Here is a 57,548-nt window from a genome sequence, read left to right on the forward strand (position 1 = left end):
GGCCACGACGTCGTCGCCGACCGGCGTGAGCCCGTCGCCGCGGCCGAGCAGGGAGGCGACCGCGTCGGGGTCGCCGGCGGCGAGCGCCTCGAGCGCCGCGGCGGGCAGCTGGTCGCGGGCGGGGCCGAGGTCCGGCGCGGCCGCCTCCAGGCGGGCCGCGGCCTCCGGCGGGAGCGCGGGCAGGTCGGTGGGGACCAGGCGGTCGACGGACACGCTGAGACCCGCGACGTGGAGCGCGCCGTCGGCGACCTCGGCCGGGGCTCCGACGGCGACGTCGGGCAGGCGGGTGAGCGCGGTGGCGATGGTCGCCGGCACGTGCACGGCGCCGCGCGCGGCCACCCCGACGACCCGATCGCCGACCCGGTCGCTGCTCTGGTCACTGAGGCGGACGTAGATCGCGGACGCGCCGGCGTGGACGACCTCGCCGGTGCCCGGCTCCTCGTGCAGCCGACGCCGGAGGGCGGCGGTCCCGGCCCCCGCGACGCGGGTGCGGGGCGAGGTCGACAGTGGCACCTCTCGGACGCTAACGGATGAACTAGGGTGCGCCGAATGGTGAGCATTGCCAACCCCGACCGGGGCGGGGAACAGAAGTTGACATCGGGCGCGCCCGTGTCGACCGGGAGCGCCTCCGAGCAGCCGGACCAGCAGCCGGACCAGCAGCCGGTCCCGCTCGACGCCGACAACCTCGCCGAGGACCTCGCCCAGCAGGTGCTCGCGAACGCCGACCTGGGCCAGATCGTCGACGCCATCGCGGCCGCCCTGCACGCGGACGCCGCGGTCACCACGACCGACGGTCGGGAGCGGGTCACGCGGCTCTCCGAGGACCGTCGGGCCGACCTGGCCGCGGGCGACCTGCTCGACCACACCGGCCGGGTGCGCGTCGAGCGGCTCGACCCCGGGGGCACCCTGCTGGCCGGCGGCGCACGCGTCCACCGCCTCCCGGTCGCCACGCCCACGCAGCCGCTCGGGCACCTGGTGCTGATCGTCGAGCGGGAACTCGATGCCGTCGAGGCGGTCGCGCTGCGGCGCGCCGGTCTGGCTGTCGCCCTCTCGATCAGCCGGGAGCAGGCCGTGTCGGCGGTGGAGAACAAGTACCGCGGCGACTTCCTGCGCGACGTGCTGCTGGGGCGGGCCGGCTCGGAGGAGTTCGTGCGCGAGCACGTGGCCGGCTTCGGCTGGGACCTCGGCGGACCGTCGATCGTCGTCGTCGCACAGCTTGACCCGCAGCCGGCCGGGGAGCCGTCCGGCACGGTCGAGGAGCAGCGGCAGTGGCAGGAGCGGTTCGCCGACGCCTGGCGGCAGGTCGTGGGCGGGGTCTCGCGGTCGGTCCCGGTCGCGGACTTCGGCTCCGAGGTGGTCACGGTCCTCCCGGCGGACGGCAGCCAGCCCGGATCCGAGGCGGTCATGCGCCTGGTCCGCGCTGTCGCGGGGGACAAGGGCGGCGGCCGGCGACCGTTCTCGGTCGGCGTCGGGCGGGTCGCGGGCGACGTACGCGGCCTGCCGGAGAGCTATGCGCAGGCCTACCGCGCGGTGGCCGTCGGACGCCGCGTGCGCGGCGGCGGGACCACGACCTGGTTCGACGAGCTCGGGCTGCACCGTCTCATCGCGATGGTTCCCGACGACGTGGAGCTGCGTGCCTTCGCCGTCGACGTGCTCGGCGAGCTGGCCGGTCAGGGCGAGGAGGCGGCGGCCCTGCGCGAGACGCTGCAGGTGCTGCTGTCGACGAACTTCAACGTCGCCGAGGCGGCGCGGCTGCAGTTCTTCCACTACAACACCATCCGCTACCGCGTGACCAAGCTGGAGCGGCTGCTGGGCCCGATCACCTCCGACCACAACCTGCGCCTCGACGTGGCCGTCGCGCTCAAGGTCCTGGAGGTCGTCGGCGGCTGAGGCCCCGGTCGGGCAGGTCCAGCCGAGCAGACGACCTCCGCCAAGTCGTAGGCAGGATCTGTCGACGTTGCGCGCACCCTTTCGGCGGAACTGGCCATCGAGGGTGTGGCGTGGGCCTCAATAGGCTCGCTGTTCTCTCGGTTCCACCGCTGGCGAAGGGAACTTCCGCATGTCGATGTTCAAGTGGACGCAGGTCGATCCTGCGCCCGGTGAGGCTGTCGGGCCGCAGGAGCGGCTCAGCTGGGGGAAGACCGTCGGTCTCGGCGCCCAGCACGTGGTGGCCATGTTCGGTGCCACGTTCGTCTTCCCGCTCATCATGGGTCTGGACGCGAACCTCGCGATCCTGTTCTCCGGTGTCTGCACGATCCTGTTCCTGCTGGTCGTCAACAACAAGGTGCCCAGCTACCTCGGCACGAGCGGCTCGTTCGTGTCCGGCGTCTTCGCCATCCGCGCCCAGGGCGGCGACTCCGCCGACGTGACCGGCGCGATCCTCATCGCCGGTCTGATCCTGGCGCTGGTCGGCGTGGCGGTGCACTACCTCGGCTCGGGTGCGCTGAAGCGGCTGCTGCCGCCGGCCGTCACCGGCGCCGTGGTCATGCTGATCGGCTTCAACCTGGCCCCGGTCGTGGCCAACACCTACTGGCCCCAGGACCAGTGGATCGCGCTCGCGACCGCCGCGTTCGTCGTGGTCGCCACCGTGCGGTTCCCCGGCTTCTGGTCGCGGATCTCGATCTTCCTGGCCCTGGTCTTCGGCTACGTGCTGTCCTTCCTGGCCGACACGATCTTCGGCCAGATCACCTCGCCCGACGGCACCGGTGAGGTCGTCACCCGCGACCGGATCAACCTGACCGGCCTCGGCGACGCCGCCTGGTTCGGCCTGCCGACCGGCGACCTGGCCGACGGCGTCAGCAAGGTCCACGCGCCCGACTTCTCGCTCACCTTCGCGCTGCTGGTCATCCCGGCCGTCATCGCGCTGATCGCCGAGAACACCGGCCACGTCCGCGCCGTCGCGGAGATGACCGGCGACGACCTCGACCCCTACATGGGCCGCGCGCTCGGCGCCGACGGTGTCGCCACGGCGTTCGCGAGCGCCTTCGGTGCCTCCCCGACCACGACGTACGCCGAGAACATCGGCGTCATGTCGGCCACCCGGGTCTACTCGACCGCGGCCTACTACGTGGCCGCGCTGGTCGCGATCATCCTCGGCCTGTGCCCGAAGTTCGGCGTGCTCCTCAACGCCATCCCCGGTGGGGTCCTGGGCGGCATCACCGTGGTGCTGTACGGCATGATCGGTCTCATCGGCGCCAAGATCTGGGTGGACAACCGGACCGACTTCGGCAACCCGCTCAACATGGTGCCGCTGGCCGCCGGCCTCATCGCCGGCATCGGCAACGTCACCCTCACGATCGGCGACGACTTCGAGCTCAGCGGCATCGCGCTCGGCACGATCATGGTCATCGTCTTCTACCACCTCGTGAACATCGGTCGCCCCCGCGGCGAGCAGGTCCGCGCCAGCGACGTGGCGCACACGCACTGACGGCTCCGGTGGGCCGGCCGGGCAGCACGCCCGGACCGGCCCACCGGGCCCCCTCTCGGAACAGCAATCGGAAAGGCCGGCTCCCCTCGTGAAACCCACGGCGTTCGACTACGCCCGTCCGGAGACGTTGGAGGAGGCGGTCCAGGCCCTGGGCAGCCACCCCGACGCCAAGGTGCTCGCCGGTGGCCAGAGCCTCGTGCCGCTGATGTCGATGCGCCTGGCCGCGCCGGCGCTCATCGTCGACATCAACCACCTGCCCGGGCTCGACCACGTCACCGCCGACGCCTCGGGCGTCCGGATCGGTGCCTTGGCCCGCCACGCCGACGTCCTGGCCTCCGCCGACGTACGCCGCGTGCAGCCCCTCGTCTCGCTCGCGCTGGCCAACGTCGCGCACCCCACCATCCGCAACCGCGGCACCACCGTCGGCTCGATCGTCCACGCCGACGCCGCCGCGGAGATGCCGATGGTCCTGCAGCTGCTCGGCGGCAGCGTCGACGTCGTCGGCTCGGGCGGTCGGCGCACGATCGCCGCCGACGAGCTCTACGTCGCGCCGCTCGAGTCGAGCCTGGCCCACGACGAGGTCGCCGTCGAGGCGTTCTTCCCGGCGCTGCCCGCCGGGTCCGGCGTGGCCTTCGAGGAGATCTCGCGCCGTCACGGCGACTACGCGATGTGCGGCGTCGCCGCCGTCGTCGCCGTCGAGGACGGCCGGGTCACCTCGGCCCGCGCCGGCTACCTCTCGGTCTCCGACGTGCCGACGGTCGTCGACCTGACCGACGCGCTCGCCGGCTCGGTCGACGACGCCGCGCTGGCCCGGGCTGCCGAGGCCGCCCTGGCGCAGCTCGAGCCGGAGAGCGACATCCATGCCACCGCGGCGTACCGCGCGCACCTGGCCAAGGTGCTGACCGCGCGCGTGCTGACCGCGGCCCACGACCACGCTCGGGAGGAGTGACCGTGGCTGAGAACACTGCTGAGAAGATCCACGACGTCCGGCTCGAGGTGAACGGCGTGACCCATGCGGTCGCCGTGCCGGCCCGTCGCCTGCTGTCCGACGCCCTGCGCCAGGAGTGCGGACTGACCGGCACGCACGTCGGCTGCGAGCACGGCGTGTGCGGCGCCTGCACCGTGCTGGTCGACGGCCGGCCGGTGCGCAGCTGCCTGATGTTCGCGGTCACCGCCGCGGGCAGCGAGATCACCACCGTCGAGGGGCTGGCCGAGCCCGACGGCTCGCTGAACCCCGCTCAGCAGGCGTTCCGCGAGTGCCACGGCCTCCAGTGCGGCTTCTGCACCCCGGGCTTCCTCACCACGGTCACGGCAGGCATCAAGGAGAACCCCTGCCCGACGCACGAGGAGGCCCGCGAGATGGTCGCCGGCAACCTCTGCCGCTGCACCGGCTACCAGAACATCGTCAAGGCCGTCGAGCGCGCGGCGGAGATCGCCCGAGGCGACGCGCCCGCGGCCGGCCCGCCGGACGGCGACGACGGCGGGCTCGAGGCGGCGACCGGCGACACGGAGGTCGCCCGCAAGGACGACGCATCGACGACGGGACTGGGCGCATGAGCACGAAGCTGATGGGCGAGGCCGTCCAGCGGGTCGAGGACGACCGGCTGCTCCGCGGCGGCGGGCAGTACGTCGACGACATCGACCTCGGCGCGCTCCACCTCGCCGTCGTCCGCAGCCCGCACGCGCACGCCCGCATCCGCTCCATCGACGTCGACGCCGTGCTCGACATCGAGGGCGTCCACGCCGTGTGGACCTACGACGACCTCGACGGCGCGATGGCCGAGCCGCTGCCGCTGCTCATCCCGCACCCGACGCTGACCCACGGGCGCACGCAGTACGCCCTGGCCCGCGACGAGGTCAACTACGTCGGCGAGGCGATCGCGGTCGTCGTCGCCGACGACCGCTACGTCGCCGAGGACGCGGTCGGCCGGGTCGTCGTCGACTTCGAGCTGCTCCCCGCCGTCGTCGGCGTCGAGGCCGCGCGCGCCGCCGAGAACCTCGTCCACGACGACGTCCCCGGCAACATCGCCGCCCGCTCGGTGCAGCAGAACGGCGACGCGGAGGCCGGGATCAAGGCCGCCCCGCACACGCTGTCGTTGGACTTCGACATCGAGCGCAGCGCCTGCATGCCGATGGAGGGCCGCGGCGTCACCGCGCGCTGGGACACCGCCAACGGTCGGCTCCAGGTGTGGACCTCCACGCAGACCTCCACCGGCGTGCGCGCCGCGGTCGCCGCCAAGCTCGGCCTCGACCTGCTCCAGGTCGACGTCATCACCCCCGACGTGGGCGGCGGCTTCGGCGTCAAGATCAACCACCCCTGGCCCGAGGAGCTGCTGGTCTCGCTCGCAGCGCAGCGGCTCGGTCGCCCGGTGAAGTTCACCGAGGACCGTCGCGAGCACTTCATCTCCTCGGCTCACGAGCGCGCGCAGCTGCACCACGTCGACGTCGGCTTCGACGACGAGGGCCGCCTGCTCGGGCTCGACGTCCGGTTCTGGCACGACCACGGCGCCTACACGCCGTACGGCCTGATCGTCCCGATCAACGCCTCGACCCAGCTGGTCGGTCCCTACAAGACCGGCCCCTACCGGGTCACGTTCGACTCGCTGTACACCAACACCGTGATCGTCACGCCGTACCGCGGGGCTGGTCGTCCGCAGGGCTGCTTCGTGATGGAGCGGACGATGGACGCGATCGCGGCGTACCTCGGCAAGGACCGCGCCGACGTCCGCGAGGTCAACCTGATCCAGCCCGACGAGTTCCCCTACGACCACGGCCTGGTCTTCCAGGACGGTCGCGAGACGATCTACGACTCCGGCGACTTCGCGGCGATGCTGGAGAAGATCAAGACGCTGGTCGGCTGGGACGACTTCGAGTCCTACCGCGCCGAGATGGCCGCGCAGGGTCGCCGTGTCGGCATCGGCCTGGCGGCGTACGTCGAGGGCACCGGCGCCGGCCCCTACGAGGGCGCGCACGTCAACATCGAGAGCTCGGGCAAGGTCAAGGTCGCCACCGGCCTGACCAGCCAGGGCCAGGGCCACCAGACGGCTTTCGCGCAGATCGTCGCCGACGAGCTGGGCGTGCCGTTCGAGGACGTCGAGATCACCACCGGCGACACCCGCCGGATGGCGTACGCCGTCGGCACCTTCGCCTCCCGCGCCGCCGTGATGAGCGGATCGGCGATCCACCTGGCCGCCAAGCGGGCCAAGGAGAAGGTGCTGCGCCTGGCCTCCGACGCCCTCGAGGCCGACCCCGAGGACCTGCAGATCGTCGACGGCGTCGTCTCGGTCAAGGGCTCGCCCGGCACGTCGATCAACCTCGGCACGGTCGCGGTGCTCTCGAACCCGCTGCGCTACGCCTTCGACGAGGCGTCCAAGGCCGCGACGCAGTTCTCGGTCGGTGACGCCAGCAAGCCGCCGGTCGCCGAGGACGACGAGCCGGGCCTGGAGGGCAAGGACTTCTACTCGCCGATCCGCTCGACGTTCGCCTCCGGCATGCACGCCGTGATCGTTGAGACCGACCCCGACACCGCCGAGATCACGATCCTCAAGTACGCCGTCGTCCACGACTGCGGCACGGTCATCAACCCGATGATCGTCGAGGGCCAGATCCACGGCGGCGTCGCCCAGGGAATCGGTGGAGCGCTCTACGAGAAGATGGCCTACGACGAGTCCGGCCAGCTGCTCAACGCGTCCTTCATGGACTTCCTGATGCCCTACGTCACCGAGGTCCCGGACTCGATCGACATCGACCACCTCGAGACCCCGTCCCCGCTCAACCCCCTGGGCATCAAGGGCGCCGGCGAGGCCGGCGTCATCCCCGGGTCGGCCGCCATCGCGGCCGCCATCGAGGACGCCGAGGGGCTGCCCATCACCGCCATGCCGATCTCGCCGTCCGAGCTCTTCGAGCTCCGCGCGCAGCACGCCGTGGCCACCACGACTCCTGAGGAGAACCGATGAAGATCGCCGGCCAGAACACCATCGCCGCCCCCGTCGACAAGGTGTGGGAGGCGCTGCTGGACCCGCGCGTGCTGGTCGCGACCATCCCCGGCTGCGAGCAGCTCCAGACGACCGGCGAGAACGCCTACGCCATGACGGTCACCGCCGGCGTCGCCGCGATCAAGGGCACCTACCAGGGCGCCTGCACGCTCTCGGACCTGAAGCCGCACGAGTCGCTGACCATGGGCCTCAAGGGCGCCGGCGCGCCGGGCACCATCGACGCGACGGTCGGCGTGCGCTTCGAGGCGCAGGGCGACCAGACCCTGCTGTCCTACGACGCGGACGCGGTCGTCGGCGGGATGGTCGGCGGCGTCGGCCAGCGGATGCTCACCAGCGTCTCGCGCCGGATGGCCGCGGAGTTCTTCGGCAACGTCGAGAAGGTCATCGCCAACGGCCTGCCCGCCGAGGCCGCTCCGGCTGCTGCTGCCCCGGCCGCCGGTGCCGGCGAGGTGGCCACGGACGGCGCCGCGCCGGCCGAGCAGACCGTCTTCGCCGCGACGCCGGCCGCCTCGCGCGGCGCGGCCGTCGGTGGCGACCAGTCGTTCCTCGCCGGGGTCGCCCTCGGTGGCGCGCTGGTGCTCGCCGGCGTCGTCGTCGGTGGGCTGCTGGGCCGTCGCCGATGAGCTCCACCCCGGTCTCGGTCGACTCCTCCGCGCGGTCGATGGCCGCTGCCGTCCGTGAGCGGGAGATCTCCGCGCGCGAGCTGCTCGACCTCCACCTCGAGCGGATCGCCGAGCGGAACCCGCAGCTCAACGCGGTCGTCTCCCTCGACGAGGAACGGGCCCGCGCGGGTGCCGAGGCCGCCGACGAGGCGCTCGCCCGGGGCGAGCGGGTCGGCCCGCTGCACGGCCTGCCGTTCGCCTTCAAGGACACCCACGCCGTGGGCGGGTGGCGCACGACGTACGGCTCGACGCTGCGTGCCGACCACGTCCCCGACGCCGACGAGCTCATCGTCGAGCGGGTGCGACGCGCCGGCGCGGTGACGATCGGCAAGACCAACGTGCCGGAGTTCGCGGCCGGGTCGCACACGTTCAACAAGGTCTTCGGCACGACGCTCAACCCGATCGACCCGTCGCGGTCGGCGGGCGGCTCGTCCGGCGGCGCGGCGTGCGCGCTGGCCGCCGGCATGGTGCCGCTCGCGGACGGCTCGGACATGGGCGGCTCGCTGCGCAACCCCGCATCGTTCTGCGGCGTGGTCGGCATGCGGCCGAGCCTCGGCCGGGTGCCGGAGTGGCCGCTCTACAACCAGTGGGAGACCACCTCGGTGGGCGGCCCGATGGCCCGCAACGTCGCCGACCTGGCGCTGCTGCTGTCCGTCATGGCCGGCCCCGACGCCCGGGCGCCGCACGCGCTCGGTGACGCCGGCACGTCCTTCGCCGACCCGCAGCCAGCCACGCTCGGCGGGCTGCGCGTCGCGCTGAGCACCGACCTCGGTGGCGCCTTCGAGGTCGACCACGAGGTCGCCGGCGTCGTCGAGGCGACCGGTCGCGCGCTCGCCGGCGCGGGCGCCAGCGTCTCGGGGGAGCACCCCGACCTGGGGCTCGCCGAGGACACGTTCCGCACGCTGCGCGCCTGGCACTTCCAGGCCAAGTTCGGCGCCCTGCTCGCGGAGCACCCCGACGCGTTCAAGGCGTCGCTGGCCGACAACATCCGGGCGGGGGAGTCCCTCACCGGCGCCGACGTCGCCCGGGCCTACGGCCAGCGCACGGCCCTGTCGGAGACGATGCGCGAGTTCTTCACGGCGTACGACGTGCTGGTGCTGCCGGTCTCGCAGGTGCCGCCGTTCCCGGCGGACCAGGAGTTCCCCTCGGCGATCAACGGCAAGCCGATGGAGACCTACCTGGACTGGATGCGCTCGGCGTACTTCATCACCGTCACCGGCTGCCCGGCCATCTCCATCCCCGCCGGCCACACCCGCGACGGCCTTCCCGTCGGCGTCCAGCTCGTCGCCCCCCACGGCGCCGACCTGCGCCTGCTCGAGGTCGCCCGGGCCGTCGAGGCCCTGGTCAGCCCCACCGCTGGCTGATCCTTCGGGAATTCCGTCGGGCCGCGGCGTCAGCATCCCAAGTTCACTTGGGATGCTGACGCTTCGCGGCTGTTGCGATGGCCGCAGAGCGCCAGAATCGGCCGCGGAGTGCCGGCCGGAAGGTCCGGCCGGGGTGCCGGTAGCCCGGTGAGGGCGCAGGGTGACGGTGATGTCCGCCGTGGTTGCATGACCGCATGCGGGACACGCTCGGCCGTCTGGACACCACTGCGCTGAGCGGGTCGCTGGAGCCGGTCGGGCCGGGGGACGCCGCGCAGGACCGTCGGCGGCGCTCGTCGTCCCGGTTCGCGCGGTCCATGGCGGTCCTCGTCGTCGCGTGCGTCGTCCTGGTGACGGTCGTGGTGGTGGCGGCGATGGCGGCGCGCAGCGACACCAGCCTCGGCGAGGCGGCGGGTGATCCCGTCGTCCTGGGGTCGCTCGCGGCCGCGGCCGCTTTCGGCCTCTTGGTGTGGCTGGGCCTGTCCTGGGCGTCCTTGCGTGCCGACCGACGGTCCCGGCGGCTGACGGCGTTCGCCGAGCGCAACGCGATGACCTACCAGTGCCAGCGCAATCAGGACGAGCTCCTTCCGCCCACCGCGTTCTTCGTGCGGGTCTACGCCGGCCCGCAGAGCAGGCTCGCCACCGAGGTCGTCGTCGACCACCACCCTCGCCACGTCGAGCACGGCCAGGTCACGATCAGCCGCAGCGGCGGCGAGAACGGCGCGATGCGGGAGCCGTGGGGGTACGTCGCCGTGCGCACGGCGGTCCCGATGCCCCACGTCGCGATCCTTCGCCGGCGGGGGCTCCGCGGGCGCACGCGTCGCTTCCGGGGCCTGCGCGACCTGCAGCGCGGCCTGCCCCAGCTGCCCGGGTTCGACCGACGGTTCGTCGTGCTCTGCCCACCCGGGCACGAGGCGGACGTCGCCACCATCGCCACCCCCGACCTCCTCGACCGCTGGGCGGAAGGCGGCTTCGACGTCGAGATCCTCGGCTCGTGGCTGGTGCTCTTCCGCCGCCGCAGCGTCGTGACGCTGAAGCCGAAGCGGTGGCAGGAGCTCGCCGCCATGACGGCCCTCCTCGACGCCCGCCTGACGGCCTGGGAACGCCGGGCAGCACGGCGCACCCAATCGCTAGGCAGGATCTGCCTACGATCAGACGGTCTGTCGGCAGACCATGACATCGTGCAGGCAGGGTCGGTCGAGTTGAATGTGCGTCATGACAGCGAGGCGGATGAGGATCGGCATCGACACCGGCGGCACGTTCACCGATGTCGTGGCCTTCGACGAGGACAGCGGCGCAGTGGTCACCACCAAGACGCCGAGCACCCCGGGCAACCCGGCGGACGGCTTCCTGGCCGGCATCGACAAGGTGCTGGACCTGGCCGGGGCGAGCTTCGACGACGTCGTCGCGGTCAGCCACGGCACGACGGTCGCGACCAACCAGCTCCTCGAGGGCAAGGTGGACGCGCTGGGGTTCATCACCACCGAGGGCTACGAGGCGATGCTCGAGATCGCCCGCCAGTCGGTGCCGGACGGCTACGGCAACTCCTACTTCTGGGTCAAGCCGGACCGGATCGTCCCCCGTGACCTGGTCAAGGGCGTCGGCGGCCGGCTCGACCACACCGGCGCGGAGATCCGCCCGTTCGACGAGGACGGCGCGCGCACCGTCGCCCGCTGGTTCAAGCAGCAGGGCATCGACACCCTCGGTGTCTGCTTCCTGCACGCCTACGCCAACCCGGTCCACGAGGAGCGGATGCGCGAGATCCTCCTCGAGGAGCACCCCGAGGCGGTCGTCTCGATCTCCAGCGAGGTGCTGCGCGAGTACCGCGAGTACGAGCGCTCGATGACCACCCTCGTCGACGCCGCGGTGAAGCCGAAGCTCTCCCGCTACGTCAACAACATCAAGGACCGCCTGGCCGCCCAGTCCGGCCGGACCATCCCGTTCTACGTGATGAAGTCGAACGGCGGCGTGCTCTCGGCCGACGAGGTCGTGCACCAGCCGATCACCACCGTGCTCTCCGGCCCCGCGGCCGGCGCGCTCGGCGCCGCGCTCATCGCGAAGGTCGCCGGCTTCGACAAGGTCCTGACCTCCGACGGCGGCGGCACCTCGACCGACGTCTCGGTCGTCATCGACGGCGAGCCCACGCTGACCACCGAGGGCAGCGTCGGCGTCTACCCGTCGAAGATCCCGATGATCGACGTCGTCACCGTCGGCGCGGGCGGCGGCTCCATCGCCTGGCTCTCGCCCGAGGGCACCCTCAAGGTCGGCCCGCACAGCGCCGGCGCCGACCCGGGCCCGATCTGCTACCGCAAGGGCGGCACCGAGGTCACCATCACCGACGCCCACGTCTTCCTCGGCCGGATCCCCCCGCACCTGCTCGGCGGCGAGATCCCGCTGGACGTCGACTCGGCGTCCGCGGCGATCCGCGAGCTCGCGGCGAAGCTGGAGATCAGCCCGGAGGCCTGCGCCACCGGCATCCTCGAGATCTCCGCGTGGAACCAGGCCAACGCCCTGCGCCAGGTCACGGTCAAGCGCGGCCTCGACGTCCGCGACTTCACGCTGACGACCTTCGGCGGCTCCGGCTCGCTGCTGCTGTGCCGCCTCATGGACGTGCTCGGCGTGCCGACCGTCCTGGTCCCGCCGAACCCGGGCAACGTGTCGGCGTTCGGCCTGCTCACCGTGGACGTCAAGAACGACTACGTGCAGACCCACGTCGCCCTCCACGAGGACCTCGACCCGACCGCGCTCCAGGCGGAGTACGACGTGCTCGCCGAGCGCGCCGCCGCCGCGCTGACCACGGAGGGCTTCGCCCCCGAGCAGCACGTCTTCGTGCGCACCGCGGACGTCCGCTACTTCGGCCAGGCCTTCGAGGTCCGCGTCGCGGTGCCGGACGGCCCGCTGACCGCCGAGTCCCTGCAGACCGTCGCGGACCGGTTCCACGCCGAGCACCACACGCTCTACGGCTACGACTTCGCGCAGGACCCGACCCAGCAGGTCGAGGTCGTCAACCTCCGCGTCTCCGGCGTCGGCCCGATCAAGCGCCCGGAGATCCCGAAGGCCTCCAGCGACCAGTCCGCGCCGCAGCCGACGGGCAGCCGCGAGGTCTGCTTCGACGCCGAGGCCGGGTACGTCGACACGCCGGTGTACTGGCGGCCCGACCTGCCCGCCGGGCAGGAGCTCGTGGGCCCGGTGATCATCGAGGAGTTCGGCTCGACCGTGCCCATCCACCCCGGCTTCACCGCCCGGGTCGACGACTACGCCAACATCGTGGTGACGAGGAGCGACGCATGACCACCGACACCCACCCGGGCACCTTCGCCGGGGCACCGGACCTCGGCAGCAGCCGGGCACCGACCCAGTTCCCCTTCGGCCCGCTGACCGACGACGCCGGCCGCAGCGCGGACCCGGTCCTCGTCGAGATCGTCCAGGGCTCCCTGGCCGCGGTCGAGCACGAGGTCGAGACGGCCATCGCGCGCACCAGCCGCAGCCCGATGATCCGCGACGCGCACGACTTCCGCGCGGGCATCCACGACCGCAAGCTGCGCAAGCTCACCGGTCGCTCCTACTCAGCGCTCGTGCACCCCGTGGCGCGCGACTTCCCGCTGGAGGAGATGAAGGAGGGCGACGTCTTCTTCCACAACGACGTCTACATGTCCGAGGGCGGCATCGGCCACCTCCCGGACCTGTGCGTCACCGTGCCGGTCTTCGCCGGCCCGGAGGGCGACCGCCGCGTCGTCGCGTTCGTCCAGGCCTTCGGCCACCACGACGACATCGGCGGCGCCGTGCCGGGCTCGATGCCCTCGCACGCCACTAGCGTCTACGAGGAGGGCCTCGCGGTCCCCCCGATCAAGCTGTGGGACGCCGGCGTCCCGAACCGCTCGGCGCTCGCGATCATGACCCGCAACTCGCGGATGCCCGAGTCGCTGGCCGCCGACCTCGACGCCGAGTGCTCGGCCTGCCTCATGGGTGCCCGCCGCCTGGGCGAGCTGTTCGACCGCTACGGCGTCGAGACCGTCGAGGCCTGCTTCGACGCGATCATCGACCGCTCCACCGAGACCTACCGCCGCGAGATCCTCTCCAAGATCCCGGTCGGCACGTGGACGTGGGAGGACTACGCCGAGCACGACGGCGTCGACGACCCGCAGCTGCACACGCAGCGGATCACCCTGACCCGCACCGCGGCCGACGACCCGGAGGGCGAGCGCCTGGTGCTCGACTTCGCCGGCACGTCCCCGCAGGCCAAGGGCCCGATCAACCACTGCGGTGACTACTCCGACGGCGTCTTCCTCAAGAAGTGGCTCGCGCCGATCCTGCGCAACCTCGCCGACACCCCCGAGCGGATGGCCGAGCTCGACGTCAACGAGGGCGTCGTGCCGCTCATCGAGATGCGCTTCCCGGAGAAGGGCACGCTGCTCACGCCGATCTTCCCGGCGCCGACCAACGCCCGCACCTTCGTCATCCTGCGCCTGCTCGGCGTGCTGGCCGGCGTGATCGCCAAGGCGGTCGACGGCAAGATGCCGGCCGACCAGGAGACGATCCGCTACACCGGTGTGTACGGCGAGGACCTCGAGGGCCGTCCGTACCTCATGCGCGAGGTGCTCGGCGGCGGCTCCGGCGGTCGCTACTACGCCGACGGCGAGGACACCATCCACGTCGTCCCGGACAGCCGGAACCTCCCGACGGAGTTCACCGAGTCCCGCTTCCCGTTCATCGTCGAGTCGCTCAGCCTCGCGGTCGACTCCGGCGGCGCGGGCCAGTTCCGCGGCGGCCTCGGCTACGAGAAGCACATCCGGATGCTCAAGGACGCCCACTTCATGTCGATCGCCGACCGGTCGATCCTGGCGTGCTGGGGCGTCAAGGGCGGCAAGGCCGGCACGCCGTTCCAGGTCGTCATCGACGCGGGCGGCCCGAACGAGCGCGAGGTCGACGCTCTCGCCGACGCCGAGGAGGTCAAGGCCGGCGAGGTCATCCGCATCCGGACCACCGGTGGTGGCGGCTGGGGCAACCCGCTCGACCGCGACCCGGAGCTCGTCGTCCGCGACGTGCGCTGGCGCAAGGTGTCGACCGAGGCGGCGCTCGCCGACTACGGCGTGGTGCTGACCGGCTCGGTCGACGACGACACGCTGTCCTACGACGCCGAGGCGACCGCCGCGGAGCGGGCCGGCCGGCCGGCGCCCGAGGTCGAGGACGCGTTCTTCGACCGCGGCCCGGGCTACGGGACGCTCGCCGGGGGCGCCGCCTCCGCCCAGGTCGACCACCTCTGAGTCGACCGACCAGAGGAACGGAAGTCCAGATGCACGTCGCCGTCCTCGGCGGGACCGGCAAGACCGGTCGCGCCGTGGTCGCGGCACTGGCCCAGGGAGGCGTGTCCGCACGCCCCCTGGGCCGGTCCGCGTTCGAGGACCTGCCGGCCGCGCTCTCCGGGGCCGACGCCGTCCACGTCATCGCACCGAACCTCCACGCCGACGAGCCGGCGTACGTCGGCTCGGTGCTCGCTGCCGCGCGCGAGGCCGGGATCGGTCGGCTGACCTACCACTCGGTCGCCTCGCCCTACGCGCCGTCGATGCCGCACCACCTCGGCAAGGCGGTCGCCGAGGACCTGGTGCGCCGCTCGGGCCTGCGCTGGACGATCCTCCAGCCCTGCGCCTACGTGCAGAACTTCGTCGCCGCGCTCCGCGCCGTCCCCGCCGAGGGCGGGGACCTCGAGGTGCCGTACGCCGTCGACACCCCCTTCGGGCTGGTCGACCTCGACGACGTCGCGGCGGCCACGGCCGTCGTGCTGACCGGGCCCGGCCATGACGGCGCGACGTACGAGCTCGGCGGCCCGGCCACCGTGACCGTCGCCCACGTGGGCGCCGCCGCGAGCGAGGTGCTCGGCCGGCCGGTCACCGCGCGGCGCACCGACCCCGGTGCCTGGCGCGGGGACGGGCTCGACGACCGCGAGCGGACGTGGCTGCGCGCGATGTTCGCCTACTACGACGACCACGGCCTGCCGACCGGCCCGCTGCCGCTCGCCGCGCTCCTCGCGACGGTCGGGCGGACCCCCACCACGGTCGGTGCCACCCTGGCGCGGGAGCTCGCTGGCACAAGTTGACATCGCTCGGCCTCGGGTTCGGCCGATCCGCACGATGAACGCAGGTGAGGCCGCTCACTAGGTTCGATGCATGAGAATCCTCCTCGCGCTCGGCGGCAACGCGATGACGTCGCCCGACGGCAAGGCCCGACCGGAGGACCAGATCGCGGCCGCGGAGAAGGCCATGGAAGCCGTCGCGGACCTCGTCGCCGAGGGCATCGACGTGATCGTCACCCACGGCAACGGCCCGCAGGTCGGCAACCTACTGGTGAAGAACGAGGTCGCCGCGCACGTCGTCCCGCCGGTCCCGCTCGACTGGTGCGGGGCGCAGACGCAGGGCACGATCGGTGACATCCTCGTCAACGCCCTCGACCGTGCCCTCGCGCTGCGCGGCATCAGCCGCCCCGCCGCCGCCCTGGTCACCCGCACCCGTGTCGACGCCGACGACCCCGCCTTCAGCAAGCCCAGCAAGCCCGTCGGCCGCTACCTGCCCGCCGACGAGGCGAAGCGGATGATGGAGCACGGCGAGACCTGGGAGGACCGGGGCGAGCGCGGCTGGCGACGTGTCGTCGCCTCGCCCGAGCCGCTCGAGGTCCTCGACGCCCCCGCGGTCGTCGCCCTGGTCGACGCCGGCTACGTCGTCGTCGCCAACGGCGGCGGCGGCATCCCGACCGTGCGCCGCGACGACGGGTCGCTGACCGGTGTCGAGGCCGTCATCGACAAGGACCTCGGCGCGGCGCTCCTCGCCCGCGACATCGAGGTCGACATGCTCGTGATCGCCACCGACGTGGCGCACGCCGTCCTCAACTTCGGCACCCCGGAGGCCGAGGACGTCGGCGAGGTCACGCTCACCCAGATGCGTGAGCACGCCGCCGCCGGGCACTTCGCCGGTGGCTCCATGGGCCCGAAGGTCGACGCCGTCTGCCGGTTCGTCGAGCACTCCGGGCGGACTGGGGTCATCACCGACCTCGGCACCATCGTCGCAGCCGCCAACCGCACCGCCGGGACGATCGTCGTCCCCGACCGAAAGGAAGCCTGACCCATGCCTTCTGCCATCGAGGTCCGCAAGGTCCCGATCCACTCCGTCGCCGACGCCTCGGAGCTGGCCACGCTCATCGACGAGGGCGTCTTCGCCGCCGACCGCGTCATCGCGATCATCGGCAAGACCGAGGGCAACGGCGGTGTCAACGACTACACCCGGATCATCGCCGACCGCGCCTTCCGCGAGGTGCTCGTCGAGAAGGGCGCCCCGGCCGACCAGGTCAAGCAGGTCCCGATCGTGTGGTCCGGCGGCACCGACGGTGTCATCAGCCCCCACGCCACGATCTTCGCGACCGTCGACGTCCCCGAGGACGACCCGACCCGCCAGGAGCAGCGCCTGACCGTGGGCTTCGCGATGAGCGAGCCGATCCTCCCCGAGGAGATCGGCTACGTCGCGATGATCAAGAAGGTCGCCGACGGCGTGAAGGTCGCGATGGAGCGGGCCGGCATCTCCGACCCCAAGGACGTCCACTACGTCCAGACCAAGACCCCGCTGCTGACGATCCACACCATCCGCGACGCGCACAGCCGCGGCAAGGAGGTGTGGACCGAGCACACCCACGAGTCGATGGACCTCTCCAACGGCGTCACCGGCCTCGGCATCGCCGTCGCCCTCGGCGAGATCGACATGCCGACCGACGCGGACGTCATGAAGAACCGCGACCTCTACTCCGCGGTCGCCTCCTGCTCCTCGGGCGTCGAGCTCGACCAGGCGCAGATCGTCGTCGTCGGCAACGCGACCGGCGTCGGCGGCCGCTACCGCATCGGCCACTCGGTCATGAAGGACGCCCTGGACCAGGACGGCATCTGGGCGGCCATCAAGGACGCCGGCCTCGACCTGCCCGAGCGCCCGCACCACACCGACCTCGACGGCAAGCTCGTCAACGTCTTCCTCAAGTGCGAGGTCTCCGGCGACGGCCAGGTCCGCGGCCGCCGCAACGCCATGCTCGACGACTCCGACGTGCACTGGCACCGCCAGATCAAGGCCACCGTCGGCGGCGTGACCGCTGCGGTCACCGGCGACCCGGCCGTCTTCGTGTCGGTCTCCGCCGCCCACCAGGGCCCCGACGGCGGGGGCCCGGTCGCCGCGATCGTCGACCTCGGCTGACCTGCAGCACCCCGCTCCACCTGTTCCACCCGGAGGGCCCGACCGCGACCGCGGTCGGGCCCTCCGTCGTCAGGTCGACCGCAGCCGGGACCGCACAGCCCCGGCCGCGCAGGCGATGACGGCCACCGCGCCGAGGCCGGTGCGCCAGCCGACCGCCTCACCGAGCAGCAGGGCGGCCCACAGCAGGCTGAGCACCGGTTGCACGAGCTGCACCTGGCTGACCTGGGCCATCGGACCGATGGCGAGGCCGCGGTACCACGCGAAGAACCCGAGGAACATGCTCACCGCCGCCAGGTAGCCGAACGCCGCCCACTCGGTGGCCGTCCCTGCCGGCGGCTCGTGGACCACCGCGACGGCGGTCAGCACGACCATGAGCGGCGCGGCCACGAGCAGTGCCCACGACACCGTCTGCCAGGAGCCGAGCTCCCGGCTGAGCAGCCCGCCCTCGGCGTACCCGACCGCCGCGGCCAGCACCGCCCCGAGCAGCAGCAGGTCGGCAAGGTGCAGCCCGGCGCCACCAGTGCCGCCGACGACCGCGAACCCGACGGCCGCCACCGCCCCCGCGGCGGAGAACACCCAGAACCGCGGTGTCGGCGACTCCTCGGTGCGCAGCACGGCGACGACCGCCGTCGCGGCGGGCAGCAGCGCGATGACGACGGCGCCGTGCGAGGCCGGCACGGTGGTCAGGGCGTACGTCGTCAGCAGCGGGAACCCCACGACGACCCCGCCCGCGACGACCGCAAGCCGTGTCCACTGCCGTCCCTCGGGGCGGGTGGCGCGGGCGAGGCCGAGGGCCGCGGCGGCGAGGAGGGCGGCGACGACCGCTCGCCCGGCGCCGATGAGCAGCGGGGAGAGCCCGCCGACGGCGACGCGGGTGAGCGGCACGGTGAGGGAGAAGGCGGCGACGCCGAGGGCGCCCCAGGCGAGGCCTGCCGCGGAGGCTGTCGGAGGACTCGGTATCGGCGTGGTCGTCTGCGCAGTAGCGCTACCGTTGCCTGTCATGGACCACGGTAGCAGCGCACGGATCGTCGAGGTGCTGCGCGACCGGATCCGGGCGGCGGCGCCGGGGTCGCGGCTGCCCTCGACGCGCCAGCTCGTGGTGGAGCACGCGGCGAGCCCCGTGACCGTGCAGAAGGCCCTGCGCGTGCTGACGGCCGAGGGCCTGGTGGAGACGCGGCCCGGTGTCGGCACGTTCGTGCGGGTGCCGCGGTCGCTGCGCGCGCCGGACCACGGCTGGCAGACCGGTGCGCTCGGTGCCCCGCGGGCGGTGCTGCCGCGCGTGGCCGGTGCGATGCGGGTGGCGCCGGAGGGCGCGGTGGCGCTGCACTCGGGCTACCCGGAGCCGGGCCTGCTGCCGGAGCGGTTGGTGCGCTCGGCGCTGGCCCGGGCCGCCCGCGGCTCGGCGGCGACGACCCGCCCGCCGGCGGCCGGGCTGCCGGACCTGCGGGCGTGGTTCGCGGCCGACCTCGCGGCGGCCATCCCGGCCGACCGGACCGTCCCGACCGCCGCCGACGTGGTGGTCGTGCCCGGCACCCAGAGCGGGCTGACGACGGTGTTCCGAGCCCTCGTGCCGGCGGGCGGTCCGCTGCTGGTCGAGTCCCCGACGTACTGGGGCGCCGTCCTCGCCGCCGCCCAGGCCGGCGTCCGCCCCGTGCCGGTCACCGGCGACGCCGGCGGGCTCGACCCCGACGAGCTGGACCGGGCGCTGTGGACGAGCGGTGCCCGGGCGGTCTACGTGCAGCCGACCTGGGCGAACCCGACCGGCGTGCAGTGGTCGCCCGAGCGCTCCGCCGCGGTGCTGGACGTGGTTCGGCGGCACGGAGCGTTCCTCGTCGAGGACGACTGGGCGCACGACCTCGGCATCGACGCCGACCCGCGCCCGCTCGCCGCCCAGGACGACGCCGGCCACGTCGTGCACGTCCGGTCGCTGACCAAGTCGGTGTCGCCCGCCGTGCGGGTGGGCGCGCTGGTCGCGCGCGGGCCGGTCCGCGAGCGGCTGCTCGCCGACCGCGGCGCCGAGTCGCTCTACGTCAGCGGCGTGCTGCAGCAGGCCGCGCTCGAGGTCGTCACCGACCCCGGCTGGACGACCCACCTGCGCCGGCTGCGGCCGCGGCTGCGCGAGCGGCGTGACCTGCTGGTGGCAGCCCTCCGCGAGCACGCCCCTGCAGTCGACGTCGCGGTCGTGCCGACCGGCGGGCTGCACCTGTGGTGCCGGCTGCCCGACCTCCCCGGCGGCACCGACGTCGGCCGCGTGGTCGCCGCGTGCGAGGCGCGCGGGGTGTGGGTCGCTCCGGGGGACGAGTGGTTCCCGACCGAGCCCGCGGCGGCGTACGTCCGGCTGAGCTTCACCGGCGACGACACCTCGGGGTACGCCACTGCCGCGCGCGTGCTGCAGGAGGTCGTCGCGGGTAGTCCGTGACGTTCGGCAGGTGGATCGGGACGAGATCCCTGCCGAACGTCACGGACTACCCCGGCACCGACCGCGTGCCTGTGGACGACGAGGTCGGTGCCGGGCTCAGTCCTCGTCGAGCCAGGCGCGGATGGACTCGTTGTGCTGGCCGAGGGTGGGCGGGGCGACGTGCTGCTCGCGGCCGCCGGAGTGGGCGTTGTCGTCGAAGCGCAGCGGCGAGCCGGGGAGCTGGATCGGGCCGAGCGTGGAGTGCTCGACGTCGAGCAGCAGGCCCTGGGAGAGCGTCTGCTCCCACGAGTAGACGTCGTCGAGCGAGCGGACCTTGCCGGCCGGCACGCCCGCGGCGTCGAGCCGGGCGAGCGCGGTCTCGGCGTCGACGTCGGCGAGCAGGCCCTCGATGGTCTCGATGAGTGCGTCGCGGTTGGCCACGCGCTCGGCGTTGGTGGCGAAGCCCTCGCCGGCGGGGTCGATGCCGAACTCCTTCGCGAACGCCTGCCACAGCTTCTCCGAGCCGCAGGCGATCTGCACGGGCGCGGTGGCGGACTTGAACATGCCGTACGGCGCGATCGAGGGGTGGTGCCCGCCCGCGAGGCCGGGGACCTCCTTGGCGACGGTCCACTTGGTGCCCTGGAAGGCGTGCACGCCGACCATGCCGGCGAGCAGCGAGGTGTGCACGACGCGGCCCTTGCCGGTGCGCTCGCGCTCGTAGAGGGCCGAGACGACGCCGTACGCGCCGTTCATGCCGGCGAGCAGGTCCGCGATCGGCACGCCGACCTTGGTCGGCTCGGTGAGGCCGGTCAGCGACATCAGGCCGCCCTCGCCCTGGGCGATCTGGTCGAAGCCGGAGCGGTTCGCCTCGGGGCCGTCGTGGCCGAAGCCGGTGATCTGCAGGACGATCAGCCGCGGGTTGATCTCGTGCAGCCGCTCGACCGGGAAGCCGAGGCGGTCGAGCACGCCGACGCGGAAGTTCTCCATCAGCACGTCGGCCCGCGCGACCAGCTTCGCCAGGACGTCCTGGTCGGCGGGGTCCTTGAGGTCGAGGGTGATCGACTCCTTGTTGCGGTTGGTCGACAGGAAGTACGTCGACTCGCGCGACGCCCCGGTCTCCGCGGCGTCCTCGGGGTCGACGAACGGCGGGCCCCAGCCACGCGTGTCGTCGCCGGTCGGGCTCTCCACCTTGATCACGCGGGCGCCGAGGTCGCCCAGCATCATCGCGGCGTGGGGGCCGGCCAGGGCGCGGGTGAGGTCGAGCACCAGGACGTCGTCGAGCATCGCGGACATGGACCCGACGCTACTTCCAGCGCCCGGGCCGCTGAATGGCAACTCCTGCCACGCTGCCCCGCGGCCGGTGTCAGGTGGCACCGGCCGCGGGGTTGACGGTGGGGCTGAGGGTGGGGCTGAGGGTGGGGCCGGGGGCGGCGCGGGGGCTGAGGTCAGGAGCGGCAGATCGCGACCTCGACGGCTTTGCCCACTGCTTCCAGCATCGACAGCTCGGTCGGCAGGGCGTTGACGGTGACGACGGCCCAGCGACCGTCGGCGGTCGCGAGGTTGCGGGTCTCGAAGCCCTGGATGTCGCCGCCGTGGCCCCAGCCCGGTACGCCGCAGGGCAGGGTGTGGCGGGCCAGGCCCAGGCCGTAGCGCCAGGCCGGGTCCAGCTCGAAGTCGGGCGCCTTCACGGTCCGCTTCATCGCGGCGAGCTGGGCCGGCGGCAGCAGGTCGCCGTCGAGCAGGGCGGCCATGAACCGGCCGAGGTCCCGCGGGGTCGACACCAGCTGGCCGGCCGCCCAGCCGAGCGACGGGTCCATCCGGGTGAGGTCGTGCCACTCGCCGCCGGGCTCGTCGGCGTGGTAGCCGTGCGGGTGGGTGCCGCGGATGCGCTGCTCACCCGGCTTCGGCCAGTAGGTGTCGCGCAGGCCGACCGGGGCGATGATCCGGCGCTGCACCAGCTCGCCGATCGGGCGGCCGGTCACCCGCTGGGCGAGCAGCCCGAGCAGGACGTAGTTGGTGTTGCTGTAGGCCCAGCCCTTCCCGGGCGCGAGCTGCCGGCGCTCGGCGAGCGCGGCGTCGACCAGCTCGTGCGGCTCGAAGTAGGTGTGCGCGATCGAGCGCAGGTCGTCGCCGCCGTCGATGACGATCGAGTCGTAGTCGGGCAGGCCGCTGGTCTGCTGGAGCAGCTGACGGACGGTGATCCTGCGCCCGTCGCCGCCAGGTCCACGGACGACGCCGGGCAGGTATCGCTCGACCTTCGCGTCGAGCTCCACCTCGCCCTCGGCGACCAGCTGCAGCACGAGCACGGCGGTGAACATCTTGGTGTTGCTCGCGATCCGCACCCGGCCGTCCTTCGGCATCGGGGCGCCGGTGCGCAGGTCGCCAGCCCCGGCCCGGTAGGTCTGGACCCTCCCGTCCTTGCCGCGGACGGTGATGGTCGCGCCGGGGAAGCCGGCCTTCTCGACCAGGCGCTCGACCTGGCGCTGCACGGCGGGCACGCGACCCGCCGTCGCGCGGGGAGTCGTCGTGCGGGGAGTCGTCGTGCGGGGGGTCTCCAGGGAGGCGCTCGAGGCCGCCGCAGGTGCCGCGGCCGGCGTGCTGGCCGGGGCGGCGGAGGTGGGGGCGCCGGCCAGCAGGCTGGCGGGCAGTGCGGTGAGCAGGCCGCCGAGCAGCAGCGCTCGGAGGGCGGTCCGGGTCGTGCGTCGTTCTCTCATCGTGGCTCCCGAGGTCGGTGTGGAGGGGTCCTGTCGACGCTAGGGATCCGAGGCCCTCGCCATCGAGCGCCGAAGGGACCAACCCCCGAGTTCCATCCTTCGATGGAGGCGGGTCCTGCGCCGCCGTCCCGGGGCCGGCCACAACCGCGCAATTGCGCGGAAATGTCGGGGTCCGGGCCCGTCGAGGCGCTGAAGCGGCGCAATTGAACGACTGTCGACCGGCTCCGCGCGCTAGGCAGTCCCGGGCGCAAGACCGCGCAATTGCGCGGGAATGTCGCCGTTCCGGCCCGACGGAGCGCTGAAACCGCGCAATTGCGCGGAAGTGTCGGGTCGGCGGGGCGGAGTGTGGGCGGGTGCCGGGCTCAGTCCGGCAGCCGCACGAGCCGGTTCTGGTAGGCCCAGACGGCGGCCTGGAGCCGCGACCGGACGCCGAGCTTGGGGAGGATCCGGGCGAGGTGCGACTTGACGGTGGAGACCTCGAGCACGAGCTCGCGGGCGATCTCGTCGTTCGACATCCCCTGCGCGAGCAGCAGCACGATGTCGAGCTCGCGCGCGGTCAGCAGGTCGGTGCTGCGGGCGGCGGTGACCGGCTGCGCGCGGCGCCGGGACAGCACCTCGCCGACGACCCGCTTGGTGAGGCTGTCGTGCAGGGTGCCGTTGCCGGCGGCCACCGACCGGACGGCCCGGACGAGCACCTCCGGCTCGGCGTCCTTGAGCTGGAAGCCGGCGGCGCCGGCCTCGAGCGCGCCGAAGAGGTAGTCGTCGATCTCGAACGTCGTCAGCACCAGCACCGGCACGGGGTCCTCGACCTCCGGCCCGGCGAGCTCGCGGGTCGCGGCGATCCCGTCGAGGACGGGCATCCGGATGTCCATGCAGACCACGTCGGGCCGCAGCCGACGCGCGAGGTCGACCGCCTCGCGGCCGTCGGCGGCCACGCCGACGACCTCGATGTCCGGCTCGGCGCCGAGGAGCGTGGTGAGACCGGCGCGGACCAGCGCCTGGTCGTCGGCCACCACGACCCGCACGCTCGCGGCGCTCACGGGGTCTTCTCCTCGCGCGGCAGCACCAGCCGCACCTCCCAGCCGCCGTCGTCGGTCGGGCCGGCGTCGACCCGAGCGCCGGTCAGCTCCGCCCGCTCCCGCATGCCGACCAGTCCGAACCCGCCACCCGTCACCAGGTGCGGGTCCTCGACCGCCGGCCCGTTGCGCACCACCAGGGTCACCTCGGCCCGGTCGCGCGCGTCGAGCGTGACGGAGCAGGCCGCGCCGGGCGCGTGCCGGCCGGCGTTGGCGAGCGCCTCCTGGACCACGCGGTACGCTGCCAGCTGGGCCAGCGGCCCGACCTCCCGTTCTGCGGCCGCCGCGTCGCCGAGGACCGTCCACGTCACGTCCCGTCCGGTGGCGACCACGTCGGCCACGAGGTCGGCGATCCCGCCGAGCGTCTCGGGTCGCGCGCCGCCGGCGCCGTCCCGGTCGCGGAGCAGCCCGACCAGGCTGCGCAGGTCGCGCAGCACCGACGTGCTCTGGCGGCGCACCTGGCGGGCCGCGTCCCGGGCGCCGTCGGGGTCGGTGGCGACCTGCCGCTCGAGCGCCGCCGCCGCGATCGCGATGCCGGACAGGTGGTGTGCGGCGATGTCGTGCAGCTCGCGGGCCATCGCGGTCCGCTCGCGGTCCAGGGCGGCCTGCACCCGCGCCTCGTGCTCGCGCACCAGCGCTCGCCGCTCGTCCTCGCGGGCCCGGCTGCTCTCCCGCAGCGCGGCCACCCAGCTGGTCACGAGCAGCACCAGCCCGAGCGTGGTCGCGGTCTGCAGGGCGGCCACGCCGAGCGCGGGCCAGGGCTCGAGCCCGCCGTCCGCCGCCGCGACCGTCCCGGCCACGGTCACGAGCACCGCGACCGCCGCGAGCGTCGGAGCGAGCCCGCGCAGCGGGTGCGTGGTGCCGGCGACGTACACCCCGACGACCACGGCGAGCGTGGTCAGGCTGGTCGCGTCGCGGCCGCCGGCGAGGGCGACGACGACCGGGACCAGGCCGACGGCGAGCAGCACGGCCCGTGGGTGCACCCGGCTCCAGCACAGCGCGAGCGCCTGGGCGAGCAGCCCCGCGACCGTCACCCACCAGGCGGTCCCGCCGGCGTCGGGCAGGCCGGCAGCGGCCTCGCCGCCGGCCCCGCCGAGCACCAGGATGCCGACGGAGACGAGTGCGCAACCGGCCGCCACGAGGACGGTCCGCCGTGCCGGACGGTCGTGCCGCGACGTACCCACCTCCTCGTCCGCAACCGGTGCCGATGCCGGCCCCGGGAGCGTAGCGAGGAGCCCCGACACCACCGTGTGTCGCACCTCTCAGCCACGGACCCTGCCGGACGGGGCACTGACGGCGGTGGGATATGGGCCCGTCAGAGTGGGTCGTTGGCAAGCAATCCCTGGCTGAGCACTCAGGAGAACGGCCCGTGCAGCTCGACGGTAACGATGTAGCCCGCCTCGCCGCGACCGGCGGTCCCGCGTCGGGCCGACGGCCCGACGACGAGGGCCCGGCGACGACGTACGACGCCCTGCTCGTCGGCGGCGGGATCATGTCCGCCACGCTCGCCACGCTGCTGCATCACGTGGAGCCCACCTGGCGGATCGGCATCGTCGAGCGGCTCGACGAGCTGGCCCAGGAGTCCTCGGGCCCGTGGAACAACGCCGGCACCGGCCACGCCGCGCTGTGCGAACTCAACTACTCCCCGGAGCGCCCCGACGGCTCGGTCGACGTCAGCAAGGCGATCGAGGTCAACGAGCAGTTCCAGGTCACCCGCCAGCTGTGGGCGTTCCTCGTCGAGAGCGGCGCGCTGCCGGACCCGGCCACCTTCGTGCGCCCGACCCCGCACCTGTCGTTCGTGTGGGGCACCGAGAACGTCGAGTACCTCCGCCGCCGCCACGAGCAGCTCGTCTCCCACCCGCTCTTCGCGGGCATCGAGTTCAGCTCCGACCCCGACGTCATCGCCGAGTGGGCGCCGCTGCTCATGGCCGGCCGCGACCGCAGCGAACCGGTGGCCGCGACCCGCGCCATCGGCGGCACCGACGTCGACTTCGGCTCGCTGACCCGCCAGCTCGTCACCGGCCTCGCCGACAGCGGCGCCGTGGAGCTGCGCACCGGCACCGAGGTACGCCGTCTCCGTCGCACCGAGGGCGGCTGGCACGTCACGGGCAAGGACTTCGACGCGACCGCGCGCTTCGTCTTCGTCGGCGCCGGCGGCCAGGCCCTCACGCTGCTCCAGCGCTCGGGGATCGACGAGATCCGCGGCTACGGCGGCTTCCCGGTCAGCGGCGAGTTCTGGCGCACCACGAACCCCGAGGTCGTCGCCCGGCACCAGGCCAAGGTCTACGGCAAGGCCGCCGTCGGCGCCCCGCCGATGTCGGTGCCGCACCTCGACACCCGCGTCGTCGACGGCGCCCCGAGCCTGATGTTCGGCCCGTACGCCGGGTTCAGCCCGCGCTTCCTCAAGCACGGCTCGCTCTTCGACCTGCTCCGGTCGGTGCGGCTGCACAACCTGCGGCCGATGCTCCAGGCGGGCCTGCGCAACCTCGGCCTGGTCGTCTACCTGGTCCAGCAGCTGCTGGCCGGGAAGAAGTCCCAGCTGCGGGAGCTCCAGGCGTTCTTCCCCGACGCGCGGGCGGAGGACTGGGAGAAGATCACCGCCGGCCAGCGGGTCCAGGTCATCAAGGACGTGCCCGGCCAGGGCGGGGTGCTCCAGTTCGGCACCGAGGTGATCGCCGCGGGCGACGGCAGCATCGCCGGCCTGCTCGGCGCCTCGCCGGGTGCGTCCACGGCCGTGCCGATCATGCTCGACGTGATGGCGCGCTGCTTCCCCGACCGGGTGGAGGAGTGGCGCCCGGCGCTGGAGAAGGCGATCCCCAGCTATGGCCACCGGCTCGGCGAGGACCCCGAGCTGGCCCGCACCGTGCTCGCCCAGACGACGTACTCCCTCGGTCTCGACCCGACGGCTCCCGCCGCCCGCTGAGGCGGGCGACGGGAGCCGGGTCGGGGTCGAGGTCGGGGCTCAGGCCTCGCGGACGACCTCGTCGAGCTCGAGGCGGGGCAGGCGGTCGAACCAGGCGTTCTCGGCCGGGCGACCGATGTTGACGACCAGCAGCGACCGCAGCGTCGTGCCGGCGAGCAGGTCGGCGTCGAGCGCAGCGGCGTCGAAGCCACCCATCGGGCCGGCGGCGAGCCCGGCGGCGCGGACGCCGAGCAGGAAGTAGCCGGCCTGCAGCGTGGCGTTGAAGCGGGCGGCCTGCTCGCGCGCCTCGTCGTCGGCGAAGACGTCCTTCGCGCCCGGGAAGTGGGCGAAGGTCCGCGGCAGGTGCTCGTGGAAGTCGGTGTCCGCGGCGAGCACGGCCACCAGCGGCGCGCTCGCGGTCTTGTCCCGGTTGCCGTCGGACATGTGCTTGAGCAGCCGCTCGCGGGCCTCGCCCTCACGGACCAGGACGATCCGGAGCGGCTGGGTGTTCATCGCGGTCGGCGCGTACTTCACCAGGTCGTAGATCGCGGCGACCTGCTCGTCGGTGACGGGCTCGTCGGTGAACGCGTTGGCGGTGCGGGCGTCGCGGAAGAGGAGGGCCTGGGCGTCGGCGGACAGCGGGAGCTCGAAGGTCATGCAGTGCTCAACCGAACGCCGGTGGGGACGAGTCCCGAGGTCGATGTGGGATCGGCCACCGCCCCCGGACGGGACGAGCCCGGCCACCCCTGACGCGGGGTGACCGGGCTCGGTCGTGGTGCGGGGACCTAGGTGCAGGTCACTTCAGGTCGAAGCGGTCCAGCTCCATGACCTTGGTCCAGGCGGCGACGAAGTCGCGCACGAACTTCTCGCGGGCGTCGTCGCTGGCGTAGACCTCCGAGAGCGCGCGCAGCTGCGAGTTGGAGCCGAAGATCAGGTCGACCGCGGTGGCGGTCCACTTCAGCTCGCCGCTCGCGGCGTCGCGGATCTCGTAGACGTTCTCCTCCGACTCCGAGGCCTTCCACTGCGTGCCGGGGGCCAGCAGGTTGGCGAAGAAGTCGTTGGTGAGCACGCCCGGACGGTCGGTGAGGACACCGTGCTGGGCGCCGCCGACGTTGCCGCCGAGCGCCCGCATGCCGCCGACGAGGACGGTCATCTCCGGCGCGGTCAGGTCGAGCATGTAGGCGCGCTCGACCAGCAGCTTCTCCGGCTGGAGCTTCTCGCCGGACCGCAGGTAGTTGCGGAACCCGTCGGCCCGCGGCTCGAGGACGCGGAAGGAGTGGACGTCGGTCTGCTCCTGCGTGGCGTCGGTGCGACCCGCGTGGAACGGCACCTCGACCTCGACGCCGGCGTCCTTGGCGGCCTTCTCGACCGCCGCGGAGCCCGCGAGGACGATGAGGTCGGCCAGCGAGACCTGGGCGCCGCCCTTGGCGTTGAACTCGGCCTGGATCGCCTCGAGCTTCTCGAGGACGCGTCCGAGCTGCTCGGGCTGGTTGACCGCCCAGCCGCGCTGCGGCTCGAGGCGGATGCGCGCACCGTTGGCGCCACCGCGCTTGTCGGTGGAGCGGAACGACGCGGCCGAGGCCCACGCGGTCGAGACGAGCTCGGCGGTGGTGAGGCCGGACTCGAGCACGGCGGTCTTCAGCGCGGCGACGTCGGCGTCACCGACGAGCTCGCCCTGGACCGGCGGGACCGGGTCCTGCCACAGCTGCGGCTCCGGCACCCAGGGACCGAGGTAGCGGTCGACCGGGCCCATGTCGCGGTGCAGCAGCTTGTACCAGGCCTTGGCGAAGGCCTGCGAGAACTCGTTGGGGTTCTCGAGGAAGCGGCGCGAGATCTTCTCGTAGTCGGGGTCCATCCGCAGCGCGAGGTCCGACGTGAGCATCGTGGGCTTGCGCGGCGGCGAGTCCGGCGTCGGGCCGGGGATGATCGCGTCGGCGTCCTTGGCGACCCACTGCCAGGCACCGGCCGGGCTCTTCTCCAGCTCCCACTCGTACTTGAAGAGGAACTTGAAGTAGTCGTTGCTCCACCGGGTCGGCGTGGAGGTCCAGGTGACCTCGAGGCCGGAGGTGATGGCGTCCTTGCCCTTGCCGGAGCCGAACGACGACTTCCAGCCCAGGCCCTGCTCCTCGAGCGGGGCGGCCTCCGGCTCCGGGCCCACGAGGTCGGCGTCGCCGGCGCCGTGGGTCTTGCCGAAGGTGTGCCCGCCGGCGATGAGCGCGACGGTCTCCTCGTCGTTCATCGCCATCCGGGCGAAGGTCTCGCGGATGTCGCGGGCCGAGGCCAGCGGGTCCGGGTTGCCGTTCGGGCCCTCGGGGTTGACGTAGATGAGGCCCATCTGGACCGCGCCGAGGGTCTCCTCGAGCTCGCGCTCGCCGGCGTACCGCTCGTCGCCCAGCCAGGTGTCCTCGGGACCCCAGATGATCTCCTCGGGCTCCCAGATGTCCTCGCGGCCGAAGCCGAAGCCGAAGGTCTGGAAGCCCATGTCCTCCATCGCGACGGTGCCGGCGTACACCAGCAGGTCCGCCCACGAGATCTTCTGGCCGTGCTTCTGCTTGACCGGCCACAGCAGGCGGCGGGCCTTGTCGAGGTTGGCGTTGTCCGGCCAGCTGTTGAGCGGGGCGAAGCGCTGCGAGCCCTCGCCCGCGCCGCCGCGGCCGTCGTAGATGCGGTAGGTGCCGGCCGCGTGCCAGCTCATCCGGATGAAGAGGCCGCCGTAGTGGCCGAAGTCCGCGGGCCACCAGTCCTGCGAGGTGTTGAGCACCTCGACGACGTCACGGCGCAGCTCGGCGAGGTCGAGCTTCTTGAACTCCTCGGAGTAGGTGAAGTCCGGGCCGAGCGGGTTGCTCTTGGAGGAGTGCGCGTGCAGCGGGGTCAGGTCGAGGCTGTTGGGCCACCAGTCCTGGTTGGTGTGCGGACGGCGGTTCGTCGCCGGGGTCGGCGAGTCGATCGCGGGGTTCTCGCTCTCGCTGCCGTGCGCGGCGGCGGAGTCGTGCATGACCGGGCAGCCGGCCTCGGCCTTGCGGTCGACCCCCTGCGGGCTGACGGGGGCGTTGTCGTCCTGGGTCATCTACTTCCTTCCGGCTGCGTTACTGGTGGGAGGTGGTGGTGGAACGGATGTGGTCGGTCGTGCTGGTGCTGCTGGCGGCCGCGCAGTCGGGGCAGGTGCCCCAGTAGACGACCTCCGCCTCGTCGACCACGAAGCCGTGGTCGTCGGAGGCGGTGAGACAGGGAGCGTGGCCCACGGAGCAGTCCACGTCGGCGATCGCGCCGCAGGAGCGGCACACCAGGTGGTGGTGGTTGTCGCCGACCCGCGACTCGTAGCGCGCGGTCGCGCCGGCCGGCTGGATCCGCCGGACGATGCCCGCGTCGGTGAGCGCGCGGAGCACGTCGTACACCGCCTGGTGGGACACCGCCCCGAGGTCGGCCCGCACGTGCCCGATCACCGTGTCGGTGTCCGCGTGCGGGTGCTCGTGCACGGCGGTGAGCACGGCCAGGCGGGGCTTGGTGACCCTGAGCGAGGCCTCGCGCAGCACCGCTGCGAAGTCCGGCGTCGTCATGCCCCCACCCTCTCGCCCTTTCTGGAACAAGTCAAGAATAGACCGCCTCCGCTGTCCACCTGTGGACAGCGGCCCGAGGGCGCGCCCCGACTGGCAGGGTCGGCGCATGGCGAAGGCTCTCGGACTGGTCCTGCTGGTGCTCGTCGTCGACGCGGTGCTGCTGGTGGTGGTGGGCGTGCAGATGCAGGACGCCCCACCGGCGCCGGCGGACGCCGCGGTGGGCAAGGGGCTGGCGACCCTGGGGGCGGCGCTCGGCTTCGCGGCCGTCATCGTGGCGATCGCGCTGCTCGAGGTCAACGACCGGCGTAGCCGGCCGGCGCCGGAGGCCTGAGCGACAGCCCTGGCGACGCAGCACCGCGGCGCGGGACGAGGGTTACCCTGCTGGCCCGAGCGAGCAGGGAGGCGGTCGGTGGACCCGAGGGCGGAGGAGACGCGCCTGTGGGCGTCGGCGCTCGGTGCGCTGCGGGAGCGGACCGGTGCGCCGATGGTCTTCGGCGGCGCCGTGGTGCCGGGCGGGCTGCGGCTGACCCACGTCGTGGGATCCCGGACCGGCGCCCTGCAGGGCCTGCTCGTCCGCCCCGGCGCCGGCCTCGGCGGCCGCGTCTGGCAGGAGTCCGACGCACTCGTCGTCGCCGACTACGGCCTCGCGACCGACATCTCCCACGACTACGACGAGCCGGTCCGGTCCGAGGGCCTGCGCACGGTGGCCGGCGCGCCGGTCATCGTCGACCGGGTCCTGCGGGGCGTCGTGTACGCCGGCACGCGGGGTCTCCCCGTCACCGGCGACCGCCTGCGCGAGGCCGCCGTCGCCGCCGCCCGGACGCTCGCCCGCGAGATCGCCGTCGAGGACGAGGTCGAGCGGCGCCTGGCCGCACGGCGGGCCCACGACAGCCAGGCGGCCGTCGCCCTCGGCCACGCCCACGCGGAGGTCCGTGCCCTCGTCGGGAGGACGGCCGACCCCGACCTGCGGGAGCGGCTGGACCGGCTCGCCGCGCTCCTCGTCCTCGGCCCTGCCGACGACCTCGCCCTCTCCCCGCGGCAGGTCGACGTCCTCTCCCTCGTCGCCACCGGCGCCAGCTACGCCACCGTCGGGGAGCGCCTCGGGCTGTCCCCGCAGACCGTGAAGTCCTACATGCGCGACATCCTCGTCGTCCTTGGCGTCCACAGCCGCCACGAGGCCGTCGCCGAGGCCCGCCGTCGCCGCCTCGTCCCCTGATTCCTGCCGCCACCCGCGGCTGGAGTACGTCAGCGCCTCGTCCGCGGACCGTCGTCGAACGGGCAGAAGTCCCTCGACCGGTGACGTCGCCGCAGGTCGGTGCGGCCGGCACGGCGGTTCTGCCCGTCCGTCGACGGGCCATCCGCTGGTGGCGCCAGGTGGTGCACCCCCATCGGGGGGTGTGACGGTCGTCTCGGGCCACTGACGCTGGGACGCATGATCCCCATTGCCGCCACGACGCCCACCGAGGAGCTGCGCCGCGCCCGGGAGACGCTCCTGCGGAACCGGACGGCGTACGACGCGGCGGTGGCCGACTTCCGCTGGCCCGACGTCGGTCCGCACTTCAACTTCGCGCACGACTGGTTCGACGCGTTCGGTCGCGGCAACGACCGGCCGGGCCTGGTCATCGTGGAGGAGGACGGCAGCCGGGCGGCGTACTCGTTCGCGGAGCTGGTCGACCGCTCCGACCAGGTGGCCGCGGCGATGGCGGCGCACGGCGTCGGCCGCGGGGACGCGGTGCTGGTGATGCTGGGCAACCAGGTGGAGCTGTGGGAGACGATGCTCGCGCTGCTCAAGCTCGGCGCGGTGGTGATGCCGACGACGACCGCGGTCACGCCGGCCGAGCTGGCCGACCGGGTCGAGCGCGGCGACGCGCGGGCGGTGGTGTGCAACCCGGCCGACACCGGCAAGCTCGCGGGACTCGAGCGGGGGCTGCTCCGGTTCGCCGTGGGCGAGGTCGACGGCTGGGTGGACCACCGGGCGGCGTACGACCTCGAGCCGCGGCCGGTGCCGCACCCGGGCAACGGCAGCGACGACCGGCTGCTCCTCTACTTCACCAGCGGCACGACGAGCCGGCCGAAGCTCGTCGAGCACACGCACCGGTCCTACCCGGTGGGGCACCTCACGACGATGTACTGGCTCGGGCTGCGGCCCGGCGACGTGCACCTGAACGTCTCGAGCCCGGGGTGGGCCAAGCACGCCTGGTCGAGCTTCTTCGCGCCGTGGCTCGCGGAGGCGACGGTGCTGGTGAGCAACTACCGCCGGTTCGACCCGGAGGCGATGCTGCGGGTGCTGCGCGAGGAGCGGGTGACGACGTTCTGCGCACCGCCGACGGTGTGGCGGATGCTCATCAACGCCGACCTCACCGGCGGTCCGGGCAGCCTGCGCGAGGCCATCGGCGCGGGCGAGCCGCTCAACGCCGAGGTGATCCGGCAGGTGCGCGACCACTGGGGCCTCACGATCCGCGACGGCTTCGGGCAGACCGAGTGCACCGCGTCGGTCGGCAACACCCCCGGCCAGCCGGTCCGCGCCGGCTCGATGGGCCGCCCGCTGCCGGGCGTCCCGGTGGTGCTGGTGGACCAGGTGACCGGTCAGGTCGTCGAGGGGGCGGGCGAGGGCGAGATCTGCCTGGACCTGTCGGCGGCGCCGGTGAACCTGATGAGCGGCTACCAGGGCGACCCGGAGCGGAACGCCGAGGCGATGCACGGCGGGTGGTACCACACCGGCGACGTCGCCGCCCGCGCCGACGACGGCTACCTCACCTACGTCGGCCGCACCGACGACGTCTTCAAGGCCTCCGACTACAAGGTCTCGCCCTTCGAGCTCGAGTCGGTGCTCATCGAGCACCCGGCCGTCGCCGAGGCCGCCGTGGTGCCGGCGCCGGATCCGGTGCGGCTCGCGGTCCCCAAGGCGTACGTCACCCTCGTCCCCGGTCAGCAGCCCACGGCCGAGACGGCGCGGTCGATCCTGGCCCACGCGCGCGAGCAGCTGCCGCCGTACCTCCGGGTGCGCCGGCTGGAGTTCATCGAGCTGCCGAAGACGACCTCGGGGAAGATCCGCCGCGTCGATCTGCGGGCGCGCGAGGTCGAGCTGGCGCAGGCGGGGCCGGGCACCCCGCGCACGACGGAGCACCGCGACGACGACTTCGACCTGCGCGCCGGGGGCGTCGGGGCCGCGCACTAGGGTCGCGGGCGTGGAGCTGCCGACCGCGAGGGACGTCGAGCGCGCTGCGCGGCTGCTCAGCGGGGTGGTCGGGACCAGCCCGCTCCAGCGCTCCGCGCGCCTGTCGGCGCTCACCGGCCTGGACGTCTGGCTCAAGCGCGAGGACCTCCAAGAGGTGCGGTCCTACAAGGGTCGCGGCGCCTACAACCTGGTCGCCGGCCTCACCGCCGAGGAGCAGCAGCGCGGGGTGACGTGCGCGAGCGCGGGCAACCACGCGCAGGGCGTGGCGTTCGCGTGCGCCCGGCTCGGGGTCCGCGCCACGATCTTCCTGCCCCGCACCACACCGAGGCAGAAGCGCGCCCGGATCGCCGCGCTCGGCGGTCCGCTGGTCGAAGTCGTCGTGGACGGCGACACGTACGACGACGCCAACCGGCTCTGCCAGGAGCTCGCGGCCGCGACCGGTGCGGCGGTTGTGCCGGCCTTCGACGACCGGCGCACGATCGCCGGGCAGGGAACCGTCGCGCTCGAGGTGCTCGCGCAGCTCGGCCGGGCGCCGGACGTCGTCGTCGCGCCGGTGGGCGGCGGCGGCCTGCTCGCCGGGATGGTCACCCTGCTCGCCGACCGGGCACCCGACGTGCGCGTGGTCGGCGTGGAGCCGGCGGGCGCGGCGTCGATGACGGCCGCGCTGGCCGCGGGCCGGCCCGTCGAGCTCGACTCGGTCGACTCGTTCGTCGACGGCGCGGCCGTGCGGCGCGTCGGGGACTGGACCCACGCGGTCCTCGACCGGCACCGGCCCCGCATGGTGACCGTGCCCGAGGGCCTGGTCTGCGTCGAGATGCTCGAGCTCTACCAGTCCGACGGGATCATCGCCGAGCCCGCCGGTGCGCTGGCCCCGGCGGCGCTCCGCGACACCGCGGCCGGCCCCGTCGCCGCGCCGGGCGCGACGGTGGTGTGCGTGCTGTCGGGCGGCAACAACGACGTCAGCCGGTACGCCGAGGTGGTCGAGCGCGCGCTCGTCCACGAGGGGCTGCGGCACTACTTCCTGGTGGAGTTCCCGCAGGAGCCCGGGGCGCTGCGGATGTTCCTCGACGAGGTGCTCGGGCGCGACGACGACATCGTGCTGTTCGAGTACGTCAAGCGCTCCAACCGCGAGACCGGGCCGGCCCTCGTCGGCATCGAGCTGCAGCGGCCGACCGACTACGGGCCGCTGCTGGAGCGCATGACCGGCTCCGGCATCCGGGTCCAGGTCGTCGAGCCGACGAGCCCGCTGTTCCGGATGGTCCAGTAGCGCGATCCCCTCGCGCCGGTCGCGCGCGGCGTACCGGAGTTCTTTGCCGTTGCTCCGGTCTAGTCAGCGTTTCGCGGCCGACCTGGCGGGGACGATGTGGTCCTGCTGGAGGGAGCATGACTGCCGTTCAGGCACCAGCAGGACGGGTTGCCTCCGTGGCCCGTCGGGCTGTTCCGGTCGGTCCCCCCACATCAGCGGCCGGGACAGCCCACCAGCTCCGGCGTCCTCAGCCGGCCGACGCCGGCGGCTCGGTGAGCACACGCAGTGCGAGCGCGGTCGTCGACTCGACGCCGAGGTGGCCGACGACGCGGGCGACGCGGACCGGGTCGAGGGGCAGCAGGCCGGGGGAGTCGGGGACGTCGGGGTGGAGCCCGAGGTCGACCTCGCGCCCGCGCATGATCGCGAGGTTGAACTCGTAGCGCTCGCGCGCACCCTCCGCGGTGAGCCGGGCCAGCAGCCGCTTGCCGATCCGCGGCACGCCGGTCTCCTCGCACCACGAGTCGACCGCGGCGACGAGGTTCTCGCCGGCGCAGTGGTCGATGTCGGCCCACACCGCCTGCATCGACCCGACCTGCTCGAGCAGCACCGGGGCCGTCTTCTCGCCGATCCCCGGCACGCCGGGCAGGTTGTCGCTGGCGTCCCCGCGCAGCGCGGCGAACTCCAGGTAGCTCTCGGCCGCGACGCCGTACATCGCGCGCAGCCGGCCCGGGTCGAGCAGCGGCGAGCCGGCGATGCCGCCGTCGATGAGCCGCAGGACCGAGGTGTGCTCGGAGATGTGGGCGAAGGAGTCGCGGTCGGAGGTGACGAGCACGCAGCTCCAGCCCTCGCGCTCGGCCCACGTCGCCGCCGAGGCGTTGACGTCGTCGGCCTCCAGCCCCGGCGGGGTGACCGCCAGCAGGCCGAGCGCGTCGAGCAGTGCACCGGCCCGCTCGAGCTGGTCGACGAGCGCGTCGTCCTTCGGCGCCCGCCCGGCCTTGTACGCCGGGTAGGCGGCCTCGCGCTCGGACGCGGTCCGGTCGTCGAGGCCGAAGAGCACCGCGTCCGGGGCGAACTGGTCGACCGCCTCGAGGATCTGGCGCAGCATCCCATGCAGCGCCCAGGCGGGCCGGCCGCCGCGGTCGCGGAGGTCGGTGTGCGCCCGCGCGTGGTGGTTGCGGTGCAGCAGCGACGGGGCGTCGACGGCGAGCAGCAGGTTGCGGGGGCGGTCGGGAGGAGGTCGCATGGCGGTGCCGCGAGCCTACGGGTGCGGCCGGGCCCGTGGGTCGTGTGCCTCCCGACGCGGTCGGGCGCGTCCGCGGGCACACGACCCCCGCAGGCGCTCGGCCCCGGTACGGTCGGCCCACACGACCGCGGACCCCGCGGCCGCGGACCGGAGGTGCGGGATGGGCAGGCGCTCGGCACCCTTCGGCGCGCGCGTGCTCGGGCGACCGGACCAGTCGGTGCGCGCGCTGCGCCTGCGCGTCCAGCTGCTGCTGACCGTGATGCTGGTCAGCACCAACGTCGTCGCCGCCGGCGTCGTCTTCCTCATCGCCTCCCTCGTCGTGCCCGCGCCGAGCCCCACGAGCGCGACGGTGGTCTCGCTGGCCATCGCGGTGCCGACGTACGTCGGCGTGGCGGTGCTGATCGGTGTCGGGGTCGGCACGCGGCTCAGCCTGCGCGCCCTGCGGTGGGCGACCGAGGGCATCGAGCCGGACCGGCGGCAGCGCCTCGCCGCACTGCGCGTCCCGCTCCGGCTGACCGTCATGCAGGGCGCGCTCTGGCTCGGCGCGACCGTCCTGTTCACGACCCTGTCGCTGGTGCTGCAGCCCGAGCGCGCCCTCGGGTCGGGGGTCGCGGTCGGGATCGCAGGCATGGTGGCGTGCGGGATCGCGTTCCTGCTGGCCGACTTCGTCATGCGGCCGATCTCGGCGCGTGCGCTGGGCGGGCTCGCGGTCACCGACCGCCCGCGCGGGGCGGGCGTCGGCGGCCGGATGGTCCTCTTCTGGTGCCTCGGCACGGCGGCACCGGTCGTCGGCATGGTGGTCGCCGCCATCGTGGGCCTAACCGGCGACGACGACGCGCGCGACCGGCTGCCGTTCACGGTCCTCGCGATCAGCGCCGTCGTGCTGGTCTTCGGGCTGCTCACCACCGTCCTCAACGCCCGCTCGATCGTCGCCCCGGTCAGCACCGTGCGCGACGCGCTGCTCGACGTCGAGCGCGGCGACCTCGGCCGGGAGGTGGTCGTCTTCGACGGCACCGAGCTCGGGTCGCTGCAGGCGGGGTTCAACGCGATGGCCCAGGGCCTGCGGGAGCGCGAGCAGCTGCGCGACCTCTTCGGCCGGCACGTCGGCCGCGACGTCGCGCTCGCCGCGGCGGCCCGCGGGGTCGAGCTCGGCGGGGAGGCCCGCCAGGTGACGGTGCTCTTCATCGACCTGGTCGGCTCCACGACGTACGCCACGCAGCACGAGCCCGCGGAGGTCGTGCGCACCCTCAACCGGTTCTTCGGCGTGGTCGTCGAGGAGGTCGACCGGCAGCGCGGGCTGGTCAACAAGTTCATGGGCGACGCGGTGCTCGCGGTCTTCGGCGCGCCGGTGGACCACCCCGACCACGCCACCGCCGCCCTCGCTGCGGCCCGTGCCATGGCCGGCCGGCTCGCAAAGGAGGTGCCAGAGATCAGCGCCGGCATCGGCGTCGCGACCGGCGAGGCGGTGGCGGGGAACGTCGGCGCGGCGAGCCGGTTGGAGTACACGGTCGTCGGCGACGCCGTGAACAGCGCCGCCCGCCTCACCGACCTCGCCAAGCAGGTCCCCGGCTGCGTCCTGGCCGCCTGGCACACCGTCGAGGAGGCCGGCGAGGACGAGGCCCGGCACTGGCAGCGCCACGATCCGGTGGTCCTGCGCGGCCGCAGCGAGAAGACCGCCACCGCCGTCCTCTGCGGCTGACTCCTGCGGCTGAGGCCGGTTCAGCGCAGCTCGGCCGCGCGGGCCTGGACCTCGCTGCGGATGGCCGCCAGGGCGGCGACGGCCGGTGCGCGGCGGACGCTCGCGCTGGCCAGGGCGGCGACGAAGGTCAGCTCGACGCGCACCCTGCGCGGCAGCACCGGCTCCAGCCCCGTCGCGCGCCGGGCGAGGAACGTCGGCAGCAGCGCGATCCCCGCCCCCGCCCGAGCCGCCTCCAGCTGTGCGAAGACGCTCGTCGACCCCAGCTGCACCGCCCGCTCGGCGAAGAGCCGGTCGACGAGCTGGAGGTCGCTGACCCGCAGCGCGCCCTCGACGTAGTAGACGAGCGCGTGGTCGTCGAGCTCGGCCTGCGAGCGCGGCCGGCCGGCCCGGTCGAGGTAGTCGGGCGCCGCGAACAGCCCGAGCTCGTACGCCGCCAGGTCGACCGTCCGCACCCGCGGCGACAGCGGCTCGCCCACGCCGACCTCCACGTCGGCGCCGCTGCCGTGCACGATCGGTCGCGTGGCGGCGGTCAGCTCGACCGTGACCCGGGGGTGCCGACGCCGGAGCGCGGCGAGCGCGGGCGCGGCGTACACCGCGGCGAACGCCTCGGGCGCCGAGACCCGCACCAGGCCGGCCAGCTCGCCCTCCCCGTCGCCGTCGGCGCTCAGCGCGTGGCGGGCGGTGGTGACCGCGCGCTCGACCGACTCCGCGGCGGGCAGGAGCGAGCGGCCGAGCTCGGTGAGGTGGCAGCCGCGCGTCGTGCGGGAGACGACCGGCGCGCCCACCGCGGCCTCGAGCGCGTCGAGGCGGCGGGACACCGTCGAGTGGGTGAGACCGAGGGCGGTCCCGGCGGCGCTGAGGTTGCCGGTGCGCGCGACCTCGAGCAGCACGACCAGGTCGTCGGCGCGCATGGCTCGGCCCTCCTCGCGGGGATCACCCGGCTGTGCATCCTTGCACAGCCGGTGTGCGGGGGTCGGCGTTGTTCCGGGGCCCGCGATGGGCGAACCTGTACCGGTCCGGCGACGTCCGCGCCGCCACGTCGTACCCGAGGAGACCCGCACCCGATGAAGCTGCAGACCACCATCGACGCCCCCGACGCCGGCACCCCCGACTGGCCGATGCTCATCGGCGGGGAGTGGGTCCCCTCGGAGAGCGGCAAGTGGCGCGACGTGGTCACCCCGGCGCGGGCCGAGCAGGTGCTCGCGCGGGTGCCCGAGAGCACCAAGGCCGACCTCGACCGCGCGGTCGACGCGGCGACCGCGGCGCTGCCGGCCTGGCGGGCGCTGCACTTCCGCGAGCGCGGCACGATCCTGCTGCGCATCGCTGACGCGATCGAGGCGCGCTCGGAGGACTTCGCCCAGCTCACCGCCCAGGACACCGGCAACGCGCTGCGCACCCAGGCGCGGCCGGAGTCGGCGACGCTGGTGGCGCTGTTCCGCTACTTCGGCGGCGTGGCCGGCGAGTTCAAGGGCACGGTGCTCCCGGCCGGCGACGACCAGCTGCAGTACACCCGCCTCGAGCCGCTCGGCGTCGTCGGCGCGATCCTGCCGTGGAACTCCCCGCTGATGATCGCCGCGATGAAGCTTCCCGCTGCCCTCGCCGCCGGCAACACGCTCGTCGTCAAGCCGGCCGAGGACGCGCCGCTGACGATTCTGCTGCTCGCGCAGGTCATGTCCGAGCACCTGCCCGCGGGCGTCCTCAACGTCGTCACCGGCGTCGGCGAGACCGTCGGCCAGGCGATCTCGGAGCACCCGGGCATCCACAAGGTGTCCTTCACCGGCTCCTCCGAGGTCGGCCGGATCGTCGGCGCCACCGCCGGCGGCCGCCTCGCCCACCAGTCGCTCGAGCTGGGCGGCAAGTCGCCGAACATCGTCTGCTCCTCGGCCGCTGCGCCGGACGTCATCGAGGCCACCGCCGAGGGCGTGCTGCTCGCGATGCGGTTCAGCCGCCAGGGCCAGTCGTGCACCGCCGGGTCGCGGCTGTTCCTGCACGAGGACGTGCACGACGAGTTCCTCCGCGTGCTCGTGGAGAAGGTCTCGAGGCTCAAGGTCGGTGACCCGCTGGCCGAGGAGACCGACATGGGCGCGATCATCAACCGCTCGCAGTACGAGCAGGTCCTCGACTACATCGAGGACGGCAAGTCCCAGCCCGGTGTCCGCGTCGCGCTCGACATGTCCCGCGACGTGCCCGAGGGGCTCGAGGGCTACTACCAGGGCCCGACCATCCTCGCTGGCGTCGCCAACGACTGGCGGATCGCCCGCGAGGAGATCTTCGGGCCCGTGCTCGTCGTCATCCCGTGGAAGGACGAGGACGAGGTCGTCGCGATGGCCAACGACTCCCACTACGGCCTCGCCGCGTTCGTCTGGTCCCGCGACCTCGACCAGGCCCTCGGCCTCGCCCACCGCATCGAGTCCGGCTGGGTCCAGGTCAACCAGGGCGGCGGCCAGGTCATCGGCCAGTCCTACGGCGGCTACAAGTCCTCCGGCATCGGCCGGGAGTTCTCCATCGAGGGCGCCATCGAGGGCTTCACCCAGACCAAGCAGATCAACGTCAAGCTCGGGCGCTGACCGCCGGTCGGTCGCTGGGGTCGCTCGCGGCAGCCGTCAGGTTCATCGGGGCGCCGACGAACCTGACGGTCCGCCGATGAAGTTCCATCGGGGAACCGTCAGGTTCATCGGGTGGCCGATGAACCTCACGGCCAGCCGGAGGCCTCAGGTGCCGCAGTACGTCGTGTAGGAGCCGAAGTCGGGCGGGGCGGGGGCGGCGTACGCCTCGAGGCCGGGCCGCTCGTCGTACGGCGCGCGCAGCACGTCGACCAGCCGCTCGACCGGGCCGAGGTCGCCGGCGGTGGCGGCGTCGAGCGCCTCCTCGACCAGGTGGTTGCGGGGGACGTAGACGGGGTTGACCCGGTCCATCGCGTCGGCGTCGGGGCCGAGCGCGCGCCAGCGCTCGAGCCAGTCGTCGAGCGGGCGCAGGTCGAGCACCATCCCGCGCACCGGCTCGGCGTCCCCCCGGGCGGCGGACGACAGCGCGCGGAAGAACGTCGTCCAGTCGACGTGGCCGGACCGAAGGATCGGGAACAGCTCGTCGACCAGCGGCACGAGCACGTCGTCGGCGAGCCCCGGGGGCAGGCCGGTCTTGCGCCGCATCGCGTCGGTGAAGGCGGCGCTGTACGCCGTGCGGAACCCGCCGAGCGCCTCGGTGGCGATCTCGATCGCGCGCTCCTCGGACTCGTCGAGCAGCGGCAGCAGGGCCTCGGCGAGCCGGGCGAGGTTCCACTCGGCGACGACCGGCTGGTTGCCGTAGGCGTAGCGGCCGCCCTCGTCGATCGAGCTGAACACGGTGGTCGGGTCGAACGCCTCCATGAACGCGCACGGGCCGTAGTCGATCGTCTCCCCGGACAGCGTCATGTTGTCGGTGTTCATCACGCCGTGCACGAACCCGACAGCCATCCACTGCGCCACCAGCCGCGCCTGCACGTCGACGACCGACCGCAGGAGCCCGAGGTACGGCGCCTCGTCGTCGCGCGCCGCGGGGTGGTGCCGGTCGATCGCGTGGTCGGCGAGCCGGCGCAGCAGGTCGAGTTCGCCGGTGGCCCGGGTGTACTGCACCGTCCCGACCCGCAGGTGGCTCGACGCGACCCGCGCGAGCACCGCGCCGGGCAGCACGGTCTCGCGCTGCACCTTGCGGCCGGTCGCCACGACGGCGAGCGAGCGGGTGGTGGGGATGCCGAGCGCGTGCATCGCGGTCGAGACGACGTGCTCGCGCAGCATCGGCCCGACCGCCGCGAGCCCGTCGCCGCCGCGAGCGAACGGCGTACGTCCCGAGCCCTTGAGGTGCAGGTCGCGCAGGTCGCCGTCGGGGCCGCTGAGCTCGCCGAGCAGCAATGCGCGGCCGTCGCCGAGCCGCGGGGAGAACCCGCCGAACTGGTGGCCGGAGTAGGCCTGCGCGACCGTCCGCGCGCCCTCCGGGACGACGGTGCCGGTCAGCAGGCCGAGTCCGTCGGGGCCGCGCAGCCAGTCGGTGTCGAGGCCGAGCTCGGCGGCCAGCTCCTCGTCGAGGGCCAGCAGCCGCGGCTCGGGCGCCTCGGCGGCCTGCCAGGGCACGGCGAGCTCGGGCAGCTCGTCGGCGAACCGGTGGCCGAGGCGGACGGTGGGCCCGGGAACGGGGGAGGGTGCGACGCTCACCTCCTCGAGAGTACGTCGGTGACCGACCGCCCCGCCGCCGTACGCCGTGCCCACGTGGGTCAGGTAACGGTTTGGAAACGTCCGGATCATCGCGCTGCTACCTCTGGACGTGGTGCCCGTCACATGCATAAGTTGTGCCGCACAACAAACGCGTGATGCCTCCGGGAGTCGGTAGAGCGGGCGCGGATCGATCGCTCAAGGAGGCGGATCGCGTGAAGCGGAAGCACAGCGTGGCCATGGCGGCCCTGATGGGACTGGCCCTGACGGTCTCGGCCTGCGGGTCGGACGACGGCGGCGACAGCGCCGGCGACGGCGGCAGCAGCCCGAGCAGCAGCGCCGACGGCAAGATCGGCGTCATCCTCCCCGACACGGAGTCCTCGGTCCGCTGGGAGAGCGCCGACCGGCCGGCCCTCGAGGCGGCCTTCGAGGACGCCGGTGTCGAGTACGACATCCAGAACGCCGAGAACGACGCGGAGCGGATGACCCAGATCGCCGACTCCATGATCGGCAGCGGCGTCACTGTGCTCGCCATCGTCAACCTGGACTCCGAGTCGGGTGCCGCGATCCAGGAGAAGGCGGCCTCGCAGGGTGTCGCCACCATCGACTACGACCGCCTCACGCTCGGCGGCTCGGCGGAGTACTACGTCTCCTTCGACAACACCGTCGTCGGGGAGCTGCAGGGCCAGGGCCTCGCGGACTGCCTGGGTGACAAGCAGGCCAACATCGTCTACCTCAACGGCTCGCCCACCGACAACAACGCCACCCTGTTCGCCGAGGGCGCCCACAGCGTGCTCGACGAGATGTCGAACTACAAGGTCGTCGGCGAGCAGGCCGTGCCCGAGTGGGACAACGAGGAGGCGGCCACGATCTTCCAGCAGCTCTACACCGCGGCCAAGGGCAAGGTCGACGGCGTGCTCGCCGCCAACGACGGTCTCGGCGGCGCCGCGATCAACATCCTCGAGGGCAACGGCCAGGCCGGCAAGGTGCCGGTCACCGGTCAGGACGCGACCGTCGAGGGCCTGCAGAACATCCTCGCCGGCACCCAGTGCATGACCGTCTACAAGTCGGCCACGCAGGAGGCTGCCGCCCTGGCCGAGGTGGCGATCGCCCTGGTCAACGGCGAGGAGGCCGAGACGACCGGCACGGTCGAGGACGTCGAGGGCGGTCGCGACGTGCCGGCGATCCTGCTCGAGCCCCAGTCGATCATGAAGGACAACATCAACGACGTGATCGAGGACGGCGGCCAGAAGGCCGAGGACATCTGCACCGGCGAGTTCCAGAAGCTCTGCGCCGACGCGGGGATCTCCTGACCGTCCCAGCTCCACTCAGGTCGACGCCACCGCGGCGCACGACCTGACCCGGAAGGCGCCCGGGCCGCACGCGGCCCGGGCGCCTTTCGTCCATCCGAACAACAATCTCGAGGGAGTAGGACTCCATGACTCAACCGCTGCTCGAGCTGCGCGGGGTCAACAAGAGCTTCGGTGTGGTGCACGTCCTGCACGACGTCGACTTCGCGGTCTACCCGGGGCAGGTCACCGCCCTGGTCGGTGACAACGGCGCCGGCAAGTCGACCCTGGTCAAGATCATCGCGGGCATCTACGGCCGCGACACGGGCGACTACATCTTCGACGGCGAGCAGGTCAGCGTCCACAGCCCGCGCGACGTCGCGGCGCTCGGCGTGGAGGTCGTCTACCAGGACCTCGCGCTGTGCGACAACCTCGACATCGTCGAGAACATGTTCCTCGGCCGCGAGGAGACCAAGGGCATCGGCCTGGACGAGGTCACCATGGAGTCCCGCGCGCGCGAGACCCTCGCCTCGCTGTCGGTGCGGACCGTGAAGTCGGTGCGCCAGAGCGTCTCGAGCCTCTCCGGTGGCCAGCGCCAGACGGTCGCCATCGCCAAGGCCGTCCTCTGGAACTCCAAGATCGTGCTCCTCGACGAGCCGACCGCCGCGCTCGGTGTGGCCCAGACCCGCCAGGTCCTCGACCTGGTCCGCCGGCTGGCCGACCGCGGGCTCGGTGTCGTGCTGATCTCCCACAACATGGGCGACGTCTTCGAGGTCGCCGACCGGATCACCGCGCTCTACCTCGGCCAGGTGGCGGCCGACGTCCCGGCCAAGGACGTCACCCACAGCCAGGTCGTGGAGCTGATCACCGCCGGCCGCTCCGGCGACCTGGGCCTCACCAACGCCGCCACCGCCACGATCTGAGGACGAAGAGATGACCCTGCAGACCGAGACCACCGACCAGCAGTCGGCGGCGCACGGCTTCGACAACGACAACCGCCAGGCCGCCACCATCGGCGACGCGGCCCGCGACTACGTCAACCGCCTGCGCGGCGGCGACATGGGCTCCCTGCCCGCGATCCTCGGCCTGGTCGTCCTCTTCGGCGTCTTCGCCTCGCTCAACGACCAGTTCCTCACGACGTACAACATGGCCAACCTGGTCGTCCAGGCCGGTTCGATCTGCGTCCTGGCCATGGGCCTGGTCTTCGTCCTGCTGCTCGGGGAGATCGACCTGTCGGCCGGCGTCGCGGGTGGCGCCGCCGCCACGATCACCGCCCTGATGCTCATCGACTACGACTGGACGTGGTGGCTGGCCACCCTGGCCGGCATCGCCGTCGGCGCGGTCATCGGCACCGTGATCGGCTCGCTCGTAGCCCTGCTCGGCATCCCCTCGTTCGTGGTGACCCTGGCCTTCTTCCTGGCGCTCCAGGCCGTGCCGCTGAAGCTGATCGGCTCCGGTGGCTCGCTGCGCTTCAACGACGAGGTCCTGCGCGGGCTGTCGATCAAGAACGTGCCGGTCACCGCCGGCTGGATCGCCGCGGTGCTCATCGTGGCCGGGTTCGCCGCCCTCTCGCTGTGGCGCTACCGCTCCCGGGCCTCGCGCGGGCTGGTCCACCAGCCGCTCGCCCTCGTGGTGATCCAGATCGTGGTCCTCGCGGCGATCGTCCTCGGCCTCACCGCGCTGCTCAGCACCAACCGTGCGCCGAACCCCGCGGTCTTCAACATCAGCGGCATCCCGTGGGTCGCCCCGGTCGTGATCGCCCTGCTGCTCTTCTGGACCTTCGTGCTCACCCGGACCCGCTTCGGCCGCCACCTCTACGCCGTCGGCGGCAACGCCGAGGCCGCCCGGCGCGCCGGCATCAACGTCACCCGGATCAAGATCGCCGCCTTCGTGATCGCCTCCTCGATGGCGGCGGTGAGCGGTCTGCTCGCGGCGTCGTACACCGGCAAGGTCTCCCCGGGCTCCGGCGGCGGCAACGAGCTGCTGTACGCCGTCGGCGCAGCCGTCATCGGTGGCACCAGCCTCTTCGGCGGCCGCGGCCGCGCGATCGACGCGGTGGTCGGTGGCCTGGTGATCGCGACGATCCCCAACGGCCTGGGCCTGCTCAACCAGGCGAGCTACATCAACTTCCTCGTCACCGGCGGCGTCCTGCTCCTGGCCGCCAGCGTCGACGCCGTCTCCCGCCGCCGTCGCTCCGCGGCCGGCGTCTAGGTGCGGAGGTGACGGCGCAGCGGCGCGGCCTCGGCACCAACCAGGAGGCGGTGCGACGACACAACCTCGGCACGGTGCTGCGGCACGTCCACGGCGCGGGCCAGATCTCCCGGGCGCAGCTGACCGCGCTGATGGGGCTCAACCGCAGCACGATCGCCGACCTGGTGCTCGAGCTGGCGTCGCTCGGCGTCGTCGAGCAGACCGTGCCGACCGGCGTCCGCTCGGGCGCCGGCCGGCCGTCGGCGGGCGTGCGGCTGGCCGAGGTCGGTCCGTACGTCGTCGCCGTCGACCTCGGCGTGGACCGCGCGGTCGTCGCCCGGGTCGCGCTGGGCGGCGACGTCATCGAGCGGGCGACCGCGCCGATCCCCAGCGGCGGCGGCGAGGCCTGGCAGGTCGGCTCGACCGTGGCCGGCCTCATCCGCCGCGTGGTCGAGGGCGCGCCGGCGGCCGCGCCGCTGCTCGGCGTCGGCATCAGCGTCCCGGGTCTCGTCCGCCGCAGCGACGGGCTGGTGCGCCTCGCGCCGAACCTGGAGTGGCGGGACGTGTCCTTCGGCTCGATCGTCCTCGCGGCGCTCGGTGTCGACGTACCCGTCCAGCTCGCCAACGACGCCGACCTCGGCGCGCTCGCCGAGCACCGCCGCGGTGCCGGCGTCGGCATCGACGACCTCATCTACATCTCCGGCAACGTCGGCGTCGGTGCCGGCGTGATCACCGGCGGTGTCCGGCTCGAGGGCGCGGGCGGGTACGCCGGCGAGGTCGGGCACCTGCCGTTCGCGCCCGAGGGCCGGCTGTGCCACTGCGGCAACGTCGGCTGCTGGGAGACCGAGGTCGGCGCGCACGCGATCGCCGCCGCCATCGGCTGCCCGGAGTCCGACGTGGTCACCCTCGGCGACGTCCTCGACGAGTACGCCGGACCCCAGCGCGCACTGGGCGCCACCGGCAAGGCGCTGGGCTACGGCCTCGCCTCGATCGTCAACGCCTTCAACCCGCGGCTGGTGGTGCTCGGCGGCTACCTCAGCTCGCTCTACGCCCTGGTCCGCCACGAGGTCGACGACGCCCTCGCCGAGCGCGCGCTGCCGGCCCCGCACGAGTCGGTCACCCTCTCGCTGCCCGGCCTCGGCTCGGACTCGGTGCTCCTCGGCGCGGCCGAGATCGCGCTCGAGCCGCTCTTCGCCGACCCGGTCGCGGCGCTCGGCACCGCCCTCGTCGACGTCGGCGCCCGGCTGGCGGGGTAGTAACGGTCAGGAACGTCCGTCACCGTCCCGGTGGAGGTCGGAAACGTCCGTTACTACTCCGACGGTGGACCTGGGCGGGCCGATCAGAGGTCGGGGCCCGATCAGGGCTCAGGGGGTCGAGAGGTCGGCCGCGCCGGTGAGGACGCGGGCGAGGGACTGCTCGGCGGCACCTAGGGCGGCGGCGCGGAGGTCGAGGGTGCCGAGCCGGAGCTCGGGGCGGACCTGGACGTCGGAGGCCAGCCGCGCGTCGAGCACGCGGCGGGCCGGGCCGAGGACGAGCTCGCCGAGCGGCACGAAGTACCCGCCGAGCACCACGACCGCCGGGTCGAGGACGCCGGCGAGGATCGCCAGCCCCAGGCCGAGGTCCTCGCCGACCCGCTCGACGGTGGCGCGGGCAGCCGGGTCGTCGGCGGCGCGGGCGGCGACGGCCTCGGCGGTCGTCAGCGGGGTGTCGAGCTCGGCCATGCCGAGCGCGTCGAGCACGGCGAGCAGGCCGATCGAGGCCTCCCAGCAGCCGCGGCGGCCGCAGCCGCACGGGGCGGTCGGGTCGCCGACCGGCATGTGGCCGACCTCGCCGGCGAAGCCCGCGCCGCCCTGGACGAGCTGCCCGCCGACGACGATGCCGGCGCCGATGCCGACGGTGCCGGTGAGGTAGAGCGCGTGGTCGACGCCGCGGGCGGCGCCGTGGTGCGCCTCGGCGTACGCCGCGCAGTTGGCGTCGTTGACGACGCGGACGTTGGCGGGTGGGCACCCGAGCGCCGCGGCGACGTCGGCGACCAAGGAGTCGCCGCGCAGGGGGAGGTTCGGGGCCCAGGCGACGGTGCGGTCGTCGTCGCGCACGAGCGCGGGGACGGCGACGGTGGTGCCGAGCAGGCGACCCGGGTGGGCGGCACGGACCTCGGCAGCCAGCGCGAGGAGCACGTCGAGGCGGTCCTCCCCGGCCGGCCGGGACTCGCTGGTGAGCACGTCGCCGGCGAGGTCGACGACGACGGCCGAGACGTAGTCGACGTTGAGCTCCAGCCCGAGGCCGACGTGGGAGCCGGGGCGGAGCGAGAGCGGCCGGCTGGGGCGGCCGCGGGCGGGAGCAGCGGGGACGTCGTCGACGACCGCCTCCACGACGGCGCCGGCCTCCTCGAGGTCGGCGACGATCGCGCCGACGGTCGCCTTGGCCAGCCCGGTGCGCTGCGCCAGCCCGGCCCGCGAGGCGGGTCCGAGCCGGCGCAGCGCCTGCAGCACGGCCGCGGTGTTCGCGCGGCGCAGCTGCCCAGTGGTGCTCATGGGTGCAGGAGTGTCCGACCGGGTGGTCAGCGCACGCCGTACAGGTGCTCGAGCGCGAGCTGGTCGAGGTGCTCGGTCGCGGCGCCCTGCTGCGCGAGGACCTCCGGGTCCGGGAGCTCCCATTCGAGGAGGCCCTGCCAGCCCTCGCCCTCGCCGAGCGAGGGCTGCGCGAGGTCGGGGAGCTTGGCGGCCTCGAGCGCCTCCTGCACCTCCGGGTCGGCGCGGAACGCCTTCACCTTCTCGCGGAGGATGAGGTAGTTGCGCATGTTGGCCGCGGCCGAGACCCAGACCCCGGCCTCGTCCTCGATGCGCGCGGGCTTGTAGTCGAAGTGGACCGGGCCGTCGTAGCCGCCCGCCAGCAGCGCGTCGACCACCCAGAAGGCGCCGCGCACGTTGCCGGCGCCGAAGCGGAGGTCCTGGTCGTACTTCGGACCGTTCTGGCCGTTGAGGTCGATGTGGTACAGCTTGCCGGCCCACATCGCCTGGGCGTAGCCGGCGGCCGCGTTCATGCCGGCCATCTCCTCGTGCCCGATCTCCGGGTTCACGCCGACCAGCTCGGGGCGCTCCAGCTCGTTGATGAACGCCAGCGCGTGGCCGATCGTCGGGAGCAGGATGTCGCCGCGGGGCTCGTTCGGCTTCGGCTCGATCGCGAAGCGCAGGTCGTAGCCCTGGTCGACGACGTACTGGCCGAGGACGTCGAAGGCCTCCTTCATCCGGTCCAGCGCGACGGCGGTGTCCTGCGACGCGCCGTACTCCGCGCCCTCGCGGCCGCCCCAGGCGACGTAGACCTTCGCGCCGAGCTCGGCGGCCAGGTCGACGTTGCGCATCACCTTGCGGATCGCGAAGCGGCGGATGTCGCGGTCGTTGTTGGTGAAGCCGCCGGCCTTGAAGACCGGGTGGCTGAACAGGTTGGTGGTCGCGGTCGTGACGACCAGGCCGGTGTCGGCGAGGCCCTTCTTGAACCGGTCGATGATCTGCTGGCGGGTCGCGTCGTCGCTGCCGAACGGGATGACGTCGTCGTCGTGGAAGTTCACGCCGTAGGCGCCGAGCTCGGCGAGCTTCTCCAGCGCGTGCACGGTGTCCATCGGCGGGCGGGTGGCGCCGCCGAAGGGGTCGACGCCCTGCCAGCCGACGGTCCAGAGGCCGAAGGAGAACTTGTCCTCCGGGGTGGGGGTGGGGATCTCGATGCTCATGCGGGTGCCTTCCGAGGGGTGGGTGAGGTCGGGAGCTGGGTGGGAGAGCGGGTTCAGGTGCGGTCGCGGAGCTCGGCGTAGCGGGCGCGTACGTCGGGGGTCGGGTCGGCCTCGAAGGTCGCGGCGTCGGCGAGGGTCCAGGCCGGCAGCTCGCCGGTGAGGGCCCAGGCCGCCTGTCGGGCGGCGCCGAGCGCGACGTACTCCCCGGTCGGCGGGAGGACGACCGGCTGGCCGAGGACGGCCGGGGCGAGCGCGCGGACGGCGGGCGAGCGAGTCGCACCGCCGACCATGAGGATGCGGCGCGGCTGCTGGCCCATGGCGGCGACGAGGTGGTCGACGGCGTCGGCCAGCGAGCACAACAGCGCCTCGAAGGCGGCGCGGGCGAGGTCCTGGCGGGTGGTGCGCGGGGTCAGGCCGGCCCAGGTGCCGGTGGCCTGGGGCCGGTTGGGGGTGCGCTCGCCGCCGTAGTAGGGCAGCAGCGTGACCCCGTTCGCGCCGGCGGGCGCCGCGAGGGCGAGGTCGGCGAGCTGGGCGTGGTCGACGCCGAGCCATCGAGCCTGCAGGTCCAGGACCTGCGCGGCGTTGACGGTCGCGACGAGGGGGAGGAATCCGTCGTGAGCGTCGGCGAACCCGGCCACCGCGCCGCTGCCGTCGGCCACGGGCACCGGGCTGACCGCGCAGGCCACGCCGGACGTGCCGATCGAGATGAGCACGTCACCGGTCTCGAGCCCGAGACCGAGGGCAGCGGCCGCGTTGTCGCCGGTGCCGCCGGCCAGCACGGCGCCGGTAGCGGTCTCGCCGGCGGCCGTGCCCGGCGCGACGAGGCGGGGGAGCGTGAAGGGCCGGCCCAGCGCGGCCTCGGCGAGGTCGGGGCGCCAGGTGCCGTCGGGGGTGCCGAAGTAGCCGGTGCCCGAGGCGTCGCCGCGGTCGGTGAACGGCTCGGTGCCGGGCGCGGCGACGTGGGCGGAGAGGTAGTCGTGGGGGAGCAGCACCCGCGCGACGCGGGCGGCGTTGTCCGGCTCGGCGTCGCGCAACCAGCGCAGCTTGGTGGAGGTGAACGACGCGACCAGCACGCTGCCGATCGCGTCGGCGCACGCCTGCGGGCCGCCCATCTCGGCGATGAGCTCGGCGGCGGCGGAGGCGGAGCGGGTGTCGTTCCACAGCAGCGCGTCGCGGACCGGCTCGCCGGACTCGTCGAGGGCGACCATGCCGTGCTGCTGGCCGCCGATCGCGACCGCCTCGGCCCGCTCGGCGCCACGGCCGCCGTCGAGGCCGGCCACCGCCTCGTCGTACGCCGACAACCAGGCGCGCGGGTCGACCTCCGTGCCGGGCGGGTGGGGCACGGAGCGGCTGTCGACGACGGTGCCGTCGGTGGCGTCGACGAGCAGCGCCTTGGTGGACTGGGTCGAGGTGTCGACGCCGAGGACGAGGGTCACCCGGCTATTAAGTACGACACTCGAACTAAAGTCAACGGCCCGGCGTGACGGAGATCTCCGAGGTCCACCGGTAGGTGCCGTCCGGGACCCGCCCGGAGCCACTCCTCCTCGCCGGGCCTGAAGCCGCGCACCAGGAACGGGTGGTCGAGGTCCCGGCGACCCGGGGCAGGCCGAGCGCGACGTCGCGCCAAGCGCCCTCGGCGTCGCGCACACGCAGGCGGTGCACCCGCGCGCCGAGGGTCGCCAGCGTGAGGCGCAGGTCGTCGCTGCCCAGCTCCAGCGGCTGCTCGGTCGGATCCTCGCGGTCGGTCACGACCGCCGACGGTAGGTCTCAGGCGGGGTACTGCCCGCCGACGGGCCCACGCAGCGCGCGGTAGCCCGCGAAGCCGAGCGCGAGCATCGCGATGCCGAGACCGAGGTGCAGCCAGTTGTCGGCGTCGTTGAGCGGCACGAAGTTGGCGTCGCTGTGGTGGTCGACCGCCAGGCCGTAGGCCCAGAGCGCGAGGTAGACGAGCCCGCCGATGACGAGGTACGCCGCGGACGCAGTCGCCTTGCGCGCGACCGCCAGGCCGACGACGCCGAACAGCACGTGCACGAGGTTGTGCAGGACCGAGACCTGGAAGATGCCGAGCAGCTCGGCGCGGGACTCGTGGCCGGCGAAGGTCATCTCGTCGTAGTTCGTGGTGATCCCCGGGATGAACCCGGCGATGCCGACGAGCAGGAAGCCGGCGCCGACGGCGAGGGCGGCGGTGCGGAGGAACGGCACGCCCGCGGGCGGTCCGGTCGGTCCGGTGTGGGTGGCGTCCATGAATTGCTCCTGGGTGCGTCAGGGGAAGGGTCGCCGAGGGAAGTACCCGCAGCGGCGTGAGACGAGACGGCGGGGGTCGGGACGTGCGGCGCGTGTGCGGAAGCGCCGGGTGGGCACCGCGACGGTGACGGCACGACTGCTCCGGGAGGACACGAGATGGCACAGCTGGTGCTGGGGCTGTGGGTCCTGACCGCCTTCGGCGGCGCCTACATGTTCAGCTTCACCCTCGGCGCGGCCCGGTCGCGGGCCGAGGCGGAACCCGGACAGCTGACGACGACGCTGCCGCCGCTGTCGCTGTTCGTGCACCCGCTGTTCGGCCTCGCGGGCCTCGGCCTCTGGATCGCCTACCTCGCCGCCGGCCAGCAGTCGCTGGCGTGGATGACGCTCGCGGTGTTCATCGCCGGCGCGGGCATCGGCGACGTGCTGCTCGTCAAGACGCTCAAGGGGCGCAAGGACGCCGAGCCGACGGTCGAGGACCGCATCCCGACCGCCGCGATGGCCATGCACGGCATCTCCGCGGTCGCGCTCATCGGCGCCGTGCTGCTCGTCTGCCTCGGCGTGGACAGCCAGGCCGGCGACGACGACGCCGACTTCGGCGACACCCGCGCCCCGCTCGTGGAGGTGCACCGGTGACCGCCGAGGGGCTCGACGAGGTCTGGGACGACTGGAAGGAGGCGGTCAACATGACCGCCTCCGAGCTCGAGAAGTGGCTCGACACCGACGAGTCGAGAGCCGTCGGGCAGAAGTCCGGAGGCAGCGGCGAGTCGACCGGCCACAAGTCCGGCAAGCGGATCGTCGAGATCCTGCGGACCAACAAGGGCGACCTCACCGACGACGACGTCGCCCACATGCGCAAGGTCGTCGGCTACGTCCACCGCCACCTCGCGCAGGGGCCGGACAAGGACGTCGAGCACAGCGACTGGCGCTACTCGCTGATGAACTGGGGCCACGACCCGACCAGGAAGTAGCGGGCCGGTTCAGGCCAGGTCGGCGAGCGCTGCCGCGATCGCGTCGATCCCGCGCTCGACCTCGGCGAAGCTCGTGCTCAACGGCGACAGCCCGATCCGCAGCCCGGCCGGCGGGCGGAAGTCGGGGACGACGCCCTGCTGCCACAGGCGGGCGGTCACCTCGCGGAACGCCGGGTGCTCGAGCATCACGTGCGCGCCCCGGTCGGCCGGGTCCCGCGGGCTCGCCAGGCGGACGTCGTACGCCGCCAGCCGATCATCGGCCAGCGCGACGGCGTGCTCGGTCAGGGCCATCGCCTTGGCGCGCACCGCCGGCATGCCGGCCTCCTCGAGCAGGTCGAGCATCGCCTGCAGCGGCTGCATCGCGAGCACCGGCGGGGTGCCCGTGAGGATCCGGCGGATGCTCGGAGCCGGCTCGTAGGACGGGCCCATCGCGAACGGGTCGGCGTGGCCCATCCAGCCCCACAGCGGCTGCTGCACGTCGGGCAGCAGGTCGGCGCGCACGTAGGCGAAGGCGGGGGAGCCGGGGCCGCCGTTGAGGTACTTGTAGGTGCAGCCGACCGCGAGGTCCGCGCCCCACGCGTCGAGCGCGACCTCGACCGAGCCGGCGGAGTGGCTGAGGTCCCAGACGACCAGTGCGCCGGCGTCGTGGACCAGGTGGGTGACGGCCGGGCCGTCGGCGACGTGGCCTGAGCGGAACGCCACGTGGCTGAGCAGCACGAACGCGGTGTCGTCGCCGAGCACCGGCGCCAGGTCGTCGACGGTCACGCCGCCGTCCGGGTCCGCCTCGACCCAGCGGATCGTCAGGCCGCACTCGCCGGCGACGCCCTCGAGGAGGTAGCGGTCGGTCGGGAAGTTGTCGCGGTCCACGACCACCTCGCGGCGGTCCGGCCGGGCGGCCGCCGCCGCGCGCAGCAGCTTGTAGAGGAGCACCGACGTCGAGTCGCCCACCACGACCTGGCCCGGCGCCGCGCCCAGCACGACCCGGCCCAGCCGGTCGCCCACCCGCGTCGGCTCGTCCATCCACGCCTCGTCCCAGCTGCGGATCAGCCGGTCGCCCCAGGCGCCCTCGACGAACGCCGTCAGCCGCTCCGCGACGTCCGCGACCGGACGGCCCAGCGAGTTCCCGTCGAGGTAGGCCACCACGGCCGGGTCGTCGGCGCCGACGAAGCGGGAGCGGTACGCCGCCAGCGGGTCGCGCGCGTCCAGCTCGGCCGACGTCGGCCGCCTCGTGCTCGCCGCGGTCACGCGCGCACCTCGCCGCGCACGGCGTACAGCTCGGGGAAGAAGGTCAGGTCGAGCGCCTTGCGCAGGAAGCCGACGCCGGAGGAGCCGCCGGTGCCGCGTTGGAAGCCGATCGTGCGCTGGACCGTGCGCAGGTGGCGGAAGCGCCACTCCTGCAGGTTGTCCTCGAGGTCGACGAGGTCCTCGCACGCCTCGTAGAGGCCCCACGGCAGGTCGCGCTCCTCGTAGACACGGCGGAAGAGCGGGACGAGGTCCTCGCGGAACGCCCACGGCTCGCGGACGTCGCGCTCGAGCACGTCGGCCGGCACGTCGAGGCCACGGCGGGCGAGCAGGCGCAGGAACGCGTCGTACAACGTCGGCTCCTCCAGGAGCGTGGTGAGCAGGGCGTGCGCCTCCGGCTCGGACTCGAAGACCTTGAGCATCGCCGCGGACTTGTTGCCGAGGACGAACTCGACGGCGCGGTACTGGTGGGACTGGAAGCCCGAGCTGCTGCCGAGCGCGCCGCGGAACTCGGCGTACTCCCGTGGGGTCAGCGTCGCCAGCACCGACCACTGCTGGATGAGCGTGCGCTGGATGGCCTTGACCCGGGCCAGGCACTTCAGCGCCGGCTCGAGCCGGTCGGCGTCCATCAGCGCGCGGGCCTCGCGGAGCTCGTGCAGGACCAGCTTGAGCCACAGCTCGGAGGTCTGGTGCTGGACGATGAACAGCATCTCGTCGTGGTGCTCGGGGACGCTGCGCGGGTGCTGGGCGGAGAGCAGCCGCTCGAGGTCGAGGTAGCGGCCGTAGCTCATCGCGCCGTGGAAGTCGGTGCGGACGCCCTCCTCGAGAGGTCGCTCCGGGGTGCCGGTCATGCGGCGACCGTATCCCGGCCGCGGGCCTCGTCACGGGCGCTCCCTCGTCGACGGCTCCCTCGGCGCAGCACGCCCCCAGAGTGCTGCGCGGCCTCCCCGGCTGGGAGCCGTCGACGCCGGTCGTCCTCCCCGTTCCGCCGGGTGGTTGAAACGTCCACCTCAGGCGGTCTGGACCGCGCCCGCGACCGCGCCGGTCACGGTGCCCGTGACGGCGCAGCCGTCGACCTCGTCGTCGGTGACCACCTCGACGGCGAGCCCCGCGGCGCGGAGCAGGTCCGCCGACCGCGCGGCCTGGTGCCGCCCGGTCTCGACCAGCACGGTGGCGCCGGGCGACAGCCACGGCCCGGCCTCCTCGGCGACCCGGCGCTGCACGGCGAGCCCGTCGTCGCCGCCGTCGAGGGAGACCCGGTGCTCGTGGTCGCGCGCCTCGGGCGGCAGCAGCGTGAGGTCGCCGCTGGGGACGTACGGCGCGTTGGCGACGAGCACGTCCACGCGGCTGCGCAGGTGGTGGGGGAGCGCCCCGAAGAGGTCGCCCTCGTGGACCGTCGCCGGCGGCAGGTTGCTGCGCGCGCAGGCGACGGCCGCGGGGTCGACGTCGGAGGCGTGCACCTCGACGTCGGGCCGCGCCGCCCGGACGGCCGCGGCGACCGCGCCGGTGCCGCAGCACAGGTCGACGACGACCGCTCCCGGGCCGGCCGCCTCGGCCGCGCGCACCGCGAGCCGCACCAGGAGCGTCGTACGCCGCCGCGGGACGAAGACGCCCGGCGCGACCGCGATCCGCAGCCCCGCGAACTCCGCCCAGCCGAGCAGCTGCTCCAGCGGCGTGCCGGCGGCCCGGGCTCCGACGAGGCGCTCGAGCTCGGCCTCGTCGACGGCCGCCTCGACCAGGAGCCGAGCCTCCTCCTCGGCGTACACGCAGCCGGCCGCACGCAGCCGGGCCACCACGTCCATGCCGGTCATCCTGCCCGGCACGAGACTAGAACGCGTTACAGTTCCGGCCGTGGCCGCTCCCGACGTCTTCTCGCCCGCCACGCTCGGCCCGGTGCGGCTGCGCAACCGCACGGTCAAGGCGGCGACGTTCGAGGGCCGCACGCCGCACGGGCAGGTGACCGACGAGCTGATCGACTACCACCTCGCGCCGGTGCGCGGCGGAGTCGGCCTGACGACCGTCGCCTACCTCGCGGTCGCGCCGGAGGGGCGCACCCACCGCGAGGTCATCGTCGTCGGCGAGGACACCCTCGCCGGGCTCACCCGCCTCGCCGACGCGGTCCACGCCGAGGGTGCTGCCATCGCCGGCCAGGTCGGCCACGCCGGCCCGGTCGCCAACGGTCGCTCGAACGGCGTCAGGGCGATCGCCGCCAGCGGGATGCCGAGCCCGCTGTCGATGCAGATGATCCGCTCGGCGACCGAGGCCGACCTGACGCGCGTGACCAAGGCGTACGTCGCCGCCGCCCGGCTGCTGGTGCGCGCCGGGTTCGACGTGCTCGAGCTGCACATGGCGCACAGCTACCTCATCTCCTCCTTCCTCGCGCCCGGGCTCAACCGCCGCAAGGACCGCTGGGGCGGCTCGCTGGAGAACCGCGCCCGCCTCGCCCGCCAGGTCGCCCGCGCCGTGCGCGAGGAGGTCGGCGGCGAGGTGGCCGTCACCGCGAAGCTCTCCTGCTCCGACGGCTTCAAGGGCGGCGTCACGACCGAGGCCGGCCTCGAGGTCGCGCGTCTGCTCGAGGCCGACGGCAACCTCGACGCGATCCAGCTCTCCGGCGGCAGCTCGCTGATGAACCCGATGTACCTCTTTCGCGGCGGCACCCCCGTAGCGGAGTTCGCCGCCGCCATGCCGCTGCCGGTCCGCCTCGGCATGCGCACGCCGGTCGGCCGCTCGTTCATGAAGTCCTACGACTTCACCGAGGGCTACTTCCGCGACAAGGCGCTGCAGTTCCGCGAGGCGCTCTCGCTGCCGCTGATGTTCCTCGGCGGCGTCAACCGCCTCGAGACCATGCAGCAGGCGATGGCGGACGGCTTCGACTTCGTCGCCATGGGCCGGGCACTGCTCCGCGAGCCGGACCTGCTGGACCGGATGCAGGAGGGTCGGGCTCGCGAGGGCGTCTGCATCCACTGCAACCGCTGCATGCCCACCATCTACGCCGACGGCGGCACCCGCTGCCCCGTCGCCCTCGAGGTCGCCGGCACCCCCGCCTCCGCCTGACCCGGCCCGCCCCACCTCCTGTGCAGGTGCGGGTCGGCGCATGTAACGCGATGTTCGCTGCTCTATCTGCACGCTGCAGCGTGCAGATAGAGCAGCGAACGGTCCGTTACAAGCCCGCTCGCGTTCCGGACCCTTTCGGATTTCTAGAACGTGTTCTAGATTGTGCGCCATGTCACAGGTCATCCCGGAGAAGCCCCTGCGCGTGGTCGTCTGGTCGACCGGCACGATCGGTCGGCACGCGATCGCCGGCGTCGACGCCCACCCCGACCTCGAGCTGGTCGGCGTGTGGGTGTCCAACCCCGCCAAGGACGGCAAGGACGCCGGCGAGCTGGCCGAGCTGGGGCACGAGCTCGGCATCCCGGCCACCACCGACCGCGACGCGCTCATCGCGCTGGCGCCGGATGCGATCGTGCACACCGCGATGGCCGACGACCGGGTCTTCGAGTGCATCGAGGACCTCATCGGCTTCGTCGAGGCCGGCATCAACGTCACCAGCAGCGGGCCGGTCCTGCTGCAGTGGCCCGACGGGATCCTGCCGCCGGAGTTCATCGACCGGATCGAGCAGGCCTGCCGCCGGGGCGGCGCGAGCCTGCACGTCAACGGCATCGACCCGGGCTTCGCCAACGACGTGCTGCCGCTGGTGATGACCAGCCTGTCGCAGCGCATCGACGAGGTGCGCGTGATGGAGGTCTGCGACTACTCGACCTACTACCAGCCGGTCGTCATGGGCGAGATGTTCGGCTTCGGCAAGCCGATGGACGAGCTCGGCATGCTCTGGCACCCCGGGATCCTCACGATGGCGTGGGGCAGCGTCGTGCGCCAGATCGCCGCCGCGCTCGACGTCACGCTGGACGAGCCGCTGACCGAGGAGGTCGACCGCAGGCCGGCCGCCCGCGACACCGCGTCCGTCTCCGGTGACATCGCCGCCGGCACGCTCGGCGCCGTGCGCTTCCAGGTCATCGGCAAGGTC

Annotated in this window: 48 protein-coding genes (1 of these 48 running past the window's edge); 28 read left to right on the forward strand and 20 right to left on the reverse strand. The window is 73.5% G+C overall.

Annotation, left to right across the window (positions count from 1 at the left end; genetic code table 11):
• The coding region (locus tag H7344_RS14040) for a hypothetical protein (protein ID WP_222130675.1) at positions 1-513 on the reverse strand (513 nt) is incomplete at its 3' end.
• Positions 514-549: 36 nt separating this feature from the next.
• Between H7344_RS14040 and H7344_RS14045 the strand changes: the two genes are divergently transcribed.
• The 12 genes from H7344_RS14045 (at position 550) to H7344_RS14100 (ending at position 17,667) form a co-directional block, all read left to right on the forward strand.
• Positions 550-1,890, forward strand: a complete 1,341-nt coding sequence (locus tag H7344_RS14045) for a PucR family transcriptional regulator (RefSeq protein WP_186346639.1) — start codon at positions 550-552, stop codon at positions 1,888-1,890.
• A 169-nt stretch (positions 1,891-2,059) separates the two neighbouring features.
• Complete coding sequence (locus H7344_RS14050; protein WP_186346640.1) at positions 2,060-3,427, forward strand: uracil-xanthine permease family protein; 1,368 nt, start codon at positions 2,060-2,062, stop codon at positions 3,425-3,427.
• Between the two features lie 88 nt (positions 3,428-3,515).
• Entirely contained in the window at positions 3,516-4,376 is an 861-nt protein-coding gene (locus H7344_RS21240; RefSeq protein ID WP_186346641.1) for an FAD binding domain-containing protein, read from the forward strand.
• Positions 4,377-4,378: 2 nt separating this feature from the next.
• The gene (locus H7344_RS14060) at positions 4,379-4,984 is read left to right on the forward strand and encodes a (2Fe-2S)-binding protein (RefSeq protein ID WP_229707191.1); all 606 of its coding nucleotides are present in this window, start codon (positions 4,379-4,381) and stop codon (positions 4,982-4,984) included.
• Complete coding sequence (gene cutA, locus H7344_RS14065; protein ID WP_186346643.1) at positions 4,981-7,383, forward strand: aerobic carbon-monoxide dehydrogenase large subunit; 2,403 nt, start codon at positions 4,981-4,983, stop codon at positions 7,381-7,383. The genes H7344_RS14060 and cutA overlap by 4 nt, the downstream gene beginning before the upstream one ends.
• Complete coding sequence (locus tag H7344_RS14070; RefSeq protein WP_186346644.1) at positions 7,380-8,045, forward strand: SRPBCC family protein; 666 nt, start codon at positions 7,380-7,382, stop codon at positions 8,043-8,045. The genes cutA and H7344_RS14070 overlap by 4 nt, the downstream gene beginning before the upstream one ends.
• Complete coding sequence (locus tag H7344_RS14075; RefSeq protein ID WP_186346645.1) at positions 8,042-9,448, forward strand: amidase; 1,407 nt, start codon at positions 8,042-8,044, stop codon at positions 9,446-9,448. Before H7344_RS14070 ends, H7344_RS14075 begins: the two co-directional genes overlap by 4 nt.
• A gap of 1,227 nt (positions 9,449-10,675) precedes the next feature.
• Positions 10,676-12,736: a hydantoinase/oxoprolinase family protein gene (locus H7344_RS14080; protein ID WP_222130676.1), complete on the forward strand. Its 2,061-nt coding sequence runs from the start codon at positions 10,676-10,678 to the stop codon at positions 12,734-12,736.
• On the forward strand, positions 12,733-14,709 hold the full coding sequence (locus H7344_RS14085) for a hydantoinase B/oxoprolinase family protein (RefSeq protein ID WP_186346647.1): 1,977 nt from the start codon (positions 12,733-12,735) through the stop codon (positions 14,707-14,709). The genes H7344_RS14080 and H7344_RS14085 overlap by 4 nt, the downstream gene beginning before the upstream one ends.
• A 29-nt stretch (positions 14,710-14,738) precedes the next feature.
• Positions 14,739-15,539: an SDR family oxidoreductase gene (locus H7344_RS14090; RefSeq protein WP_186346648.1), complete on the forward strand. Its 801-nt coding sequence runs from the start codon at positions 14,739-14,741 to the stop codon at positions 15,537-15,539.
• Positions 15,540-15,609: 70 nt separating this feature from the next.
• The gene (locus tag H7344_RS14095; RefSeq protein ID WP_186346649.1) at positions 15,610-16,557 is read left to right on the forward strand and encodes a carbamate kinase; all 948 of its coding nucleotides are present in this window, start codon (positions 15,610-15,612) and stop codon (positions 16,555-16,557) included.
• A gap of 3 nt (positions 16,558-16,560) precedes the next feature.
• The gene (locus tag H7344_RS14100) at positions 16,561-17,667 is read left to right on the forward strand and encodes a barbiturase (RefSeq protein ID WP_186346650.1); all 1,107 of its coding nucleotides are present in this window, start codon (positions 16,561-16,563) and stop codon (positions 17,665-17,667) included.
• A gap of 69 nt (positions 17,668-17,736) precedes the next feature.
• Here H7344_RS14100 and H7344_RS14105 read toward each other — a convergent pair whose 3' ends face one another.
• Entirely contained in the window at positions 17,737-18,669 is a 933-nt protein-coding gene (locus H7344_RS14105; RefSeq protein WP_186346651.1) for a DMT family transporter, read from the reverse strand.
• Between H7344_RS14105 and H7344_RS14110 the strand changes: the two genes are divergently transcribed.
• Positions 18,668-20,086, forward strand: a complete 1,419-nt coding sequence (locus H7344_RS14110; RefSeq protein WP_186346652.1) for an aminotransferase-like domain-containing protein — start codon at positions 18,668-18,670, stop codon at positions 20,084-20,086. The genes H7344_RS14105 and H7344_RS14110 overlap by 2 nt on opposite strands.
• Before the next feature lie 96 nt (positions 20,087-20,182).
• Here the strand turns inward: H7344_RS14110 and H7344_RS14115 are convergent, their stop codons facing one another.
• From H7344_RS14115 to H7344_RS21245, 4 genes are all read right to left on the reverse strand, one after another.
• The gene (locus H7344_RS14115; protein ID WP_186346653.1) at positions 20,183-21,358 is read right to left on the reverse strand and encodes a CaiB/BaiF CoA transferase family protein; all 1,176 of its coding nucleotides are present in this window, start codon (positions 21,356-21,358) and stop codon (positions 20,183-20,185) included.
• Positions 21,359-21,510: 152 nt separating this feature from the next.
• A complete protein-coding gene (locus tag H7344_RS14120; protein ID WP_186346654.1) occupies positions 21,511-22,779 on the reverse strand; it encodes a serine hydrolase domain-containing protein in 1,269 nt (422 codons plus the stop codon).
• Between the two features lie 362 nt (positions 22,780-23,141).
• A complete protein-coding gene (locus H7344_RS14125) occupies positions 23,142-23,819 on the reverse strand; it encodes a response regulator (protein WP_186346655.1) in 678 nt (225 codons plus the stop codon).
• Positions 23,816-25,039 carry a sensor histidine kinase gene (locus H7344_RS21245; RefSeq protein ID WP_186346656.1) on the reverse strand — a complete coding sequence of 408 codons (1,224 nt, stop codon included), beginning with the start codon at positions 25,037-25,039 and terminating at the stop codon, positions 23,816-23,818. Before H7344_RS21245 ends, H7344_RS14125 begins: the two co-directional genes overlap by 4 nt.
• A 185-nt stretch (positions 25,040-25,224) precedes the next feature.
• Between H7344_RS21245 and mqo the strand changes: the two genes are divergently transcribed.
• Entirely contained in the window at positions 25,225-26,778 is a 1,554-nt protein-coding gene (gene mqo / locus H7344_RS14135; RefSeq protein WP_229707189.1) for a malate dehydrogenase (quinone), read from the forward strand.
• A 39-nt stretch (positions 26,779-26,817) separates the two neighbouring features.
• On the opposite strand, the gene H7344_RS14140 is transcribed toward mqo, so the two are convergent.
• The 3 genes from H7344_RS14140 to H7344_RS14150 all read right to left on the reverse strand — a co-directional run bounded on the left by H7344_RS14140 (position 26,818) and on the right by H7344_RS14150 (position 30,314).
• Positions 26,818-27,414, reverse strand: coding sequence for a malonic semialdehyde reductase (locus H7344_RS14140; protein WP_186346658.1), 597 nt, complete (start codon positions 27,412-27,414; stop codon positions 26,818-26,820).
• 139 nt (positions 27,415-27,553) lie between these two features.
• Complete coding sequence (gene katG / locus H7344_RS14145; RefSeq protein ID WP_186346659.1) at positions 27,554-29,824, reverse strand: catalase/peroxidase HPI; 2,271 nt, start codon at positions 29,822-29,824, stop codon at positions 27,554-27,556.
• 19 nt (positions 29,825-29,843) lie between these two features.
• On the reverse strand, positions 29,844-30,314 hold the full coding sequence (locus tag H7344_RS14150; RefSeq protein WP_186346660.1) for a Fur family transcriptional regulator: 471 nt from the start codon (positions 30,312-30,314) through the stop codon (positions 29,844-29,846).
• Between the two features lie 106 nt (positions 30,315-30,420).
• Here H7344_RS14150 and H7344_RS14155 point away from each other — a divergent pair, with 106 nt between their 5' ends.
• The 4 genes from H7344_RS14155 (at position 30,421) to ilvA (ending at position 34,759) form a co-directional block, all read left to right on the forward strand.
• Positions 30,421-30,645 carry a hypothetical protein gene (locus tag H7344_RS14155; protein WP_186346661.1) on the forward strand — a complete coding sequence of 75 codons (225 nt, stop codon included), beginning with the start codon at positions 30,421-30,423 and terminating at the stop codon, positions 30,643-30,645.
• A gap of 78 nt (positions 30,646-30,723) precedes the next feature.
• Complete coding sequence (locus H7344_RS14160) at positions 30,724-31,530, forward strand: helix-turn-helix transcriptional regulator (protein WP_186346662.1); 807 nt, start codon at positions 30,724-30,726, stop codon at positions 31,528-31,530.
• A 216-nt stretch (positions 31,531-31,746) separates the two neighbouring features.
• Positions 31,747-33,492 carry an AMP-binding protein gene (locus H7344_RS14165; protein WP_186346663.1) on the forward strand — a complete coding sequence of 582 codons (1,746 nt, stop codon included), beginning with the start codon at positions 31,747-31,749 and terminating at the stop codon, positions 33,490-33,492.
• A gap of 10 nt (positions 33,493-33,502) precedes the next feature.
• Positions 33,503-34,759: a threonine ammonia-lyase IlvA gene (gene ilvA / locus H7344_RS14170; RefSeq protein ID WP_186346664.1), complete on the forward strand. Its 1,257-nt coding sequence runs from the start codon at positions 33,503-33,505 to the stop codon at positions 34,757-34,759.
• Between the two features lie 226 nt (positions 34,760-34,985).
• Here ilvA and H7344_RS14175 read toward each other — a convergent pair whose 3' ends face one another.
• A complete protein-coding gene (locus H7344_RS14175) occupies positions 34,986-35,981 on the reverse strand; it encodes a 5'-3' exonuclease (RefSeq protein WP_186346665.1) in 996 nt (331 codons plus the stop codon).
• Between the two features lie 160 nt (positions 35,982-36,141).
• Here H7344_RS14175 and H7344_RS14180 point away from each other — a divergent pair, with 160 nt between their 5' ends.
• A complete protein-coding gene (locus tag H7344_RS14180) occupies positions 36,142-37,680 on the forward strand; it encodes an adenylate/guanylate cyclase domain-containing protein (RefSeq protein WP_186346666.1) in 1,539 nt (512 codons plus the stop codon).
• Positions 37,681-37,700: 20 nt separating this feature from the next.
• Here the strand turns inward: H7344_RS14180 and H7344_RS14185 are convergent, their stop codons facing one another.
• Positions 37,701-38,591 carry a LysR family transcriptional regulator gene (locus H7344_RS14185; RefSeq protein WP_186346667.1) on the reverse strand — a complete coding sequence of 297 codons (891 nt, stop codon included), beginning with the start codon at positions 38,589-38,591 and terminating at the stop codon, positions 37,701-37,703.
• A gap of 153 nt (positions 38,592-38,744) precedes the next feature.
• On the opposite strand from H7344_RS14185, the gene H7344_RS14190 reads away from it, so the two are divergent.
• A complete protein-coding gene (locus H7344_RS14190) occupies positions 38,745-40,247 on the forward strand; it encodes an aldehyde dehydrogenase family protein (RefSeq protein WP_186346668.1) in 1,503 nt (500 codons plus the stop codon).
• Between the two features lie 144 nt (positions 40,248-40,391).
• Here the strand turns inward: H7344_RS14190 and H7344_RS14195 are convergent, their stop codons facing one another.
• Entirely contained in the window at positions 40,392-41,867 is a 1,476-nt protein-coding gene (locus H7344_RS14195) for a protein adenylyltransferase SelO (protein ID WP_229707188.1), read from the reverse strand.
• 212 nt (positions 41,868-42,079) lie between these two features.
• Here H7344_RS14195 and H7344_RS14200 point away from each other — a divergent pair, with 212 nt between their 5' ends.
• The 4 genes from H7344_RS14200 to H7344_RS14215 all read left to right on the forward strand — a co-directional run bounded on the left by H7344_RS14200 (position 42,080) and on the right by H7344_RS14215 (position 46,599).
• On the forward strand, positions 42,080-43,177 hold the full coding sequence (locus H7344_RS14200; RefSeq protein ID WP_186346670.1) for a sugar ABC transporter substrate-binding protein: 1,098 nt from the start codon (positions 42,080-42,082) through the stop codon (positions 43,175-43,177).
• Positions 43,178-43,302: 125 nt separating this feature from the next.
• Positions 43,303-44,076 (forward strand): ATP-binding cassette domain-containing protein, encoded by a 774-nt coding sequence (locus H7344_RS14205; RefSeq protein ID WP_186346671.1) that lies wholly within the window; start codon positions 43,303-43,305, stop codon positions 44,074-44,076.
• A gap of 10 nt (positions 44,077-44,086) precedes the next feature.
• Positions 44,087-45,364 (forward strand): sugar ABC transporter permease, encoded by a 1,278-nt coding sequence (locus H7344_RS14210; protein WP_186346672.1) that lies wholly within the window; start codon positions 44,087-44,089, stop codon positions 45,362-45,364.
• 8 nt (positions 45,365-45,372) lie between these two features.
• Positions 45,373-46,599 (forward strand): ROK family protein, encoded by a 1,227-nt coding sequence (locus tag H7344_RS14215; RefSeq protein ID WP_186346673.1) that lies wholly within the window; start codon positions 45,373-45,375, stop codon positions 46,597-46,599.
• Between the two features lie 108 nt (positions 46,600-46,707).
• Here the strand turns inward: H7344_RS14215 and H7344_RS14220 are convergent, their stop codons facing one another.
• From H7344_RS14220 to H7344_RS14240, 5 genes are read right to left on the reverse strand one after another with little or no spacing between them, the layout of a single operon-like run.
• A complete protein-coding gene (locus H7344_RS14220) occupies positions 46,708-47,877 on the reverse strand; it encodes an ROK family protein (protein ID WP_186346674.1) in 1,170 nt (389 codons plus the stop codon).
• A gap of 26 nt (positions 47,878-47,903) precedes the next feature.
• Positions 47,904-49,070, reverse strand: a complete 1,167-nt coding sequence (xylA, locus tag H7344_RS14225; protein ID WP_186346675.1) for a xylose isomerase — start codon at positions 49,068-49,070, stop codon at positions 47,904-47,906.
• Between the two features lie 53 nt (positions 49,071-49,123).
• Entirely contained in the window at positions 49,124-50,506 is a 1,383-nt protein-coding gene (xylB, locus tag H7344_RS14230) for a xylulokinase (RefSeq protein WP_186346676.1), read from the reverse strand.
• A gap of 31 nt (positions 50,507-50,537) precedes the next feature.
• Positions 50,538-50,819 carry an aldose epimerase family protein gene (locus H7344_RS14235; protein ID WP_186346677.1) on the reverse strand — a complete coding sequence of 94 codons (282 nt, stop codon included), beginning with the start codon at positions 50,817-50,819 and terminating at the stop codon, positions 50,538-50,540.
• Between the two features lie 18 nt (positions 50,820-50,837).
• Positions 50,838-51,314: a DUF4383 domain-containing protein gene (locus H7344_RS14240; protein WP_186346678.1), complete on the reverse strand. Its 477-nt coding sequence runs from the start codon at positions 51,312-51,314 to the stop codon at positions 50,838-50,840.
• A 156-nt stretch (positions 51,315-51,470) separates the two neighbouring features.
• Here H7344_RS14240 and H7344_RS14245 point away from each other — a divergent pair, with 156 nt between their 5' ends.
• Together H7344_RS14245 and H7344_RS14250 are read left to right on the forward strand one after the other, a co-directional pair.
• A complete protein-coding gene (locus H7344_RS14245; RefSeq protein ID WP_186346679.1) occupies positions 51,471-51,947 on the forward strand; it encodes a hypothetical protein in 477 nt (158 codons plus the stop codon).
• Entirely contained in the window at positions 51,944-52,282 is a 339-nt protein-coding gene (locus H7344_RS14250; protein ID WP_186346680.1) for a DUF3140 domain-containing protein, read from the forward strand. Before H7344_RS14245 ends, H7344_RS14250 begins: the two co-directional genes overlap by 4 nt.
• A gap of 9 nt (positions 52,283-52,291) precedes the next feature.
• Here H7344_RS14250 and H7344_RS14255 read toward each other — a convergent pair whose 3' ends face one another.
• The 3 genes from H7344_RS14255 to H7344_RS14265 all read right to left on the reverse strand — a co-directional run bounded on the left by H7344_RS14255 (position 52,292) and on the right by H7344_RS14265 (position 55,335).
• On the reverse strand, positions 52,292-53,527 hold the full coding sequence (locus H7344_RS14255; RefSeq protein ID WP_186346681.1) for a kynureninase: 1,236 nt from the start codon (positions 53,525-53,527) through the stop codon (positions 52,292-52,294).
• Positions 53,524-54,375 (reverse strand): tryptophan 2,3-dioxygenase, encoded by an 852-nt coding sequence (gene kynA / locus H7344_RS14260; RefSeq protein ID WP_186346682.1) that lies wholly within the window; start codon positions 54,373-54,375, stop codon positions 53,524-53,526. The genes H7344_RS14255 and kynA overlap by 4 nt, the downstream gene beginning before the upstream one ends.
• A 159-nt stretch (positions 54,376-54,534) precedes the next feature.
• Entirely contained in the window at positions 54,535-55,335 is an 801-nt protein-coding gene (locus H7344_RS14265) for a putative protein N(5)-glutamine methyltransferase (RefSeq protein ID WP_186346683.1), read from the reverse strand.
• Positions 55,336-55,375: 40 nt separating this feature from the next.
• On the opposite strand from H7344_RS14265, the gene H7344_RS14270 reads away from it, so the two are divergent.
• Together H7344_RS14270 and H7344_RS14275 are read left to right on the forward strand one after the other, a co-directional pair.
• Positions 55,376-56,578, forward strand: a complete 1,203-nt coding sequence (locus H7344_RS14270; protein ID WP_229707187.1) for an NADH:flavin oxidoreductase — start codon at positions 55,376-55,378, stop codon at positions 56,576-56,578.
• A gap of 169 nt (positions 56,579-56,747) precedes the next feature.
• A protein-coding gene (locus H7344_RS14275; protein ID WP_186346685.1) for an NAD(P)H-dependent amine dehydrogenase family protein crosses the window boundary here: on the forward strand, positions 56,748-57,548 show its 5' portion. The gene runs 321 nt beyond the window's last position; the window shows 801 of its 1,122 coding nt (coding positions 1-801); the start codon lies at positions 56,748-56,750; its stop codon lies beyond the right edge, outside the window.

The sequence above is a fragment of the Nocardioides deserti genome (assembly GCF_014266025.1).
In the GTDB taxonomy this organism is placed as follows: Bacteria; Actinomycetota; Actinomycetes; order Propionibacteriales; family Nocardioidaceae; genus Nocardioides; species Nocardioides deserti.

Bases quoted from the DNA above. Each gene is read 5' to 3' on its own strand.
- H7344_RS14155 (WP_186346661.1), top strand. From the start codon at position 30,421: ATGGCGAAGGCTCTCGGACTGGTCCTGCTGGTGCTCGTCGTCGACGCG.
- H7344_RS14165 (WP_186346663.1), top strand. From the start codon at position 31,747: ATGATCCCCATTGCCGCCACGACGCCCACCGAGGAGCTGCGCCGCGCC.
- H7344_RS14070 (WP_186346644.1), top strand. From the start codon at position 7,380: ATGAAGATCGCCGGCCAGAACACCATCGCCGCCCCCGTCGACAAGGTG.
- H7344_RS14050 (WP_186346640.1), top strand. From the start codon at position 2,060: ATGTCGATGTTCAAGTGGACGCAGGTCGATCCTGCGCCCGGTGAGGCT.
- H7344_RS14110 (WP_186346652.1), top strand. From the start codon at position 18,668: ATGGACCACGGTAGCAGCGCACGGATCGTCGAGGTGCTGCGCGACCGG.
- H7344_RS14180 (WP_186346666.1), top strand. From the start codon at position 36,142: ATGGGCAGGCGCTCGGCACCCTTCGGCGCGCGCGTGCTCGGGCGACCG.
- xylA (WP_186346675.1), bottom strand. From the start codon at position 49,070: ATGAGCATCGAGATCCCCACCCCCACCCCGGAGGACAAGTTCTCCTTC.
- H7344_RS14210 (WP_186346672.1), top strand. From the start codon at position 44,087: ATGACCCTGCAGACCGAGACCACCGACCAGCAGTCGGCGGCGCACGGC.
- H7344_RS14240 (WP_186346678.1), bottom strand. From the start codon at position 51,314: ATGGACGCCACCCACACCGGACCGACCGGACCGCCCGCGGGCGTGCCG.
- H7344_RS14100 (WP_186346650.1), top strand. From the start codon at position 16,561: ATGCCTTCTGCCATCGAGGTCCGCAAGGTCCCGATCCACTCCGTCGCC.
- katG (WP_186346659.1), bottom strand. From the start codon at position 29,824: ATGACCCAGGACGACAACGCCCCCGTCAGCCCGCAGGGGGTCGACCGC.
- H7344_RS14190 (WP_186346668.1), top strand. From the start codon at position 38,745: ATGAAGCTGCAGACCACCATCGACGCCCCCGACGCCGGCACCCCCGAC.
- H7344_RS14265 (WP_186346683.1), bottom strand. From the start codon at position 55,335: ATGACCGGCATGGACGTGGTGGCCCGGCTGCGTGCGGCCGGCTGCGTG.
- H7344_RS14245 (WP_186346679.1), top strand. From the start codon at position 51,471: ATGGCACAGCTGGTGCTGGGGCTGTGGGTCCTGACCGCCTTCGGCGGC.
- H7344_RS14185 (WP_186346667.1), bottom strand. From the start codon at position 38,591: ATGCGCGCCGACGACCTGGTCGTGCTGCTCGAGGTCGCGCGCACCGGC.
- H7344_RS14095 (WP_186346649.1), top strand. From the start codon at position 15,610: ATGAGAATCCTCCTCGCGCTCGGCGGCAACGCGATGACGTCGCCCGAC.
- H7344_RS14175 (WP_186346665.1), bottom strand. From the start codon at position 35,981: ATGCGACCTCCTCCCGACCGCCCCCGCAACCTGCTGCTCGCCGTCGAC.
- H7344_RS14205 (WP_186346671.1), top strand. From the start codon at position 43,303: ATGACTCAACCGCTGCTCGAGCTGCGCGGGGTCAACAAGAGCTTCGGT.
- H7344_RS14090 (WP_186346648.1), top strand. From the start codon at position 14,739: ATGCACGTCGCCGTCCTCGGCGGGACCGGCAAGACCGGTCGCGCCGTG.
- cutA (WP_186346643.1), top strand. From the start codon at position 4,981: ATGAGCACGAAGCTGATGGGCGAGGCCGTCCAGCGGGTCGAGGACGAC.
- H7344_RS14115 (WP_186346653.1), bottom strand. From the start codon at position 21,358: ATGTCCGCGATGCTCGACGACGTCCTGGTGCTCGACCTCACCCGCGCC.
- H7344_RS14075 (WP_186346645.1), top strand. From the start codon at position 8,042: ATGAGCTCCACCCCGGTCTCGGTCGACTCCTCCGCGCGGTCGATGGCC.
- H7344_RS14080 (WP_222130676.1), top strand. From the start codon at position 10,676: ATGAGGATCGGCATCGACACCGGCGGCACGTTCACCGATGTCGTGGCC.
- H7344_RS14220 (WP_186346674.1), bottom strand. From the start codon at position 47,877: ATGAGCACCACTGGGCAGCTGCGCCGCGCGAACACCGCGGCCGTGCTG.
- H7344_RS14150 (WP_186346660.1), bottom strand. From the start codon at position 30,314: ATGACGACGCCGGACTTCGCAGCGGTGCTGCGCGAGGCCTCGCTCAGG.
- H7344_RS14120 (WP_186346654.1), bottom strand. From the start codon at position 22,779: ATGAGAGAACGACGCACGACCCGGACCGCCCTCCGAGCGCTGCTGCTC.
- H7344_RS14140 (WP_186346658.1), bottom strand. From the start codon at position 27,414: ATGACCTTCGAGCTCCCGCTGTCCGCCGACGCCCAGGCCCTCCTCTTC.
- H7344_RS14105 (WP_186346651.1), bottom strand. From the start codon at position 18,669: ATGACAGGCAACGGTAGCGCTACTGCGCAGACGACCACGCCGATACCG.
- H7344_RS14045 (WP_186346639.1), top strand. From the start codon at position 550: ATGGTGAGCATTGCCAACCCCGACCGGGGCGGGGAACAGAAGTTGACA.
- H7344_RS14085 (WP_186346647.1), top strand. From the start codon at position 12,733: ATGACCACCGACACCCACCCGGGCACCTTCGCCGGGGCACCGGACCTC.
- kynA (WP_186346682.1), bottom strand. From the start codon at position 54,375: ATGACCGGCACCCCGGAGCGACCTCTCGAGGAGGGCGTCCGCACCGAC.